Here is a 57,671-nt window from a genome sequence, read left to right as displayed (position 1 = left end):
TCACTTGCCTGTAAATACGAATACTTTCCTCCATAATTTTCGTTTTCATATGCTTTTACTACATAATCTCCAACAATTCTTATTGATGACACTGTATCATTTGCAATCCCAATTGAATCAGTATTAATACAGTCAAATGAGACTTTTGTTTCTATACCACCATAATTCTTCTCGCTGTACAAATAGACTCCTTCATTACCACCTTTGACAATTCGTAAGGATTGTATATCATAGTTAATATTAAGATTAGGATTACTATTTGTAAAAGTATGTGACGTTCCTGAAAAATATGTATTTTCAAAACCTGTTATTGTATAATCTCCATCAAATTTGATTGATTTAAAATCATAACCATATATGCTATATAAATTCATAATCTTGTTATTACATGAATCTTTAAAAAGTGCTGTTCCTTGGTAATTTATATCAGTAAATAAGTCTACTTCAACTGGTTCTTCAATTATTGCTGGATCCTTTGGCTGAATGTAGTCGTAGTCTAGAGTTTCATCTTCATATATTGTTATAGGCTTAAATTCAATGCTTGAAAGTAACGGCTGAGAACCGTTAGTTGTTTCAATTTTTATTTCATTAATTCCCTTTTTCAGCCTTACTGTTGCAATATTATAAAGATCATATGTACCATTATCCGTAACAAAACCATTTGTAGACATATTCAATGTTGTTTCTGCAACATTAGCATATACACCTGTATCATAATTTAATAAATAAGTTGTAATTTCTGTATTATTACTTGTACTGCTTGCACGATAACGAATTTGGAAGTCTCCTTCTACAGGAGAATATATTTTATATCCTGTAATATATGGTTTTATAGAATCTCCACCCAACAGTAATTCATCTGTCTGTTCATCATAAGTACTAAAGTTATATTTCTCTGCTGGAATTATGGATATCCTATCATCAAAAACCACGTTATCATAATTGCTAAATTTAGGTCTAAATTCAAATACTACACCTAGGATCGAATGATTTAATCCCTCTGGCTTACCAGAAGACACATCGAAATTTTCTCTTTTCCATAAACTGTATCCATCATAGCTAAAATCCCATGTTTTACCATCCTCAGATTTAATTCCTATATCCGTACCATTAATGCCATATGCCATAGGTACTATATACGAAACTGCCTCATTTTCTCCCGGTATAGATCCAGTATGAGTACTCACAGCATCAATATCTCTAAGTACTCCTGTACTTTGTAGATTCATGCCCATTGTATAATCTGAATAACTATTGTATATACTTGCATCTATAGGACTAATATCTATAACTGTTACCAAATTAGAACTATCATAAGATTTATATCCAATTGTAACAGGCTGTGGCTGCATCCTCTCATAAATATCAATTTCGTCATAAGTATTAAAATTGTTTCCACCAGCATGATTACCTATTCCTACTATAGGTGAGTATATATGTTCAACTTGTTCAAAATTGACATTATCTGGGTAATTCTCAATATCATAATATGTCCATAAGCTTGCTAAATCTAAAACATTCATTCTCATATATCTCTTATAGTCATTAATGTAATTCCATCGATACGTCTCTACATTTCGTGCAGGCTCTAAATCATATACACCAACTGATTCTGGAAACTCAGTCATGACATCGTCTTGTTTTCTCGAATTTAGCCCTTCTTGATATATTCTTTGCACATATTGTCTATAGTCTTTAACTTTATTTTTTATATCCTGAGTATAAAGATTTACTTTGGCATTAGAATATCCCCATTCCAACCCATTTAAAGCTAAATCTCTTAATAAGGTTAAATGGAGGTTAGCCATCAAAGTGAATAATGGTAACGATACCACTTCATAACCATCCTTTTGGAAATTCGAAATATATTGTTCTATATTTGATAAATATTCGTCAGCTGAGGAACGAAGTTCACTTTTTAGAGTTTCTAACGAATCATTTGTAGGATTCTCTAAATATTTTGAATAAAGTACTAAACTCTCTCTATATCTGTCCGCATTATTTAAGATTCCTAAAATGTTAGTTGAAAGTACTCTTAATGTATCTTGGGAAAATTCGTAATTTATGACAGCACACATTTCATCTTTAATATTAGCTTCAAGTTCAGGTATAGAATCTGGTATGAACAAACCTGCTACACTAGATACAAGTGCTCCTACCTGTGGAATACAACCTATCGCTCCTGTTACAACAGCTTTAGTTGCTGTCACTCCATCTTCAATAGGTAAATCCACACCTGGAATAAGGTCAAAGCCAGGATCATCAAGTAATGCATTTTGAACGTCCAAATAATTATCAGTTTCTAATAATTGAATCAACTCTTCAGTCGTCATATTAAAAATTCTTGCTCGTGTATAACTATTAATGTCTTCAAAAATATCATTCGTTTGGGTTGCCGTCACACTTAAAGTGAATATTTGGATTAACATTACAGTTATCAATATAAAGCTTATAATTAATTTTCTTCCCTTTTTTTTCATGCCTTTTCCTCCATAATCTTAGTATGTTCTATATAGATTTAATCCTAGATAATTTTGGCATATTCTATATAGTTTTAGTTCTACTTACTGATTTTTATATTAAAGCTGCAGCATTAATAACATTTTGATTATAAAAGGTATCTACATTATTATTAATTTGAAAATTTCATCATTCTTTATATTATACTATATTTTCACATTATTCTTACTTTTAATCATTATATCAATTTATTTAATTGTGTTCAATTGTTTTTATAAAAATAATCATATATTTATATTTTTTATAACATTTTATAATATTTATCAATTTGCAAATTACATAAATTTATTAATTTTTGTGCAACTATAACAAAAAAGAGTCTACAACCAAAAGCTGTAGACTCTCATACAAAAACGGAGAGATAGGGATTTGAACCCTAGGTGCGGTTTTGCCGCACAATGGTTTTCGAGACCATCACCTTAAGCCACTCGGACATCTCTCCAAATACACTTAACTATTATATCACTAAATTTTCCAATAAAAAAGACCTAAAGATAAAATCTTTAGGTCACTTTATTAAAATTATAAACTCATAATATTTTCAGCTTGAGGACCTTTAGCACCTTCAACAACGTCAAAAGAAACTTTTTCGCCTTCTTCTAAAGTTTTGAATCCGTCTTTTTGAATTTGTGAATAATGAGCGAATACGTCATTTCCTTCATCTGTTGAAATAAAACCAAAACCTTTGTCTGAATTAAACCATTTAACTGTACCTGTCATAATATCTTACCTCCGAATTTTTATTTTTCCTTATATCACTTGTAAATAATTCATCAATAAAAATTCGAACTATATTATAAAATCTAATATTAGATAATTCTCGTTTATTAACTTGATAATTTTTTACTTATAATGCAAGGTTCTATATAATCATATACTATTTCAGAAAAAAATCAAGGGTTTTTCGAAAAAAAATTAAATTTTTTTCATTTTTTTTGAAAAAACACCCCTTATTTTACTAAACGCGTATTATTAGATCTAAAATATGCTCTTTATTAAGCTTTTTGGTTATAAAATAAGTTAAAATATAATGAACGATTATTAGAAAGTACTATCATTTTCTAACCAGCGATAATTATAGAACTATATTTTGGTAATGTTAATCTTATTTTTCCTCTTCTGACTTCATATTTTTCATTATCTATGTTAAAACTATCTTGAGTCGTAAGTATTATTTTTTCCATACTGTCTAAATCTGTTATACCCAACTCCCAAACAGGAATATCAAAGCTTTTTTCTTCATTGTTATTATTGACTGCAATTGCTAGTTTGTTTTTGTCATCCCATCTTCCATAACTGATAATACCCCACTCTCCATATAGATATTTCAATGAACCTGTCCTAAGGGCTTTATATCTTTTATGGATTGATATTATTTCTTTATGGAATCCTAATAGTTCTTGGTCTTCATTTCCCCATGGAAAGGCTCTCCTATTATCAGGATCAGTCCACCCACATAGACCTGCTTCATCACCATAATATATAGTAGGTGCTCCCTGCCAAGTCATTTGTATTACTACTGCCTCTTTCATAATCCCTTTATTAATATTCTCATTAGCCTTCTCAGGACCAAGATTGTTGGTTCTACCTACCATATGATTAGTTCTAGTCATGAATCTTGAATGATCGTGATTAGATAATTCGTTCATTGCTGTTAATAACGACCCAGTTAGAAAACTTTGCATATTATGAGTCATAGTCTCAAAAAAAGCTTTATGATTATTAAGCAATTCTCCTTTAAATTCATCACTATGTTTCTCTAATCCTGTCAAAAACCAAGTAACCGGCTCCATGAATGCATCATAGTTCATAACTGTATCCCATTGATCTCCCAAAAGCCAATCCCTGGAATCGTCATAATGCTCAGCAAGAATAATAGCTTCATCATTAGCTGATTTTACAGATTTTCTGAAATCTCTCCAAAACATATGATTGAATTCTTGAGAATATCCAAGATCAGCTGCCACATCTAATCTCCATCCATCAGCATTATAAGGCGAACTAACCCATTTCTTCCCTATATTCAATATATAGTTATATAGTTCTTTTGAACCTTCATAATTAAGTTTCGGCAGAGTCTCATATCCCCACCAACCATCATAATTAGTATTGTTAGGCCACTCACATCTGCAATGGAAATGAAAAAATCTAGTATATGGACTGTTCTTTGATTCATATGCCCCTATATCATATTCAGTTTGATTCTTATATATATTCTCTCTATCCAGCCATTTATTGAATGAACCACAATGATTGAAAACTCCATCAAGGATGATCTTCATACCTCTTGAATGTACTTCTTTTATAAGTTCCATCAATAATTTATTACTGGCTTCTAGATTCTCTTTATTAGTGGTCCTCATTATATATTTTGTTGCGTATTCATTACATGGATTATTATTATCAAGAACGTCCCCGCCATCATTAACTACAACACCAAAGTGAGGGTCAACATAATCATAATCTTGAGTATCATATTTATGGTTAGAGGGTGAAACAAAGATAGGGTTAAGATATAATACATCAACACCTAGATCATTTAGATAATCTAGTTTTTCAATAATCCCTTTAATATCTCCACCATAGAAATCTCTTACACTATCAGCATCTGGATGCACATGCCAGTCATTTATTCTTCTAGTTAACTTTTCTACATACAAGTATTCATTATCTACAACATCATTGGATTTATCGCCATTGTGAAATCTATCAACAAATATTTGATAAAAAACTGCCCCTTTAGCCCAGTCAGGAGTTTTGAATCCAGGTGATATCCTATAATTGAAATGAGTATTAGGTTCACGACTAATACCTCTTTTATTATAATAACATCTAAAATTACCTATATTTATTTCAAAATAATAATCTAGAATATCTTCTTCAAGCCTAATTTCTCCTGCATAATAATCAAATAATTCATCTGATTCATCTATATATAATTCAAGTCTATTTTCATTATAGATTACAAATGCATTTTCTATATTATCTTTCTTGGTTCTTAATCTAACTTTTACTGATTGATTTGCCTTTGGTTCAGAAGGTATTCTATATTCAATGGTTCCATCACTAAAAACAGCTCTTTCATCTAATATTGGTTTATTATTATCCATATACAGTAATAATCTTTGTGCTAATGAAAGTTCTTTGAACGTCTTATGTAACATAGGATAGCCAAGCCTCCTTATTCTATCTTCTAGAACTAATCCTCAACAATATCATATCCCCAATTATATAAGTGATCAATTCTATTATTATATTTTGTTATCGCTTCTCTTTTTGAAGTAAAAACATCTGTATTTATATACACTGTCATATTACTTCTTACATCATTTCCAATTTCAATCACTTTTTTATTATTAGCATTTAAGATTAATTTTATAAAATTATTTCTTTTTAGGAAACAACTTTTATAATATGTTCTCACCACTATCACCTCTATACACTATATTCATTACTAATATAAGTTATACAAGTTAATGTTACCTCTAATAATGTTGTTATCTTAATAACTTATCTTCGTTTATATTCTGTCCAAATATTAGCAAATATTTCATAGAATATAGTAATTTACATAAAAAGGCTATAGGAAACTTTCCTGCAACATAAAAAAGACAGCCTACCGATCGGCTGTCTTTTCCCTTTAAGGAGAAGGTATTTGTTCTTATGGGGTGTAGCAAAAACTTTATTATTTATATATATTGTATTGGGGGGTTTTACAATAATAATTATAGCATTAACCCAGAAATAAGTGTGCATAAACTTTCAATAATTTGACTATTTTTATTAGTAGTATTATACAACGAATAATTTGATCAATTTATGTCCCTTTCAATTATATACAAAAAGGTCAAACTAATAAAGCTAGTTTTTGCACAGCCCCATTTTTTAACAATTTTTTTATATTTTTTTGTATAAATCTTTCTCAAAAATTTGCCTTACTTCACCCACATCTTTAGTTACTCCTAGAACTATCATTAATTTAATTCTTGCCTTCTGTCCTGATAGATTATCTCCTAATACGACTCCCATATCCCTTAATTGTCTTCCTCCACCTTTGTATCCATAAGAATCAAGAACTCTGCCTTTTGCACATCTTGATACTATGACAACCGGAATATCCAAGTCAATAGCTCTCTTAATACCTTTTAACATAGTTGGTGGTACATTCCCTCTACCTAAAGCTTCTATGACTATACCTCTATAATTATTATCAACCAGATAATCTATGAATACTGAACCAAGACCAGCTACAGCTTTAATGAGAGCAACTCTATTTTCGATTTTTTCTGTAGTAATCTTAGATGCTTTTTTCCTATCTCTGTAATATATAACTTGGTCAGAGTCTACAATACCAAGAGGACCGAAGTCCATACTCTGAAATGTGTCAAGACTTAATGTATGAGTTTTAGTTACTTCGTCAGCTGCATTTACTTGATTATTCATGACTACCAATACACCTTTGTTCTTAGATTCTTCAGAACAAACTGTGCATATTGAAGCAGCCAGATTAGCAGGGCCATCATATCCAAGTTCTGAACCATTACGCATTGATCCAGTTACGACAACAGGTTTTTCTGAATCAATAATAAGGTCAAGAAAATACGCCGTTTCTTCAAGAGTATCTGTACCGTGTGTAATAACTACTCCTTCTATATCTCCTCTACTTAAAAGTTCGTTAGTGACTCTTGCAATGTCTAACATCATGTTGGGAACGATATGAGGTCCAGGATAAGCACCATAGTGTATAACTTCAATCTGTGCCATCTTTTCTATACCTGATACCTTAGATATGATATCTTTATCCGAAAGTGCTGGTATAGCTGCTTTTAACCTTTCATCAACCATCATTGATATTGTTCCACCAGTAAAAATTAATGCGACTTTTTTCATCTAAAACCCCATCCTTCCATCTATATATGTTGAACTTAAACATCTACACATCCATTTCTATAAGTCCAATATATTTCCCTTGATTTTATAAGCCTAATAGAGCTAAATAATTGCTGACTATATAGAAATTATTTAATTCAACTTATATATAAACCCTTTTAATAATTATTAATTCTCAATTATATGCTTTCTCTGTAGATATATTTTTCCAGAAATCATTAACTCTCTCTCTCAATAGATCACTAGATGCATAATGAGCATGATTCCATTCATAAGGAAAAATCCTTTTATAATAATTACTACCAAATCTCTCATCTATAAGAACAACGATTCCTACATCATTCATTGTTCTTATTACCCTTCCTGCTGCTTGCATGACCTTATTCATCCCAGGATACATATAAGCATATTCAAAGCCGTTATTCGATGCATTATCAAAGTAATTCTTGATAAGATTCCTTTCATTGCATATAGAAGGTAACCCAACCCCTACAATAACTGCGCCACTAAGTTTTTCTCCTGCTAAATCTATACCTTCACCAAACATACCCCCTAGTACTGCAAAAGCTACAAATGAAGTCTCTCTCTCATCATGAAATTCTCCTAGAAAATCTTCTTTCTCACTTTCGCTAAGTCCTCTTTCTTGTTTTACAATATTTATATCATCATCTTCTATTATGTTGATATACGTGTCATATACCTCATCCAGATACTTATAGGATGGAAAAAATATGATGTAATTACCCTTTTTCCCCTTAACTGTATTATATATAGTCTCTACAACATTAATATAAGTATTTTGCCTGTTCTTATATTTTGTAGATACCTTGTTATCTATTAAAATACATAGATTTTCTTGTTCGAAGGGAGATTCTAGAGTCAAACCATAATTCTTTTCATTACCTCCAAGTATCTTAACAAAATAATCCATCGGTGTTAATGTAGCTGAAAATAGCACAGTAGATTTTGCATTCCCCATATAATCTCTTAGATTCCCCGATGGATCTAAGCAAAAAAGCTTTATCATAACATCATCTTGTATCTTTTCATAATAAGTTATATATCTATCATCATAGAGTTCTGCTTTTTTAACAAAATCATAGCTATCAAAATAAAAATCCAATAATTCATCCATATGTTCCCATTCAACCAAATTGGCAAATATCTTTTCTGTTCTGTGTATGACCCCTCTAAGTATATCTACAAAATCCTCAGAATAATATTCTTCCACTAAGAAATCTCCTACGATTTCACATTCATGTCTCTTTTCAATCATAAAGCTATTCAATCTTCCTAGGTACCTATAAAGAGTTTTATCAATATCCTTGACTTTCCTTCTTAACTTTAATATAGGCTTTTTATACATACTGGCAGAATACATTTCCCTTGCTCTGTCAACTAGGTTATGAGCTTCGTCAATGAGAAATGTATAGCTTCCATTACCTTCAACAAAAAATCTTTTTAGTACTGCGCTAGGGTCAAAAGCATAATTGTAGTCACATATGATACAATCGCTGAAAAGTGCTAAGTCAAGGGTCAACTCATAAGGACACACTTGATATTTCTTAGAATATTCTAAAATAGTATCCCTGCTATAATCATCAGCTACAGTTAACAACTCACTGATAACTCCGTTTATTCTGTCATAATGTCCTTTTGCATATTTACAATATTTACTGTCACATTTTTTCTCATCATTCAAGCATATCTTATCTTTTGCAGTTATAAGAACCCTTTTTAATTTTAAACCATCGTTTTCTAGTAACTTGATTGCTTTTTCTGCTACATCCCTTCCAATTGTCTTTGCTGTAAGATAAAATATTTTAGATTTTTTCTTATCCATAGTCTTTATTGCAGGATAGAGTGTCCCCATGGTTTTTCCTATACCCGTTGGAGCTCTGGCGAATAACTTTTCATCTTCCATTATTACTTTATATACACTATTCATAAATTTCCTTTGACCTTTTCTAAAAGAATCAAATGGAAATTGTAAATCTTTAATACTGTCATCTCTTAATCTATTGTAATCAATAATTTTCTTGGCAAATTCTATATATATATTTATTACACTAAAATAAAATTCTTCTAATTCCTTAAAAGTAACTTCTTCTTGAAATTGTTTTATGGCATAACTACCAAGCTCAACATATGTTAACTGAACTATCAACTTGTCTATGTTTTTTTGTTTGCCATATATATATGCATACATCTTCCCTTGAGCTAGATGCAATTTATTATAATCTTCATCTATGTTTTCTAATGATTTGGCTACTGATTTTATTTCATCAATAATTATTATATCCTCAAAAATAATACCGTCAATACGACCATTTATCTCAAGTTCTATATCATCAATCAACACTTTATCTTTAACTGGTACTTCTGATTCATATGCATCATATTCTTTACTGAATCTCTTCTGAATTTTTTGGTGTGCTTTTATACCATCAGCTGCTCTGCTTGATGTTAAAAAAACTGATTTTATATCACCTGAACGCAGAACGAATTCTATGAGTTCTCTTACTGATATACTTAATTTATTAGAAAACATTTCAATACCTCATTTATTTTTAGTATACTGTTTATTTTTAGCAATTATTTAATTCAACTTGTCTATATTATAGCAAACAATCTTATATTATTGTATAATAATATTAATATAGATAAGTTGAATTAAATTGTATTGATTAAGGAGAGGTTTATTATTAAGATACTTGTTGATGGTGATGCATGTCCCGTAAAAAATATTATTATTAGAATTGCAAAAGAATATAACATCCCTGTGGACATTTTTATAGATTCATCCCATATTTATGAAAATGATTACTGTAATATTTTTGTTATTGGAAAAGGAAAAGATGCTGTAGATTTTGCCTTAATCAACAGAAGCGATAAAGATGATGTAATTATAACTGGTGATTACGGTGTAGCAACCATGGCTCTAAGTAAAAAAGCTTCTGCTATTCACCCCAATGGTTTTATTTACTCCAATGACAATATTAATAGACTTCTTATGGAAAGGCATATTTCAGGCGAAGCTAGGAGAGCCAAAAAAAGGTATTCAAAAATGAAGAAAAGAAGTATAGAAAATGACACAAAATTCGAAAACAATTTCCGCAAGCTTATATTATCTATATTAAGTGATGATATTACTTCATAAAAAAAAGGATGGCTTTTGCCATCCTCTAAATTAATCTTCTATTTATCTTGACCAGCATCTATATCTAGTTTCATTTGCTTTTCAACAGGTGCAACTACCACCATATCCACATCACTTTTATCTACTTTTTTAAATTCTTTGTCAAATAAAGCAGCAAATTCTTTTCCAGATATTTTTTCTTTTTCAAATAATAATTGTACTGTTTTATGCATAACATCCAAATTCTCATTAAGTAATCTTATAGCTTCGTTATAAGCATTATCTACAATACGTTTTATTTCACTGTCAATTAGACCAGCTATATTTTCTCCATAATTTCTTGTATGACCCCAGTCTCGCCCAATGAATACTTCGTCATTATCATTACCAAACTGAATAGGTCCTATTACATCACTCATACCATATTTTACAACCATATTTTTTGCTGTTGAAGTTACTGATTGTAAATCTCCATATGCACCTGTTGTAATATCATCAAAAATGATCTGTTCAGCAGCTCTACCACCTAGACCAACAATTATATCTTGTTCCATTTCTTTTTTACTTTGATAAGTCTCATCGTTTTCAGGTAACGGCATAGTATAACCACCCGCATAACCTGTAGGTATTATTGAAATGCTGTGTACTGGACTTACAAGAGGTAATACATGGAATAATATGGCATGCCCAGCCTCATGATAAGCTGTAATTTTCTTTTCTCTTTCGGTGAGCACTCTACTTTTCTTTTCTGTACCTACACCTATTTTGATGAATGCTTTTTGAATATCTTCTTGCTCAATAACCTTTTTACTAGCTCTTGCCGCATATATTGATGCTTCGTTCAATAAGTTTTCAAGATCGGCACCAGTAAATCCTACAGTTGTCCTAGCTACGATTTTCATATCAACATTATCTGATAAAGGTTTCCCTTTTGAATGTACTTTTAATATTTCTTCACGACCTTTGACATCAGGTCTTCCTACAACAACTTTTCTATCAAATCTACCTGGACGTAATAATGCAGGGTCTAATATATCTGCTCTATTAGTTGCAGCTATAACTATAACACCTTCATTAACTCCAAATCCATCCATTTCAACAAGTAATTGGTTAAGTGTCTGCTCTCTCTCATCATGACCTCCACCAAGTCCTGCTCCTCTTTTTCTACCAACAGCATCAATCTCATCAATAAAAACAATACATGGAGCATTCTTTTTAGCTTGCTCAAATAAATCTCTTACTCTGGATGCACCTACACCAACGAACATTTCAACGAAATCTGAACCAGAAATACTAAAGAATGGTACCCCAGCTTCTCCAGCTACTGCTTTGGCAAGTAAAGTTTTACCTGTTCCCGGAGGTCCAACCAATAAGACACCTTTTGGTATTCTAGCACCTAATTCTACGAATTTTCGTGGACTCTTAAGGAATTCCACTACCTCTTCTAATTCTTCTTTTTCTTCTTCAAGTCCAGCTACATTTTGGAATGTAATTTTCTTATTCTCATCTGCTACCATTTTAGCTTTGCTTTTACCAAAGGACATAACACGGTTTCCACCGCCTCCTCCTTGGGCTTGATTCATTATAAAGAATAATAAGAAAATTACAGGGATAAGAATAATTAATGATGGTAATATCTGAATGAACCATCCAGGTCTTACAATATCCTTAACATATACTTTCTTTCCAAATCCTTCCATCTTATCTTCAAATTTTGATGTATTTGTTATTGGAAAACTTCTCGAATCAGTATTTTCAAAATAGACTGTTACAATACCAGTAGGTATTTCTGCATTCTGTTTAACTTCAATTCTGACGACATTTTCAATCTCTTTAACTAAATCTTGATACCCATAGTCACCTTTCATAGTATCAAATTTGTTACTTGATATAAAAACTGCGATAAGTAAAACTAAAAGTAAAAGCGCATAAAAACTAAATCCTTTAATATTTTTTTTCATGTGCTTGCCTCCTTTCCTATCTTTAGAATATTTACGATTTTCGTTTATCAAATATATTAACTATTCATTGTTCCAATATATGGTAAGTTACGATATCTTTGCATATAATCAAGACCATAACCTAAAACAAATTTATCAGGTATACTGAATCCTCTATAATCAACTTGTACGTCATCAACGACTCTTCTGTCTGGTTTATCTAATAATGTACATATTTTAATACTATTTGGTTTTCTATCTTTTAAAATATTAACCAAATAACTAAGTGTTCTACCTGAATCTATAATGTCTTCAACAATAATTACTTCCTTACCCTCAATTGACTCATCAAGATCTTTTACAATTTTAACCACACCACTACTTGATGCTTCATTCCCATAGCTTGAAACAGCCATAAAGTCCATCGTAACAGGAATATCCTGAATTTGTTTCGATAAGTCAACCATAAACATTACTCCGCCTTTAAGTACGCAAATCAAGTGAACTTCTTTACCTTTATAATCTTCTGATATTTGTTTACCTAATTCTGCAATTCTTGCGTTTAACTCTTTGGCAGATATTAATGTTTGTATATTATGCATCATAATATCCTCCTCTAATAATATCTCACTTCTAATATTTTTTTGGTTGAAGCAGTAACCTTGTATGCCTCACTTATTCTATAACCAATGACCCAAATTATATTGTTTCCATCAGCTAATAGTGGTATAGCATCTCGTTGTTCTTTCGGAATTTTACAATCAATAAAATATTTTTTTAATTTTTTGGTACCATTAATTCCTTTTATGGCGATTAAATCTCCACTCTTTCTACTTCTAACCTTCAAATTATCTTTTATTTTATCATAATCAAACCATTTCGTATATAAATTTTTAGGAATATTATATTTTTTCTCTTCAATAATGCGAAAATCTAAATGTTTATTTAATTCTTCTATATATGTTTTTGATAAATCTCCTGCATCGTAATTAAAATCATTTATCTTATTTTCTCCCAAATTGGTTATTATGATACTGTCATACGTTTTTTTTGCTATTAATCCTTTTGGTAAATTTATTCTTTTACTAACTTGTTTATCGGCTAACTGAATTATCTCATTAATATGCTTATATTCAATGTCCTTCAATGAGCTAATCTCACCAATTATGTGTCTTACCAGTCTTCTTTTTATAACTGTATCCACTTGTAAAAATCCTTTTAGATCAATAATGAATTCATTATTTTCTCTTTTGACAATTTGCTCTTTTTCTTTCAAAACAATTTTATCTATATAATCATCTTCACTTCTTACTAGATTAGCAGTATTAACTAAATTAGCAATAAAGTTCTGATTAAAATTATTTTCAATGTAAGGTATAACAGTGTGACGAATTCTATTCCTAGTGTATATTTCCATCTCATTAGTATAATCGTCTCTGTATTTTATATCATTATCCACGCAGTACTCTTCAACTTCTTCTCTAGTACACTCAATCAATGGTCTAATGATATTGTCTCTTTTGGGACGTATCCCACCAATTCCTTTGATTCCAGTTCCTCTTAACAGATTCATTATTATAGTTTCTGCATTATCATTAATATGATGCGCTAGAGCAATCTTCGTCCCGCCCCATTCTCTACTTGCCTTTGCAAAAACTTGATATCTTACTTTTCTACCCATTTCTTCTTCAGATATTTTATTTTCTTTTGCTAACTTTTTAACATTAAAATAATACACATGACATATAATACCTCTTTCATGGCAAAATTTTTCCACAAATTTGGCATCTTCATCTGCATCTTCTCCTCTAATACCATGCTGAACATGTATAACATGTAGATCTATGTCCAACTTACTCTTAAGATTATATAGCATATGTAATAAACATATGGAATCAGCTCCACCAGATACACCAATAATAATATTATCATCTTTATCAATCATATTAAACTTTTGGATAGTGCTTAACACCTTATCTACCATACATCTTTACATCCTTCATGATTTCTGTTTAGCTATAAATAAGTGACTCTTTTAATATACTAGACTTGTACAAATAAATCAATAGTCAAGTTAAATCTTTGTAACATATGCTCCATTATTAACAGTTTGTTAATATCTTACGTACTTTTCCATAAGATTAAAAAGCGGAGAATTCGCCATTAACTTATTCTCCGCTGTAATCATTTTATAATGAATCTTTATCCCGCTTTCTCCCATATCCTCATTACTAGCACAGTCATATCATCTTTTACCATACCTCCTGTTTTTTCTCTCGCTGATTCTAATATGTAATCAGCCATATCTTGTGGATTTCTACTATCCAACTTATGTAGAGATTCCTCTACCCACTTATCTTTATCAATTTCCTCATCCTCACAATCTAATATTCCATCTGTAACCATTATAACCATATCGCCATTTCTTAAGTTCTTAGTTGTTGATTCGCTTTCTATTTCATTTAACATTCCCATAGGTAGTGATGTTGATTTGACTACCTCCACTTTATTTCCTCTCTTTATAAATGACGATGCAGCACCGATTTTTACAAATTCACATATACCCGTATATCTATCAACTAAACCCATATCCAGAGTTGAGAAGGTTTGCTCACTAGATTTTAATACAAGTATTGAATTTATCATTTTTATTGCTGTTTCACCATCAAATCCAGCTTCCAACAATTGCTCTAACAATTCAATGGCAGCTTTACTTTCTTTGAACGCTTTCAGCCCTGTACCCATTCCATCTGAAAGTGCAACGATATCTTGTCCTTTTGGTAGATTCAAAAAGGTATAGCTGTCACCTGATACGTCTTTATAGTCTTTACTGGCTCTAGCAACCCCTTTGGCAATTCTGTAAACCTCACTTTCAATAAATTTCACTTCGCAATATTTACTCCCATTAATATATTTGCACCCTTCTTCTAACCTCATTTTTTTCTTGGTGAATTTATTAATCACAGGAGTTATATCTTTCATACACTTCGTTTTATCTCCGCAATATCTTATCTTCAAACTTACTTCCATTCTTTGATTCCTTGCTTTGTATACCACTACATCCTTGACAAGAATATCATCTTTTTTTAGTTCCTCTGAAATTTTATTTTCCAGATCTGTATTGAATTCTATATTTTTATATAAATCATTCCCTAACTTTTCAATAATATCTGCAACGGAATTAAACTGCTGGGATATAAGCTGTCTGTTTTCAGCAATTCTATTTTCCCATGTTAGATTTATTCTATATAATTCAAATAATTTATTTGTTGTTGTTATGAATTCCTTGGGTCTTATACATTTTTTAATAAAGACATCAGGAATATCATCTTCAGTTATATGGTTCTTGTTTTCTACAGCGGAAAAAATACTAAATACTGTTCTATATGTATCGTAAAACTCTTTTTGCCAGCACATTTTACACATGCTACAGTCTTTACATACTCTTTCCGCTACATCATCTAAGAGCTTATTCACCTCCTCAGTTGTTAGATTCACTCTTCTTTCAGATATATGTTCAAAAGTCTTAGCTATGTTTTGAAAAGAATCGGAGAAGTTATTTAATTTCTCACTGATGATTCCTTGTACTTTATCTATATATTTATCCTCTTCAATTGAGGTTTTTTTCATTGAATATATCTGCTCTTGCTCATTGGGCAATATAGCAAATATACCTACACTTACAATCAAAGCTTTTACTATCTGGAAATCCAGGTTAAGGGGAGATATAAAATACCATAATCCAATTGTCCCTAGAGAAAATCCTATTATACTACCTACTTTCCCTAATTCTCTAAATAGAGCTGACAATATCCCAACCATACCAAATATACCTATTATTTCTGGATCATACCTACCCATCAGAACTAGGACAATTCCAGATATCACACCTATGATGGCACCTGTACCAATACCGTGCCTATATCCTAGAATCAGGATAACTGAGAATATCCAGATTTCTATGAATCCTAACCCCATAACAGTAATGTCTGCAATACCAGCAACCGCTGTCCCCATTATTATAGCTTCACTTATCAATATTTCATTAGTTGCTTTTTTATCTTCTTCGTGCTCAAATAAATATTTGAGTCCACGCCCATATATTAATACTAATGAAAAAATAGTAGCACTTTCTAATAATGAAACAAATATATTATTGAATAAATTATGTTGTATGATTGAAGCAGTGATCGTTATAATCAAACAGCTGGTAGCAGCTATCACCCCCTCGTGAACCAATAAAGGTTTCTTGCCTTTTATATCTAAAATAGAATTTACTGATACTATGAGTATCATAATCAATGCATATTTTAATGCATCTATTATTGGCATAGCAGTAAGTAAACCTATCAAAACTGAAAAGAACATCCATATTCTATTCTTCTTATCAATATATACAGCTGAGAAATATGCCATTGCCATAGGATTCATATTATTAAATATTACTGCCCTTCCCATCATTAAACCCACAGCATACATAAAAATTAATTTAAGTATTTTAAATCCTTCTTTTTGTAGTTTTTCTTTTTTTTGTAGTAGCATTTGGGTTTGTCCTACTGTAATGTTAGTTTTACCCATATACTTCTCCTCCCCTTTGCAAAATATTATTTAATTATGATCAATCAACCTCCGATTAATCCAATCATCTCTTGGTGAGAACTAATTATATATTATGCAATTTAAATTGTTTGTCATAACTTGTATTGAAATTAAAAAACTTTTAGACAAATTTTCTCATGAATAGGTTAATTATCGAATAGAGGTGGGTTATTATGTTTATAGGTGGGGGAACGGTCGTAAAGATAGTATAGGGGAATATTACATCAGCCCATTAAACGTCCGTGTTTAAAGGGCTGAGTTCGCCGTCCATGGCTCACTGCTTCATATTCCCCTATACTATCTCCACTCGGTATTTAAATCATTAGTATAAGCTTATAAACATAAGGTGGTTGAAGGTGTAAAATAATGGGCTAATTTAATTTATTAAGCTAATTTATAATTAATTAAATAATAATTACCTTATACCTTTTACTTTTTAATGTAGGCTACAACCGCATTCTTTTTACTGGCTTAAGAGTGGTAAATGTAGAAGTAACCATATATAGTGATAATAACGACTTTTACGGCTTGTTGCCATACCTTAAAAACAGATAGAAGCAACAAACGTAACGAGAGTGTATTATCACTATATATGGTTTCAATATACGACCGTTGTCTATTATATGTTTATTCTTAAGTTTCTAAGAATATAAAATGGCATAAAAAAAAAGAGTATTTCCTTGTAGAGGAAACCTCTTATTCTTCTTCGTTGACGAATATAATTTCACCTTGTTTAACTAGTCCAAATTTTTCTCTTCCTAATTGCTCAATATATTCATCTGATTTAATGTATTCTTTTTGTTTTAACAAGTCTATGTACTTTTCTTGCTCTGTTTCTATTTCTTTTTCTAGTTTCGTTTCATCTTTTTCGAGTTGGATGTTCTTAACATACAGAGTTGATACTTTAATACTTACAACAACGGTCAATAGTATTAATACTAGTGTAGAAAACAATATAGCTTTTGTTTTTTTTCTTTTTTTTCTCAAGTAAACTATCATTCCTTTCACTTAACAACATTGTATATGCTTAAAGCTTATTATACTTTAAGTTAATTAATCTATTTCTTTTTGAATATGATTTTTATGTCTTTAATTATCTTCTTATATTTTATTATCAACCATTTGCCTAATTTTTTCAAGAGTTTATATATTTTTCTGACTACAAAAAAGATAGGACTAAGTAACAATTTAATTGGTTTAATTATTAACTTAAACAAAAATTTAATTATATTAGCTATGAAGGAATATATTTTCATGAAAATCATTAATACCAACTTACTTATTGCTAAGAAATAGATTATTAAACCTAAGAATACTCCTATGTATAAAAATCCTCTTAGAGTGCCATTATTGTTTTTAAATATGTCCAAGAATATAATAAAGCTACCAAATAGCCAAAATATAAAATCTTGTACATTAATAAGCCATTTCGGATGTTTTATTATTCTTCTAAGAACTCTTACTAAATCATACACAAATCCTAGAAAAACACCACTTAGTATTGACATCATAAAGCTGATTGCTTGAGCGCTTACTAAACTATTCATAAATCACCTAACCAAATAATTTTGACATAAATGACCCTTTAGACCCGTATCTAGCACCGTCACTGTATTCTAAGCTTTCAATCTGTCCATCTAATTCCAATTCTTCTTTTTCTAGATTCAATCTGTTAACGTGTAGTTCTAAACCCTTAATGGTAAGCGTACCCATCTCAGTTTCAACCATAACAACGTCTGTATCAAAAGATATAACATCAGAAACTCCTGTTATAGAAATTCTTTCTCTATCATTGATAACTAACCTATGGTTCATATTTGTATTCTTTTCTTCCATAATTACCCTCCTCTTAATGTGGATTACCTATAATTCATTATATTAACCTATAGAGGGATTTATTCTAATCTAATGAGTTTTTATGGGACGTACTTATAAAAAAGAGGCTATCTCATCCATAAAATGCTATATGAGGCAGCCCTTTCATCTATAGATACTTGAACATATCTTTAGCTTCATCTTTTTTAACTGTTTCCTTAACCATTAATACTTCTACCTTAACTGATTTATTACCGAATTGAATTTCTATCATATCACCAACCGATACTTTTGTCCCTGCTTTAGCTACTTTTTCATTGATCTTAATCCTGCCTGCATCACATGCTTCATTAGCTACTGTTCTTCTCTTGATTATTCTTGATACCTTAAGATATTTGTCTAATCTCATGTTACCACCTACCCTTTTTAATGGATTAACCATTTATATAATAAAATAAAATAAAAAAATCTGCACTATATAGTGCAGATTTTTAGAAATTAAAATGTTTTACCTAACGTCCATTTACAGCATCTTTTAAAGCTTTACCAGCTTTAAATCTTGGTGCTTTTGAAGCTGCAATTTGCATTGGTTCTCCAGTTTGTGGGTTTCTACCTTCTCTTGCTGCTCTTTCAGTAACATCAAAAGTACCAAATCCAACTAATTGAATTTTGCCCCCATTACTTAATTCACTTGAAACTACATCGATAAATGATTTTAATGCTTTTTCTGCATCTTTTTTACTTAATTCAGTTTGTTCTGCCATAGCCGTAACTAATTCAGCTTTGTTCATAATAACTCCTCCTCTACTTTAATTTATATTATTTTGAACAAAGACGCATATATGCGCTGCTAAGAATATTCTTAGCTTTATAAACAATCGTTTAAACGATTATTCTTCATGTTCTTTAAGCCGCTCCCATAACTTGTCCAGTTCAGTCATTGTTATGTCGTTCACGCTTAATTCTTTTTGTATTACAAGGGTTTCTATTCCCTCAAATCTATTTATAAACTTTTCTGTTGCATTTGTCAAGGAAAATTCAGTATTTAATTTCAAAAACCTTGAAATATTAACCATTGAAAATAGTAAATCCCCATATTCTTCCATAATATTACAATTATTACCAATTCTCATGGCTTCCTCTAATTCTCCCAATTCTTCATGTACCTTAGCCAAAACTTGGCTTATATCTGTAAAATCAAATCCAGCATCTTTTGCTTTTTTTTGAACTTTTACTGCTCTCATTAATGCAGGAAGAGCTTTTGGTACTTTTCTCATGTCTTCAGTATAGGAAATATTGTTTTTCTCAACCTTCTTGATTTCATTCCACTTTATAGTTACTTCTTCAGGTGATTTATCTTCTTTCTCTTTGAATACATGTGGATGTCTCCTGATTAATTTTTCACAAATACCATTAATTACATCATCAATATCAAAATCCTCATTATCAGTAGCTATTTGAGAGTGGAATATTACGTGTAATAACATATCTCCAAGTTCTTCTTGAAGGTTTTCCATATCGTTATTATCAATTGCTTCTAATACCTCATATACCTCTTCTAAAGTACCATCTTTAAGAGTTTCATGTGTTTGTACTTTATCCCAAGGACATCCATCCTCACTTCTCAATACTCTAATGATATTTTTGAGATCATCAAAAGAATAATTTTTATTATTTTTGTTAATATTTGTCACAACAATCATTCCAATCAAATAATATATAACAAATTATACCATAATATGTTTTACTTATAAATAAATATTTTTGTAGTCTATGTAAATTAGTTTAATATTATCAATTTTTTTTAATTTTTTATAGGTCTTTATTTTATTTCATAGATTGAATTTACTAATTAAACTAAACTAAACCCGCTGAAAACAGATATTTTACAATTAAGTCAAATTTAAATTTTTTTCAGAAAACCATCCTCTGTAGGAACATATACTTTTTTAATAGTTATTTATTACTACTTTAAATACCTGCATTAAAAAAGACTGAGTTATCTAAACCCAGTCTTTTTTTTATTGTTCCATTTGCTTCCCTAAAAATCCTGCTGCTGAATGAGCTAATTTAGTTTCAACTTCACCCATTTTTATTTTACTATCTTTACTTAGGAATATGACCGCTCCTATAGCGTCACCTTCTGATATTATTGGAGTTATAACCTCAGAGATATATTCATTATTTTCTCCATCATATAAAATATCTATAAATTTCTTTTCATCTTTATTAGCTAGTATTGTTTCTCTTTCAGTTATTGCCTCTTCTAATTCTTTGCTTATTTGTTTTTCTAGAAATTCTCTTTTGGAGCCACCTGATACAGCTATAACTTGGTCTTTGTCAGATATACATATCGTATGTCCAGTAGTTTGTGCTAAAGCTTCTGCATACTGTTTAGCAAATGTTCCAAGTTCACCAATAGGTGAGTATTTTTTAAGTATTATTTCTCCATCTTTATCAGTAAATATCTCTAAGGGGTCTCCTTCTCTTATTCTTAATGTTCTTCTTATTTCTTTTGGTATAACTACCCTACCAAGATCATCTATCCTTCTTACAATACCTGTTGCTTTCAAATTATTACCTCCTTTAGATAGTCATCACAAAGCTGTCAATAATAGTATGCAACAATTTAACTATAATATTCATAATTTGACAGTTTTAAACTTAAGACTAAATACCAATTTATTCAAATTAAATTTTACCTAATCAGCTTTGATGATGTTGATTAAAAGTCCTTTCAGTTCCTAATAAAAGTTTTTATAGGATAAAAAAAGAACTAAGATTACCTCTTAGTTCTTATTATTAGATATTAACATTTATTTCATTCAACGTTTTTGTCACTTATTGGATTTTCATTAATATTACCGAAAATATCTATTTTAGCCCACAGTTCTTCATTCAAGTCGACAATTGTATTATTTTTCCATTCTTCATATATCGTATTAAATGCACTATTTTTTAATTGTTCCTTGTATTCTTCTTTCAATTGATTTTCGTATTTTTTGAATTCTTCACTGAACTCTTTTATTTCTTCATCTGTAGGAGGAATTTTTTCTAGTAGTTTAAAAATGTGATATCCATAATCGCTTTGTTTTATATCACTTATATCTCCAGGTTTTAATTCTATCAAATCCTGAAAATCATCGTCTAAAAGTCTAACCGGTAGGATATATTCACCATTATTATCTTTGGTAGATTCATCTTGCGAATATTTTTTTACAAGACTGGTAAAATCTTCTTTGTTAATAGCTTTATCGTATATTTCTTCGATCCTTTTTTTTGCCTCGTCTTCAATATCCGGAGAAATAATCACATATTCATCATTATCATTTTTCTCATGAGTTTCTATAAATATGTGTACTACTTTCAAACTTAGTAGTATATCTTCTAAGTTGCTTGATTCTAATTTTACATAGTATTCATTTTCTAATAACTTATTCGCCAATTCTTCTTCTTTTGGAACATACCCATTTGTCATTTCAGTGATGACCTTATTAACCAGTCTATATTCCTTAAAAGAATTAAATATACTTTCTTTGTTTAGATGATAATTTTCTATATCTGCTTTTTTTAGATCATTATAGTATTTTAGTGCTTGAGACCTTACCTCTTCTTCTTCGCTATCAGTAATAGTTATCCCCATTTCATCTGATTTCTTAACCAGAATCTTAGTACGAATAAGATTATCAAGTACTGCTAACTTGGCTACATCTTCAGCCTTTTTCCCTCCACTAAAATCATTATGATCCCAGACATCTTCTCCACCTAATTCTTCAAACTCCATTTTAACCTGCAGTAAATATGGCATTACCTCATCAACCTTAATGCCTACATCATCAATGGTAATGATCTCATCATTGTCTTTATAGGTATCAATTTCTTCTTTTATTACTTTCTTACTACTACAACCCACTAAACAGAAGATGCACATGAAAAGCAGAATATACTTACTTATCCATTCATAAGTGCTTTTCATTTTTATCTCTCCTAACATAGAAACCAAGTAACTTATACAATCTCAATTATACCAATCACTCATTGTTCCCTAATTATATGTCTATCTTCATTATAGTTTAATCCTGTGAATCCTTCAAATCTTTTATGTCTTGTAATACATTCTTAATATGTCTGAAAAATTGTTTTTTATCAACTCTACTACTTTTATAAGTAAAATATGGTGCTTTATTGATTGTAAAAAACAATTGATTTCTATATTTATTTAATAGCTCAGGTATTTTGTCTGGATTAATCCTAGCATCTTTTCTAGCTTCAAACTTAATATCTTCGCCTTTTTGTTCAATATTTACGATATCTGCCTTATTAGCTATAGCTTTCATAATAGCAATATCTAATAGATTAATAACTGATTTCGGCAGATCTCCGTATCTATCTTCAAGCTCTTCTTGTACATCATAATAATCTTTTTCATCTTCAATACTTGCTATCTTCTTATATGCTCCAAGCTTTCTTATTTCATCTTTTATATAAGTAGATGGAATGAAAGCATCAACATTCAACTCTACAGAAGTTTCGAAACGTTCTTCCACTTTCTCATCGCTAACTTCTTGAATTGCTTCTTCTAATAATTTACAATACAAATCATAACCAACTGACTCCATATGACCATGTTGGCTTGCTCCAAGAAGATTACCGGCTCCTCTAATCTCAAGGTCTCTCATGGCAATCTTGAAACCTGAACCAAATTCAGTGAATTCTTTTATAGCTTGTAATCTTTTTTCAGCTGTTTCTTGTAATATTTTATCTTTTTTATACAATAAATATGCATATGCAACCCTATTAGACCTTCCAACCCTACCTCTTAACTGATATAGTTGAGATAACCCTAATCTATCTGCATCTTGAATAATTATTGTATTAGTATTTTGAATATCAAGACCTGTTTCTATGATTGTTGTACATACAAGTATATCAATATCACCATTAATATACTCAAACATGATATTTTCAAGCTCTCTTTCATTCATTTGTCCATGAGCATATGCCACATTAGCTTCTGGTACCATCTTACTTATCCAGTCAGCCACTTCGTCAATCTTTTTCACTCTATTGTAGACATAATATATTTGTCCACCTCTTGATAATTCTCTATACATAGCATCTTTGATCAATTCTTCATTATGCTCAAGCACATAAGTCTGAATTGGATGTCTTTCTTCTGGTGGTTCTTCGAGCACACTCATATCCCTTATACCTATCAGACTCATGTGAAGAGTTCTTGGTATAGGGGTTGCTGTTAGAGTCAATACATCAATATCTTGCTTAACTTTTTTGATTTTTTCTTTATGGGTTACTCCAAATCTCTGTTCTTCATCGATAATAAGTAATCCAAGGTCTTTGAATATAACGTCTTTTGATATTAATCTATGGGTACCTATTAGTATGTCAACTAAACCCTTTTTGGTATCATCTATTATTTTTTTCTGTTCTTTCTGAGTTTTGAATCTTGATAACATTTCCACTCTTACAGGAAAATCTTTCATTCTCTGCAAGAAGTTATTATAGTGTTGCTGCGCCAATATGGTGGTAGGTACTAGATACGCCACCTGTTTATCGTCCTGAACCGACTTAAATGCAGCCCTTATAGCTACTTCTGTTTTTCCATAGCCTACATCACCACAGATTAGTCTATCCATTATTTTTTTACTTTCCATATCATTTTTGGTTTCTTCTATAGCTATTAACTGATCATCAGTCTCTTCATATGGAAACATTTCTTCGAATTCTTTTTGCCATACAGTATCAGTAGTGAATTCATAACCTTCTTTTGCTTGTCTCTTAGCATATAGACCTACTAAATCTTTTGCAAGATCCTCTACAATACCTTTAACACGACTTTTAGTCTTTTTCCATTCATTTGTCCCTAATTTGTTTAATTTTGGTTTCTTTCCTTCTGAACCAATATATTTTTGAATAACATCTAATTGGCTGGTTGATATATATAAGTTGCCTTCATCCCTATAGGATATTTTGATGTAGTCTTTGCTAATCCCGTCAATCTCAATTTTTTCTGTTCCTCTAAAAATACCAATTCCGTAATTTTCATGAACAATATAATCGCCAATCTTTAGCTCCGTAAAACTTTCTATTCTACTTCCTTTGAACTTTTTCTTTTTGGTCTTTTTCCTTTTTTTACTTTTCCCTACTAAATCTGTTTCTGATATTATGACAAACTTAATAAGCGGGTATTCAAACCCTTTGTGAAGACTACCATAACTAACCGCTACTTTTCCTTTTGGAATCGTCGCGTCTAATTTTGATAAGTAAAATGCGTCAATACCTCTTTCATTCAATTCATAAGATAGTCTTTCTGCTCTAGTTTTAGACCCTGTAAGAAGCAATGTCCTATATTTATTACTGCTCCAATATTTTAAATCCTTATCTAATATCTCCATGCTTTTATGATATGGATTGATGGATTTAACTGAAAAATTAACGTTATATTTATAATTGAATCTATCCGTCTTTTGCTGTAATGTACTTAGCAAAACACATGTATAATCTTCAAATTTGTATATTAATTCATCTATGATTCTAAGTATTTCAGTCTGTCCTTTTAATAAATAACCTTTTTCAAATCTATTGATAATACTTTCATTAAATTCTTTTTGGGTACTTTCCCATTTTTCATTTACTCTTGTTGGTTCATCAATATATATTAATGTGTCTTTAGAAAAATAATCCACAAATGAAACTGTCTCATCATAAAAATATTCAATATAGCCTTCAATTCCATTAAATGTTTTTTGACTATTAATTTTGTCTAGCAAAATAGAGGTAGATTGTTTTATCCTATCTACTTCTTCTTTTTTATTATTTGCTTCGAATGTCTTAATCAGCTGATCTCTATCTTTTTTTATATTTTGTATTGCTTTGGCTATTTTCTCTTTATCTACGATAACTTCCCTTGCTGGGTATATCTCTAATTCATCAACTTTACTTATTGATCTTTGACTCTCTACATTCATTGATCTTATTGAATCTATTTCTTCATCCCATAATTCAATTCTATAAGCATCTTTTTCCGTAGGAGGAAATATATCTATTATTCCACCTCTAATAGCAAATTGACCTTTGCTTTCTACTTGAGATACTCTTTCATATCCCATAAACATTAATTTCTCACTTATCTCAGTAAGATTCCAGACATCTCCAACCCTACCATTTATGATACTAGCTTCAAATATCGGCTTACTGATTAACTTATCCATTAATGCTTCTATGGATAGAATGACTGTATATTCTTTGCTGTCATATAATTTTTTAATTATATTTATACGCTGTTCAATAATGTCATTACTATGTACGTCAGCACTATAAAATATTATATCTTTAGCAGGATACAGAAAAACATTTTCATTACTAAAAAACTTCATGTCTTCGTATATTTCTCTAGCCCTAAGTTCATTATAGGTAATAATAAGTTTATTCTTATTTTCACCTAGAGCATGCATTAGATGACATTTTTCCGAGTCAATAGCTCCTGTTAGATATATAGGAGATATTTTTTTATTGATTTTTTCAAGGGCATTATTAAAAGCCTCTAATTCTCTTAAAGGTTGTACTAGTGTTTTCAAATCATCACATCCTGATTTTCCCTATATTAAGAATGTACAAAAGTAGCTACATTATATTATATACCAATTATTATATAATATTTCTAGGCAATTTTAAACAATTATATATTCTTATAGTAATATTTAGCTTAATTATCAATTTTTCCATGTATTATTAATCTATGAGTAGCACCAATTACTGGATCACATGTAATCAATGTAATAACTTTTGATTTGCTGCTTCCTCTCATAACTGATATATCATCTGGTTCAACTATTTTCTTATCATAGACTGTATAGTTATATTCATTATCCTTAGTGATTATACTTATTTTGTCTCCTTTAGCAAGTTCATTCAGTCTATTAAAAAAAACTCCATAAGTATGGCTTCTATGCCCTGCCAATACTGCATTGCCAATTTGACCGAATTTACCACTTTCCGGCATATATCCTATGGCATATTTTAATGTTTCAAGGTCAATTCCATTAGTTATTGGTAAATGAACTCCAATTTTATCAATCTTTATTATGGCTATTGCTTCAGGCTTTGGCTTTGGTTTTTCCTTTTTTCCCTCTGTATCTTGGCTATTATCTGTACTAGATTCTGGTGTGACATTATTGTCTTTGATAGAGTCATCATTAGTATTAATTTCTGTGTTTTCTATGTTAGATTCTTCTCTAGAATCTGTATTATTATTAACTAGGGATTGTTTATCAACTTCAATTGGAATTATGCTTTCTTGATTTTCATTTTTATCTCCCCACTCAAATATATCATTCAAAACCCTATTGTTCTGTTCTGAGATATCTAGCTCTTGTGCACTTTGAGGCTGTAAATCATTATAAAATTCTTCTAACATAGTTTCCTGCATTTTTTTTGTCCTATATTTACCGATTAATGGTAAAGCAATGAGCACAACACCTGTTATAATTAACAATAATGATATTGCTCTTCTCATTTATCACATTCCTCTCGTTTAATCTTAACATTATATACATTCATAGCTTTATCTATGCCTTTTGTTAATATATCTTCTATAGCTTCACCAGCTCTTTTTATTTCTTCAACCATATTTCTTATTTCTTCATCATTAAATCTACTTAGTACATGATCCTTCAAATCCCATTCTGGGCATTTAGCTCCTACACCTACTCTGACTCTTACAAAATTGTTAGTACCTATATGCCTAATAATGTTTTTCATACCATTATGTCCACCAGCACTTCCTTTTTTTCGTATCCTTATGGTTCCTATTTCAAAGCAGATGTCATCATAAACAACTATCAAATCTTTTTCCGTACACTTATAGAAATCCATAATCGGTCTGATGCTTTCACCGCTCAAGTTCATATATGTTTGTGGCTTTACTAATACTACTTTTTCTCCACCTATGACTCCACTACCAATTACGGCATTAAATTTTCGTTTATTTAATTTTATATCATTATCATATGCCAATCTTTCTATAACTTCAAACCCAACATTATGCCTAGTTGCTGCAAATCTCATGCCTGGGTTACCTAATCCAGCAATTATATACATTTCTAATCACCTTTCTAATTTATTTACTAAAAGCCCTAGTATAAACTAGGGCTTTAACATAATCAAATTACCATATTTTCTTGCAATAGTCAATTTTTTAACCGAATAACTTTGAAACAGATTTGTTGCAATGGATTCTATGTATAGCTTCTGCTAGAATTTGTGCAACAGATAATTGTTTAATTTTATCGATCTTCTTTTCTTCTGGAAGAGCAATTGTGTCAAGTACAACTAATTCTTTTATCTCTGATTTTTGAATTCTTTCGATTGCTGGACCTGATAATACTGCGTGAGTACAACATGCATATACTTCTACAGCACCTTGTTCTTTTAATGCACTTGCTGCATTACAGATTGTTCCGGCTGTATCAATCATATCATCAACCAAAATAACTTTTTTCCCACTAATATTACCGATTATATTCATAACCTCCGAAACATTTGCTTCTGGTCTTCTCTTATCAATTATAGCCATTGGAATGTCTAGTTTTTCTGCAAAAGAACGAGTTCTTTTAACGCTTCCAATATCTGGTGATACCATTGCTATATTATCCATGTCATCAGCGAATTTTTCTTTGTAATATTTTACAAGTAGTGGAGCACCTAACATATGGTCTACAGGCATTGTGAAGAATCCTTGAATCTGAGAACAATGTAAATCCATAACTAATGCTCTATCTGCGCCTGCTGCTTGTATAAGATCAGCTATCAATCTTGCACTAATCGGGTCTCTAGCTCTTGTCTTTCTATCTTGTCTCGCATAACCATAATAAGGAATTACTGCAGTAATTCTGCCTGCTGAAGCTCTTCTTAAGGCATCAATCATAATTAACAGTTCCATTAAATTGTCATTTACAGGGCTCGATGTAGGTTGAACAATGTAACAATCTACACCACGAACAATTTCGTCAATCTTCACATACGTTTCGCCGTCGCTAAATTGGCCAACATCAGCTGCTCCTAAAGTTAATCCTAAATCAGCTGCAATAGCCTCCGCTAATTGTGGATTAGCACTACATGAGAAAATCTTAATGCCGTCATTGTTCCTAATTGTACTTGTCATATGAATCCTCCTATAATATTTTTAAAACATAAGGAAACCATTTCTAAATTTCTTACTAGAAATAATTTCCTTATATAGATTACCGTTTTTTTCTTACCCAATCTTCAATGTTGATTTGTCTAGCTCTTCCTATTCCTAATGAGTATTCTGGTACATCTTTCGTTATTGTAGAACCAGCCCCTGTATAAGCATTACTATGAACTTTTACAGGCGATACTAGATTAGAATTGCATCCTATAAATGCATTATCTTCAATAATTGTTCTATGTTTATTAACTCCATCATAGTTAACAACTACAGTTCCACATCCAAAATTAACATTTTTCCCAACATCAGCATCACCAATATACGTCAGATGAGCTACTTTAGTATTATCTCCAACGGTTGAATTCTTAACTTCAACAAAATCACCTATTTTAACATTAGAACCTATTTTTGAGTTAGGTCTAATATAAGCATATGGTCCAACATTAGTGTTATCACTAATGTTGCTATCAAGAATTGTTGATGACTCAATATTTATGTTATTTCCTATATTTGAATTTACTATTTTACTATTAGGTCCAATAATACAATTACTTCCTATTATACTTTTTCTTTCTATAAAACAATTGGGATATATAATAGTATCAGAATCAATACAAGCATCCTTACTTATATAAGTATTAGTAGGATTAATTATAGTTACTCCATTTTCCATATGTTTATAATTAATTCTTTGCTGCATGATTTGTCCTGCTTGATATAATTGAACTCTAGAATTAACTCCTAAAATATCCTCTGAAATATTACTGATCATAGCATTTACATTCAAATGTTTTGCCATAATAGTCTTAAGAGTATCCGGTAGATAATATTCACCTTGGGCATTATCATTGGTCAAGTAATCAAGAGCATTATTCAGTTCTTTTGAATCAAAACAATACATACCTGAATTAATTTCTTTTACCATTTTCTCTTCTTTTGTTGCATCTTTATGTTCAATACTTTTTATGAAAGTATTCGATTCATCTCTAATGATTCTACCATAACCAGTAGGATCTTCTACTATTGTAGATAAAAGTGTTGCCGCATTGTTATGCTTTATATGGTAACCTACCATCTTAGCTAGTGTATCTCCAGTAATTAATGGCGTATCTCCAAATAAAATAAGTACATCTCCTTCATCACCAATGAAATCTTTAGCCATCATAACTGCATGACCAGTTCCTAATTGTTCTTCTTGTAGAACAAATTCTACATCATAAGACATTTCTTCCTTAACAATATCACTTTCGTGTCCAACAACTACCAGGATATCCTGAGCACCTGCTTCCATAGCTGCTTCGATAACATAATCCAGCATTGTCTTGCCAAGTATTTTATGTATAACCTTTGGTAATTTAGATTTCATCCTTGTCCCTGCACCAGCTGCCAATATCACTGCTTTTAATCTACTCATTTTGTACACCACCTCTAGGTTTTAATTAACCCTAATCATTTTACACCACTTATTAAATATATGCAAGTCAAATAACTTACAAATTAATGTATTAAACAATTCTCTTTCCTGTTATTTTTACTAAGTGAAAAAGCAACATTACCCATTTCAATAAGTTCAATATATTTCCCCATACAAAAAGGCACTTCATAATGAAGTGCCCGGAAAAATCATTCCTCAAATGATACTGCGATTTCATCAGCTGTATCATCGTTTGTAAGTACTAATGTTTCATATTTTTCTAATACGCATTTCTGAATTTTTTCTCTCGTTTCAGAATTAATCGGATGAGCTATGTCTCTAAACTCACCATCAAGCGCCTTTCTGCTTGGCATAGCAATAAATAATCCTTTTTCTCCTTCGATTACTTTGATATCATGAACTACGAACTCATTATCAAAAGTAACTGATACTACCGCCTTCATTTTCCCATCTTTCGCAACCTTACGTATTCTCACATCTGTTATTTGCATGTGTTAACCCCTTTCCGTAACTTGTTGTTAAGGGGAAGAGTCCCCCTCCACCTTACACACATATTTTTGCTTTAGTGATAACTCACAATAATTATATTACATATTTCAGAAAAGTTCAATGTTTTTTTGTATAATTACAGCATTTTTAATTATTTATCTGAACTACTTATATATGCATTCTCTATTTACAACAATTTTGATATTTCCTTTTCTATCTTTATACGTACAATTATCACCTATAACTGTATCAGTATTAACTATGGAATTTTCGATGCAACAATTATTACCTATATAGGCACCATCTAGTACAATAGAGTTATTAATTGAAGAATTTTTACCAATAAAAACTTTTCTAAAAAGTATCGAATTATTTACTCTACCATTGATTATACATCCTCCTGATATCAGACTATTGCTTATGACAGAACCGGAATTATATTTTGCAGGAGGTTCATCTTGCACTTTGGAAGAAATGTATGGAAAGTTTCCAAAAAAATAATTTCTATTGTTTTTTTCTAAAAAATCCATGTTACAATTATAATATGATTCTATATTTGCTATACTATTAAAATATTCATCATGTACATAGCCATATATTTTTTTCTTTTTCCTGTACCTTATTATAATGTCATTTACTATATCATATCTTTCCCCTGATAATATTTCTTCAATTAACTCAATCAACAATCGCCTTCTAACAACATATATCCCTGTAGAAATAATTGATCCCTGTGGCTCTAGTGGTTTTTCTTCGAAATCAAATATTCTGTTTTCTTCATCCATTGAAACTATCCCAAACCTTTTTAAATCTTCATTAGTATTTTTCATATCTTTACAGACTATAGTTATATCTGCCCTTTTATCCACATGGTATTGTAATATCTTGTTGAAGTCTACTTTGCATATTACATTACCAGAAGAAACAATTGCATAAGGCTCATGACTATTTTTCAAATAATCTAGATTCTGATAGATTGCATCTGCCGTTCCTCTATACCAAAAACTACTTTTTTGAGATCTGTTTGGACTAAAGATAAATAATCCTCCTTGTTTCCTTCCAAAATCCCACCATTTAGAGGAACTCAAATGTTCTATGAGAGGACGAGAATTATATTGAGTCATAACTGCTACCTTTTTAATTCCAGAATTAGTCATATTACTTAAGGAAAAGTCAATGGCTCTATAGCAACCAGCAACAGGCATAGCCGCTAGTATTCTATTATCTGTTAGCTCATGAAGTTTCTCGTTTTTCCCACCTGTTAAGATGATTCCGATAGCTCTCATCAATCCACCTCTTCCTTAATTATTGATTTGCCACTTAATAAAACTTTATCCTGTAAATCATTATCATCCAAGTTTCCATAAACCGCGCAGTTTTTCCCTACGGTGATATTATTAGGTATACATGTTCTTTCACCTACTACAGTAATACCAGAGTCATAAAGTTCTGGATAATCCATGCTGATAACATTTTCTCCTACACCCATACGTACATTATCTCCTATTATGGACTCTTCTGAGAGGATACTTTTATATATTTTACACTCACTACCGATTGATGTATTACTCATTATTATAGAATCTTTTATGATTGTATTTCTTCCTATGCTAACATTAGAACCTATAACTGAATTATATATTTTACCTTCTATTTCAGCCCCTTCACCGATTATACATTTCTCTATATAAGCATCTCTTGATATATACTGTGGCGGTTGTATCTCGTTTTTAGTATAGATTTTCCAATAAGTCTCATATAGATTGAAGTCAGGAATAAGCTTGATCAACTCCATATTCGCTTCCCAATAAGCTTGTAGAGTACCCACATCTTTCCAGAATCCTTGAAATTTATACGCAAACAAATTACCCCCTTTATTCAATATAAAAGGAATAACATGTTTCCCAAAATCGTTTTTTTGATGCATACTATTAGTTTTTGCCAAAGTTTCTTTTAACATCTTCCAATTAAATATATAGATTCCCATTGATGCTAAATTATTCTTAGGAACTTTTGGTTTTTCATCAAATTCAATTATTTTATTGGTATCATCTGTATTCATAATTCCAAATCTATGCGCCTCTTCTATAGGTACTTCAAAAACCGCTATAGTTGCATCAGCTTTTTTCTTAATGTGATAGTTTAACATTTTTTCATAATCCATTTTATAGATATGGTCACCTGATAAAATAAGTACATACTCCGGTGAATAATTATTAATGAAATCTATATTCTGAAAAACTGCATTAGCTGTTCCCGAATACCACTCCCCTGTTTTTTTCTTTACAAAGGGTGGTAGAATGCTGACTCCTCCATAATTTTTATCTAGGTCCCAAGGTATACCAATTCCAATATGGTTATTCAATCTTAATGGTTGATATTGAGTTAAAACCCCAACAGTATCAATCCCTGAATTAATACAATTACTAAGTGTAAAATCGATAATTCTATATTTACCACCAAATGCTATAGCAGGTTTTGCCACATGCGTTGTTAATATTCCAAGTCTACTGCCTTGACCACCAGCTAATAACATAGCTATAATATTTTTTCTCTTCACTACTTACCTCCTTGCTGTAGACATTCATTATTTTTTTTCACTATTATATTAATACCACTTTTGTTAGAAGTTTATTACAGGAATTTAATAATTTTTGACAACCTACTATTATAAAGGAAGGCTTTGGTTTCCTTTAACGCAGAAAAAGACTGTCTTATAAATATCCTTATGGAAGTTATAGCCATAAAAAATATATTTATAAGACAGTCTCATCAATTACAAGCTTTCATCATAATTTTCTATTATATACTAAACAAAATCAAATAATTACTATCGTCATATGTTATTATTTTTTCTATATATATTAATTTTTTCTTCTTTTTCATCAATACCATCAAATTCTAATAGAGAGTAATAATCATCTATTATCTTGTCTTTAGGTTCTTTTGTTGACATGACTACTGCTATCCCCACTACTTCTGCTTCAAATTCTTTCATTAAATCCGTTATACCTTTAGCAGTTCCTCCTGCTTTCATAAAATCATCTACAAATAATACTTTAGCACCTTTTGGTATAGAACGCTTCGCTAAAGCCATGGTATTTATCCTTCTTGAGGAACCAGTTATGTAATTCATTTGAATGGTAGTTCCTTCTGTAAGTCTAGCTGATTTTCTGACTACAATCATTGGTATGTTTAGAATCTTAGCAGTCATTATTGCTAGTGGTATACCTTTAGTCTCTATAGTTACTACATAATCTATCTTTTTATTTTGATATGGCGCTGCTAGTGATTTAGCAATTTTCTGTAAAATATTGGGATCATAAAATATATCATTCATATAAACATATCCGCCAGGAATAATTCTCTTTTTATCATTTATCAATTCACACAATTCATTGCATATATTTTCTATTTGTTCATCTGTAAGTTTAGGATTGTAAAAAATACCTCCAGCCGCACCAGGAATTGATTTTATCTCACCTAATTCAAAATTATTAAATACCTCTTCTATAACATCAATATCTTCGCTTAAAGTTGATTTAGCGTAGTTAAGTATATCAACAAAATTATTTAATGTAAAAATTTTATTGGGATTTTCAACCAAAAATTTAGTAATCACTGCAATTCTATCTGTTTTACTCACTTTTTTACCCACAAAAAATTCTCCTTATCTCTTTATATTTTAGCTGTATTAAATTGTATGTAAAAATTTTTTAGGTAATTTAGCAATAATACCGCTCTATTGCTGTCCAATACTTAATCTCATATTTAATATTATACCACAAAAATCAAAGAATCCATTCATTTTAGCATTTTTTTATATTTCTCTTTTAAAAGTTAACTCATATAGTTATAATATTAATTAAGTGAATATTTTCTTACCTTTTATTTAAACAGTTATATTAAATCCTTTTTATTTTTGTGCCGATTATATAATCAATCTTATATACTATATATTAGATAAGAGTTTATCACTAGCTTTTGAATAAAAAAGGTTTTATTTCATATGCTTAAAGGTAGAAGTTTCATATATCATAAAAATATAGAAATTAAAATTTCCTAATATAATAATAAAAATGAGGAGTGTTCAGTAATGTATACAATCGATTTTAATAAGCCATTAGATGTTCATTTTATAGGAATTGGCGGCATAAGCATGAGTGGTTTAGCAGAAATTTTACATCAAAAAAGTTTTAAGATAACTGGTTCTGATATAAAAACCACGCAAACAACAAAAAAATTAGAAGCACTTGGTATGCAAGTATTTTTGGGTCATAGAGCTTCCAATATTTCTGATGATACTGATTTAGTAATCTATACAGCAGCTGTCAAAGAAGATAATATAGAATATATAACTGCCAAAGAGAAAGGTATTCCATTAATAGGAAGAGCTGAATTACTTGGACAAATCATGAAAACATATAATTATCCAATTGCAGTATCTGGTACTCACGGAAAAACTACAACTACTTCAATGGTTTCACATATTCTCCTTCAAGGACAGAAAGATCCTACCATATCAGTAGGTGGAATACTTAATGTGATTGATGGAAATATTCGTGTTGGCCATTCTGATTATTTTGTTACCGAATCATGCGAATACTGCGATAGTTTTTTGAGGTTCAATCCTTTTATTTCTATTATACTTAATATAGAAGAAGATCATCTTGATTACTTTAAAGATATTAACCATATAAGACAATCTTTCAAATCCTTTGCTGATAAATTACCTGATAATGGTTATTTAATAATTAATGGTGATATCGATAATTATGAAGAAATAATCACTGATCTTGATTGCAATATTATTACTTACGGAAAAAATCAAGGCAATGATTATCATGCTGAAAATATAAAATATAATGAATATGGTTATCCAACATATGACCTTATGTTTAATGGTAAAAAAATAGAAGAAATCAATTTGCAGGTCAACGGTATACATAATGTATACAACTCTTTAGCTGCTATTGCTGCCAGTAATTGCCTTAATATTGATATAGTTGATATAAAACAAGGCTTATTGAATTTTACCGGCACAAACAGGAGATTTGAATATAAAGGAAATATCAGAGGCGTAAATGTTATAGATGATTATGCTCATCATCCAACTGAAATATCCGCTACACTGTCAGCTGCAACAAAATATCCTCATAATAAATTGTGGGTTGTATTTCAACCACATACTTATTCAAGAACAAAAGCTTTCTTGAAGAACTTTGCATATTCATTAAGTTCTGCCGATAATATTATATTAACAGATATTTATTCAGATAGAGAAAAAAATACTGGCGAAATTCATTCAAAAGACTTATTATCTGAACTTACTAAACTTGGAAAGCAAGCTTTTTATTTCTCTTCTTTTGACGAAATAGAGACTTTTTTACTTCAGAATTGTTATCCAAATGACCTGTTGATAACTATGGGAGCAGGAGACGTGAGAATTATAGGAGAAGAACTAATTAAAGGATAGTTGTCCACACTATCCACAATGTTGTCAACAGGTGAGCTGTGGTTAGTTAATGGCTAAATGGTTTACATAATATTAATGAGGTTGCTTATAATTATTTTTTCAACACTTGATTTTTAGATATTATTACAGACTTCTAACATATGTAAATAAGTTATGTAAAACTTTATCCACACTATCCACAAAGTTATCAACAGGTAAATGTTAATGTTTTGTTAAACAATATACTCCAAATGTTAAAAAAACTATTACTTTCAACATTTTAACAGTAAATTTTCTGACATATTATAGAGTTTTCTGAAAACATTATTTACCACACAAATATTATTTTTTATGTTATACTAAGAGCGATTTATTTATTACGGAACCTTATTAAGTTAAATAACCAAAGCTTAGTTTACATAAAATATTGTCGGAAGGAAGATTTATTATATGAGTATGATTACTCTTTATCCACAAAATATTAATCAGTTTACTTTGATACCTAATAAATTCATTGATAAATTCTTATCAAACTCTAATGGAGATTTTGTAAGAGTGTATTTACTAATTATTAGATACGCATCAAAAAATCTGCAATCACTATCAATGTTAGATATTGCAGACCAGCTTCACCTAACTGAAACAGATGTCATAAGGGCTATTGGATACTGGGAATCAAGCAATGTTATGACAATAGAATATGATGATAAGAAGATTATAAAATCAATAAAATTCAATGACCTTACAAATATAAATAGTATAGATACTATTGTGGATACACATCAAGAAACTGCTGCCACATCTAAACAGTTAGAAGCAAGAATTAATGTTTCCACGAAACCTCAATATAAAATGGATGAAATTACTACTTTTATGAGTAGGCAGAATTATAAACAACTGATTTACATAACTCAAAAGTATCTTGGAAAAATGTTAACCCAACAAGATGTCAATACTTTGATAGGATTCAATGATTGGTTGGGTCTTCCTTTTGAAGTTATTGAACTTCTTATAGAGTATTGCGTTTCCAACAATCATAGAAACATGAACTATATTGAGAAAGTAGCAATCAACTGGGCTGATGAAGGCATCAATACCATAGCCAAGGCAGAAAATAGAATTGAGACTTTTAACAGTAATTATTTTAAAATCTTGAAATCTCTTGGTATCGGTGATAGGAATCCGACTCCAAAACAGATTACATATATGAAGAGATGGTTGAATGATTACAACCTATCTATAGAAATTATTATAGAAGCTTGTAATAGGACAATGGAAACCATTAACCAACCTCAGTTTAGTTATATTGATGCTATAGTTAAAAACTGGCATAAGAGCAACGTAAAAACTCTTAAGAATATTACTGACCTTGATGAAAAACACCAGTCAAAATCCAATACTAAGAAAACAGAAAACACTAAAAATCAGTCAAAATTCATTAATTATGATCAACGTACATATAATTTTGATGAATTAGAGAAAAAAGCTATGGAATTACTTATTAAAGAAACAGATGAAAGCTATTAAAAGAAAGGAAGAGCTATATTATGAATCTAAAACGTTCTCAATATAAGTTAATCATGCAGAAATACGAAAAGAAACAGCTTAGCATTAAGCATGAAATCACTAAAAGAAAAGAAGAAATCTACAATAGAATACCTCTTATAAAAGTTTTAGATGATGAGATAGCTTCTAGTAGTGTCAATACTACATATTATATTATTGAGCATCCAGATGAGGCAGAACAAAAGATAGAGCAACTGCAAGAAAGTAATTTCATTCTATCAGGCAAGAAAATTCGTTTATTATTAGATCATGGATATCCAGAGGATTATCTACAATCAAAATATGATTGTAACTTGTGTAAAGATACAGGTTATATCGGTAATGAGAAATGTATTTGTCTAAAACAAGCTATGATTAATGTTGCTTATGAACAGTCGAATATTAAAAATATTATAAACGAGGAAAATTTCAGTACTTTTTCCTTTGACTACTATTCAAATAAGATTGATTCAAGATTCAATCTATCTCCATTAGAAAACATACGTATCATATATGGAAAATGCAAGAAATTCGTCAATCACTTTGATTCTGATTTTACAAATATTATTTTGTTTGGACAAGCAGGTCTTGGTAAGACTTTTTTATGTAACTGTATCGCAAAATCTTTGCTGGATAGTTCACATACGGTTATTTATCTGACCTCGTTTCAGTTATTTAAGTTATTTGAAGATTATAAGTTCAATAATGGTGATGAAAAAGTCCCTGAAGAACAGATTGAATCTATTTTTGATTGTGACCTGTTAATAATTGATGACCTTGGAACTGAGTTCAACAATCGATTTACAGGAGTCGAATTATTCAATTGTCTGAATACAAGATTATTGAATAAGAAATCTACATTGATATCCACTAACTTATCACCAACAGATTGGTCAAAACAGTACTCAGATAGAATTGTTTCACGTATATTCGGTAACTATGAACCCCTTAAAATCTTTGGTTCAGATATACGATTGAAGAAATATCGATAGGATTGCTAATACATAGGGGTATTATATCATATAGATATTGACTATTGTGATTTTAGTGATATAATAGGTTAGGTAAAAAACTTAATATGTTTTTCAATACGCACGTGTGGCTCAATTGGATAGAGCATCTGACTTCGGATCAGAGGGTTGTGGGTTCAAGTCCTACCACGTGCGTTAAAAAATGGGTAACGATTTTATCAGCTTTGTAGCTATCGTTACCCTATTGTTTTTCATTTTTTTAGTAATTTTTCGGTATTTAAAGGTTCATCAATCTTTATAATCCTTCCTATATCTACCTGGTGTAGTCCCTATCAACTGCTTAAATCTTCTAATAAAGCTTGTCACATTATTATAACCAACTTCTTCTGCTATTTGATTAATGGTCATTTTAGTTGAAACTAACAAATCTTTAGCTTTTTCAATCTTCAATGATGTCGTATAATCCTGTATAGTAGATTGATTTTACCCATTAATTTATCCCCAATAAAAATAATTTTGATCCTACAAAGCTATATAATTAAACTCCATATTTAGCGCTTTCAATATTTCTTCTTCTCTCCTATGACATGATAATATAATTATCTGCCTGTTTAGATCACCTATAGTTTTCATAACCATCTTTAACCTATCATTATCGTATTGGACAAAGCAATCATCTAATATTAGGGGTAGAGATTTATCCTCTTTAATAATATCAATAAGTCCCAACCTCAATCCAAAATACATCTGGTCGATTGTTCCTTTGCTTAAGGAATCTATAGCGATTAATTCATGGTTTTCAGGCTCATATGTAAGTATCTCCATATTAGGATTAATCTTAATATCATTATACTTTTTGTTAGTAATATTACTAATTATATCAGATACTTTTTCATTTAATTTTGGCGCAAAATTATTCTGTATATCTTTTGATATATTCTCTATTGCATCTCTTGCCATAGTTAGAGCTTTAATTTTCTTATCATATTCAATTTTTTTATTGGACTTATTTGATATATCCTCTTCAATATCTACTATAGGTCTAACATCTTTCTGTAAATTAACTATTTTAGTCTCATAAGAAGTTATATCTTTGCTTATATGTAAAATATCATTTACAAGATTGTCCTGTTCTAATAATAATTCATCTTTAGATTTATCAGTTGTCAAATATGTCAGATTATACTTTGTTAACTTTTGTTCCAACTCTTCTAAAGTATTATCCCCAAGTAATCTACTTAACAATTCTTTTTTATTACTGATGGTACTTAAAATTTTATGATATAAATACTTTTTATCTTTTACTTGTTGTAACTCTTTTTCACCTTGAACATTGTACTTATCAGTTATGTCTTTGATTTCTTTACTCAACTTATCTATTTCTTCACTGATACTATTAAATTTTGCTGACCTAGTATTTTTATCTTCATTTTTATGATTTATATTTTTCTTAGTATCTTTAAAAGTCTCATATTTTTCTTTTACTAAGTTTATGTTATTGATATCTAGCTTCTGTGTATCCAACAATAGGTTTACATAATATGTTAACCTTTCTTCTTTTTGTTTTTTTTCATGTTCTAATCTCTCTAGGTCACTAGTCGCTTTTATATGCCTTTTTTTATTATCTTCATGAATTACATTCATATGAAGTACTTTATCTTTTAGTTTTCTCAGCTCTATAAGTTCTTTACATTGATGTTTTTTCAATATTTCATCTTGCTTTCGTACAATTTCATCTAGTCTATTTTGTTTTTTTTCTTCTGTGGATTTCATTCTATTCATTTCATTAACCAGAACATCTATTTTACCCTTATTTTTTCTATAACTCATTGTGGTATATATAGACATACCCGCGAACACTACAGATATAGCTGTAGCTATGATTTGATCAAATATGATACCACTTCCCAAAAGACCAGCAAATATTAAAAATGCTATTAAAGATATTAATTTGCCTTGTTTTTGATTAGCCAGCATATCTTTGTATTTTTGTTCTTTTAATTCAGATTCAGCTGATTTGCTATATTTGATCTCTTTTCGCTCTTCTTCAAATCTAGTATACTCATATTCATCTTCTATAAGACTATTATTGTCATTTCCACTATTTAAATTTGTCTTAAGTTCCCTTATCAATTCTTTTGATTCATTACATTTTTTCACCATATCATTATAGATATTATACTGGGAAGCTATACTGTCAATATCACTTAAATCCTCCTTTTCTAACATCTTGACTTGATTATATATCTCATATTGTCCTTTTATATAATTCTCTATTTCTGTTAGCTCAGATTTTAATTCATCATACTGTTGTTTACATAACTCTACAGTATTAAGTTTCTTAATAGCTCCATCAATAAGTTCTATATCAACATCTTTAAATTGTTCTATGGCTTTTAATTCAGAAGTCTTATTATCTATATACTCTTTTAACTGTAATCCTTCTTCATATGTTTTTTTAATTTCCTCTTTACTAAGATAACTAAGTAATTCCTCATTATCTTTTTTTCTCTTTTCCATTTCCTTTAATCTATTATTAATATCATTCAATTCTTCTTGATTTCCTATTACTTGTTGCCATACTTTTTCCGCTTCTGCTTTTTCTTTTTTCAGCTGTTTGATCTCTACACTCAGCTTACCATATGGCGTTGTCTTTTTTCTACCAGCAGTACCTATTTCATCTAATTTCTTATTTAGTTTATCAACAACATTTCTTATAGATATTTCTTCATCCTTGCTTTCGCCTAGATTGATTAGGCTATCTTTTACTTCTTTTACCAAATCCTCTGAAGTCTTACTACTTAACTGACCTATACTTATTGTATTATTGAATGTTGATTTGTTGATACCTACGTGTTTAGATGCTGGTTGATATAATTTTATGGAACTATCGTATTCAAAACTTTCAGTAATATTTCCCCCAGTACTATCATCAAAGATTTCAACCTTATCGCTACGCTTCATAAAATTTCTCTCGATACGGTATTCTTTTCCAAGATGTTTATATACTAATATTCCCTTATATTTATTACTGTTATTCCATGGTAAAAATCTATCATAATCTAATGTGAACTGCTTATTTTTCCTATATGGTTTGTAAAACCCATAAAACATCCCTTCAATGAATTTATGTATAGTTGATTTTCCGGCTTCATTATCTCCATATATCAAATTTATACCTTCTGATAAATTAATTTCTTTATCTTGGTATTTTCCAAAACTTATTACTTTCATTTTATCTATATACAATTTAGTTCACCTTCTCACTTAGTAAAGCTTCAATACCTTCATATAAGGCTAATTTTGATATTTCATCTTGGGTATTTTGTTTCTCCATATATTCAATGTATTTACCTATAACATTATTTTCATTTTCCAGTTTTAATTTATCAAGATCATAATCTGGTGTAGTATTATCTATTATCTCAGCATATATCACATATTCTTCTACTCTATCTTTTATGTATTTTGCATCAAACAATATGTCTTTGTCCCTTATCCCATTCAAGTTGAATCTATATAGATTCTTAAATTCATAATCACTAACTATAAGTCTAATTTTTTCTATTATATCTTCAATTGTCATATCGTCATCAACCCTGACATCTATTGCAACGAATTCCCTTTTTGAAAAAGGTAAGAACTCAACATCTAATTCATCTTTACTAATATTACCTTCTATAATACCATGTGTACCTGTTTCACCAAAATCAAGAGGTTCAGGGCTACCTGGATAAGCAATATTATTCTCAATAAAATCATGCTTATGTATATGACCAAGAGCTACATAATCAAATTTTTTACTTATTAGATTATTCTTATCTATAGGTAAATAATTGGATTTTTGATATATATCACCATGAGCTAATAGTATATTGATTCTATCTCTGTTTTCAACTTCTATATCTTTAAAAAGATTATCTTTTATTTCTTTCTTGTTCCAACTTAATCCATATATATCAACATTCAATTCATCTAATGAAATTCTCTCTGTATTTGTATCCATTATGTAAACATTGTTAGCCCAATCCATTATCTTGTAATAAGATTTGTTGTTTATTATTGGATCGTGATTACCTGCAATTATTATTACTTTGGAATTAATTTTCCTAAAGCTATTATTAATTTCTTTTAGTTCTCCTATTGTTATATACTCGTCTTCAAATACATCCCCACTAATGAGTAATAGATCTGCTTGTATTTCTCCTGCTCTCTTAACGATATTCAAAAATGTTTCTTTTATCTCATTTCTACGTTTTTTTGCAAACACACTTGAAAAGCTGGCACTTTTGAATTCCATACCAATATGTATATCACCTGTATGAATAAACTTTATCATATACCCGTTCCCCTTTCTAACAATATTTTACTTTATATTAATCACTTAGTCACGTATAACTTTTTAAAGCATAAAAAAAGAGAGCTTTCACTACTCCCTTAATCTCCAAAACTCGCCTCAACCAATTTGCCGGTACTTATTAGTAAGTTATCTTTTTCAACTAATTTCAATTTACCAGCTATTTCTTTTAACGGTGTTGCCCATAATTTATTATTAACAACTGAAACTGTTTTTCCGTAGTCTTTGTTAGCTATCATTTCAGCTGCATATGCTCCAAGTTTTGTTGCTAATATTCTATCGTATGGCGAAGGTGAACCTCCTCTTTGTTGATGCCCAGGGATGGTTACTCTTGTTTCTAGACCTAATGCTTCATTGATTTGTTTAGCCAATCTATAGGATACTGATGGGTATTTCATTTTTTCTCTTAGTTTTCTAAGCTCTTTTTTCTTCATACTGGATTCTTCAACTGAAAGTGCCCCTTCTGAAACTGCTAATATAGAAAAGTTTTTACCTGATGAATGTCTTCTGTCTAATGATGCTATAACTTTATTTATATCATAGGGTATTTCAGGAATTAGAATTACGTCTGCTCCGCCAGCAACTCCTGCATGTAATGTTAACCATCCTGCCTTATGACCCATCAATTCTACCAACATAACTCTATCATGAGAATCTGCCGTTGTATGGATACGGTCAATTACCTCAGTTGCAATGTCTACTGCACTATGGAATCCAAATGTTACATCTGTTCCCCATATATCGTTATCGATAGTCTTTGGAAGTGCAATTACATTAAGACCTTCTTCCCTAAGTAAATTAGCATTTTTGTGTGTTCCGTTTCCTCCCAGTGTAACTAAGCAGTCCAATTTCATTTTTTCATAATTATTTATCATATTTTTAACTTTATCAATATTATCTTCTTCTATTTTTCTCATTTTCTTGAATGGTGTTCTAGATGTACCGAGTATTGTTCCACCTCTAACAAGTATTCCAGAGAAATCTCGTGGAGTCATGACTTGATAATTACAATGTATTAAGCCTTTAAAACCATCTTTAATACCGATTATCTCACAATCAATCATACCATAAGAAGCTCTTGCTACCCCTCTGATTGCTGCGTTCAAACCAGGACAGTCTCCCCCACTTGTTACAATTCCAATTCTTTGTTTCATCAAAACCACTCCGTTAATTTATTTAATTCAACTTATATAATTAATGTAATATATATTATCACCTAAAACATATATTTACATTCAAGATATTGTAGTTCTTCATAATTATCAAATATGCTTATAGATATTTTTTTAACCTTGGCTTTATTCTATTTGCATATACATGAAGAAAGTATCCTAGAAAGTAATCATATGCAACGAAGAATACTTCTGCTGATAATACAACCCACCATGTTGCATTAAAAGGCATAACAGTTACGAACTGTTTCATAACAAAATAATAACTCACCAACATAATATTGAAAAAGACTATTTTTAATATCACTTCTATAATAACCGATAAACTTTTACGATTTATTAAAATCTCAATTAAGTATTTGACTATACTATATAGTCCAAAAAATGCTATATATGTTATGATTTGAATTTTATCTGGTACTAATATCAATGCAAGAAGACTTGATGCTATATAAAAGGTCACACCACTAGCTAAATTGAATTCAATAATTACTACGCCTATTATAATAGCTGCTACTGCAAATATAATTATCGTATTACTAACAAATATTGTACTGGACATCAGTATAATCTGATTGATTGCCAGTAATATTCCTAGATATGCCAATCTTTTTGTTTTTAGCAACATGAAATTAAATCGCCTCCAAGACATTCGCACAAGCAATCTGCACATATAAGTTGTGAACAGCAACCGCAAGTGTCTGAATTATTGTTTCCTCTATTATATTGATATGCTCTGGTATTATATCCAGTCTGAACATTTTGAAGTCTTGTCAAATGATTTTTGTACTCCATGTTAGTAGGAGCCATATTCACGGCTGTTCTAGCATATTCAAATCCTTGGTTGGTATAACCTGTCCCAACAAGGCAAATACTCATTAAATAATACCATTCCGCATTCTTATCACTCATATTATTTAGCATGTTCATTGCATCCTGGAATCTTCTTACTTGAATGTAACTTCTTATATTTACATATTCTGAGGATGTATAACCTGATGAAGAATTACCACTATTATAACTAGCATTTGAGTAATCGCTATTGTTCATTAGTGATTCATATGCTTCTTGAACTTCTCTGAATTTTTCTTCAGCAAGGTCGTTTAATGGGTTGTCTGTATATCTATCTGGATGATATTTTTTTGCTAATTCTCTATATGCTTTTTTTATTTCATCTTTACTTGCTCCTCGTTCTATTCCTAATACTTCATATGGGTCTGTCATTGTCTTTTCCTCCTAGTAAGAATTTAATTGATTTCTTAGATTTAATTCAACTTATCTATATTGCTGCATTTTTTACAGTCTTCCCTATTAAATATAATTCTCATTTTATTTTTAATTCCAGAATATATTATATTATCTAGAATGGGTTTTTCATTCACCAAAGGTAATTTATCAAGTTCATTATCTAAAAAGGATAGATTAAGATTCAATAGATTCTTGGCATATTCTTCTATATTATCTTTTTTACATAAATTAAAAGGATTATAACTTTTATTTTTCTTGTCTTTTTCAATATCATCATAAGCATCTAAAATATAAATATATTTTCCCAAATATAAACCAATATTATTTAAGTATTGTTTCCAATGGTCTTGTTTGTAAATCATGAGTTCTCCCATTAATTGTCCAAAAACATTTGATACTTTTTCTATATCACTGCAATTAGCTTTTTCTAGTTCTTCTAATTCTTCTATGAATTTAATTATGATTTGATTTTTTTCTGGATATCTTTTCTTTGCCTTTCTATATCCTCTATTAAATAACATCATAGCCAAAAGACTTTTTATACTTCTTTCATCTTTCCAATCATCTTTTAGATTATTATATGCTAACATAATATTCAAGGCTGCACAATATTCACTTACGTCATTACCAATCATCAGTTGCTTATTCTGAGGATGCGCTACACATCTACAATTAGAGCAATTATTTACTGGTTCATATAGGGAAGTAAGGATAATAACAAGGTATGTCATATCATAGTTCAAGGTAAGTCTACTAAGATTCCCATAATTATGTTTTAATGCCATACAGAGTCCACAATAATATCCTTTGTATGTCATATATTCTCTCACTTTTAATTCAGGTTTATCAATCTGCACATATCCAAACATTTTTAGTCCTCTCTATTATTAATTTAGAACAATAAAGTACAAAATCAAGGTAACTGTTAAGCTTTTTCCAAATAATACCGATATATTATATACATAAAAGACATTAAAAATCTTAATATTATTAGTATAAAGCATAAGCTATAAAAGCTCAACACTACAATTATTAATTTTTTGTGTACAATTTCTATGTACTCCTGTAAAGGGAAGTTTCTAAAATTAAGCACATAAATGTTTAAATGCTATATCAAATTTGTATAAAAGAAATTTCATTTTATATAAAAATCATAATTATATTTATAAAATATTTTTTTAAAGAAAAGATTAGCTTATTTTTAGGGCAAAATCGCTAGTATACTAACATTTTTATATAGCAATTTTTAACTATAATAACATTTAATGAAATTATCCCTTGCTTTTTTCTCCAATTATTGTAAAATAGGTGTTGTAGCAGATAAACCTTATACTAAAAATATAATAAAGTAGGGTGATGAATTATGGCAAGTATTGATAGTTTTAAAAAGTATACCGTTAACAAGTCAACTCCTATTCCTCTGTACTTTCAATTCAAAAATATTTTGATTGAAATGATGAAGGATGAAGTTTTAAAACCAGGTGATATGATACCTACTGAGTTTGAGCTATGTGATATTTATGGTATAAGCAGGACGACAATCAGACAAGCATTAACTGAATTAGTTAATGAAGGTAAGTTTTATCGTGTAAAAGGAAGAGGTACTTTTGTTGCTCAGACCAAAATCAAACATGATTTTACTCAGAAGGCAGAGAGCTTTGATAATGAAATGTTACGATATGGATATACCCCTAGTACTAAGGTTTTAGATTTCAAGGTAGTATCCGCTACCCCAGAAGTTGCATCTGCTTTAAATCTCGCACCAAATACAGACGTTATCTATTTAAAGAGGCTCCGATTTGTGAATGATGAACCACTAAAGATTTCTCAAACTTATTTACCTTATTCATTTTGTAAACATATTCTCGATAATAATATGAATGAAGAATCACTATATAGCATACTATCTAGCAATATTAATACTAAAGTTTATAAAATAATTAAAGAAATGGAAGCTGTTGTTCCTACTAAGGAAGATTGTGAATTACTCGAAATCAATAAGACAACTGCAATACAATTATTTCATGTAAAAGGTTATAATAAATTTGAGACACCTGTAGAGTACACTGTCTCTAGATTTAGAGGAGATAAGAATATTTTCTCTGTAGAACAGTTTGTTTAGTCAACGGTAGGTAAATGCAAAAACCTCAGGTTAATTCCTGAGGTTTTTACTTTTTATGCAAATATGTAATGCCGATACCTTAACTATTAACCTCTAAACTTACTTCACATATACTAATAACAGTTCTAACGTATTTAAAACGCCCTCTATATGAGTTCTTTCCATACCATGGGATGCATGTACCCCTGGCCCTATAAGAGCCCCTCTGATGTTGTTTCCTGCCCTCAAAGCAGCAGATGCATCTGAACCATAGTTAGGATAAACATCTATTGCATATCCAATCTCATTTTCTTTTGCTATACGTACTAATTCATTAACCATATTATAATCATATGGACCTGATGAATCTTTCACACATATGGATACATCATGTTCAGTACAACAAAGGTCATCACCCATAGCACCCATATCAATGGCAATCATTTCAGTTATATCTTGTGGAATGTAAGATGAACCATGTCCCACTTCTTCATATGTGGAAATAAATATTTTTAATGTGTTATTAGGTATGATATCATTATCTTTTATGTATTTCATTAAAGCAAATATAGTTGCTATGCCTGCTTTATCATCTAGATGTCTAGATTTTATATAACCACTTTCAGTTATTTTTACCCTAGGATCAAAAGCAATGAAATTTCCCACTTCTATTCCTAGTTTCTCTACATCTTCTTTTGATGATACGCTCTCATCTATTCTTACTTCCATATTTTCTTCTATTCTTTTATGCTCTGATGCATCAGAAAATACGTGGACTGATGGTTTTGTAGTAAGTATAGTACCGTCATAAACTTTTCCATCTCTTGTAAAGATTTTACAATATTCACCTTCGATGCTGTTCATAAGATATCCACCTATACTAGTAAACCTGATAGTTCCATTAGATTTTATTGACCTTACCATAGCACCCAAAGTATCCACATGTGCTGATAATCCTAGAACTTCTTTATTTTTACCATCAATCTTTATAACTCCACAGCCTTTATTGGTAAATTCCATGCTATAGCCCATGCTGTTAGTTTCTTCTTCTATGAGACTCATGATGTTTTGACAGAATCCACTAGGGCTTTCTGTCTCTAGTATTTTTTTTATGAAATCAAGAATATAATCTTTGTACTGTTCCATTTACTCATCTCCTCATATTCTAAGTTTAACAATTATTATGATCTTTTTTACCTTGTTACCCCTTAATGATATTACCTTCATTGTTAACAATATTTACATCCATGTGAGGATAAGGTATTGAGATATTAACTTCGTCAAACTTAATTTTAATTTGTTCAATTAGATCAAATTTCACTTGTAAGTAATCTTTTGTTTTACACCATACCAATACAGCAAAATTGACTGAACTATCTCCATGTTCACTTATATTAATGTATGGTTCTCTATCCTTAAGTATTAGTGCATGTTTGTCAATAACTTCCTTTATTGCCTTCTTAACTGCATAGGTATCTTCTTCATAAGCTACACCAAAAGTTAAATCAACTCTTCTGATATCCATTGTTGAGTGATTTGTTATGCTACTGTTAGATAAACTACCATTTGGTACAGTTATTACTTTATTATCTCTTGTTCTAAGTGTTGTATAGAATACTTGAATATCTTCTACTATACCCTCATGTCCAAATGCTTTTTCTTCAATGAAATCCCCTATTTTAAATGGTCTTAACAGTAATATCAGTATTCCTCCTGTAAGGTTAGCAAGACTTCCTTGTAGTGCCATACCAATACCAATACCAGTTGCTCCAAGAACCGCTATAAGCGAAGTCATAGGAACCTCCAGATTTTCCATTATTATAATGCCAAGTAAGATTTTTAGTATTAGTCTTGTAGCTGATAATAAAAATTTTGATAACGATACATCTACTTTTGATTTCTTTAAAAACTTCTCCATCAACTTAACTAGATACTTAATTATTTTTGATCCAATAATTAATATAAGTAAGCTCATTAAGATTTTAAAACCATATGCGGTCAATATTTCTAATGCTTTAATTTTAATTTTGTCAAATTCTTGTATAACTGTTTCCATAATGTATTCCTTTCTTTAGTAATTTACTTATCTACATCAATTAATGAATAAAATAATTTTCTATAGATTAGCATCTGCATTTTTATTGTCTATATCTTTATCTTGTAATAATATAATTGGAGATATATCCCTCCATTTATTTATTGCTACTTCTTTTTTGTAGACTTTATCCAAATAAGAATATTTTATTGAAAATACGTACTCTTCGTCATTAGCTAATTTTAGAGAAATATATTTACCATCATATGAACAGTATTTAATCCCTACTTCTTTTCTGCTGGTGATTATATCTCTATATTCTAATTGGTCTAAAATACCATTTATATCTTTTTCTGAAAGTCCGTATATATTATCTTCAACAAAATTATCAGTTATAGTTTTTATATTGAATCCAGGATGATTAATGCTAAAAGTGTATAAATCGTTAATGCCTGTAGCTACAATCTCCCATTTGTCTTTCTTCTTTTCTAAAGCGAATCTCTCATAACTTTGATAATTATTAGCATCTGAGGCTATTACAAAAGCGTACTTGCCATCAGTATTCATATATCTTATAAATACCTCACAAGAAAAATACTCTGTAATACTCTTTTCTATATCCATATCATAAAATACTTTTGTATCTAGTGGTTTGATAAATCCATAACTTGAATAGTCCTTCTTATCAATAAAATCATAATTGACCTTATCTACTACTGCATATTTATTATCATCTATCTCGTATGCAACCATATAGTTTTTATCTGTGTAATTATATAAAAAATTCATCCTGTCATAAACATCTTCAGGTATGCCCAGATTATATTTTAGGACTATATCTTTTATAGAAACAGACACATTGCTGGCTATATTATAAGGATTATTCAAGTAAACAACATATTCATCATTTGGCAATTTTTCTACTTGTTCAAGTAATAAGGTGCAATAATTTTTAATTTTGCCAAGAATAAGTTTGTTTTTCTCATTTATTATATCTTTTTTATTATAATGAGTAATATATTTACCATAATTATTTAGAACGTAATCAATTTTATTCTCGTCTGTCAGTATTAATATATTTTTTATAATTTCTTCATCTTCTATAAGTATATCGGTTAGTATCAATTCTATATCTTTGCTTGATATTATTGTTTTATCAATAAGTTCCAAAGCCTTCTTTTTACTATTGTCAACATCATTTTTGTATATACCATATAGTTCGTCGCTTTTAAACTTCCCAATATCTACTAGTAATTGTGTTGTTTTTTCTTTATCAATGATTAAATCAATAACTACCTTATCAATTTCCATATTAATACTATCAATAGTCACTATATCCGGTATATCAAAATCATCTAAGCTTATCTTCAACATTTCTCTATTTTCGATTAATCTATCCATTATAGAATCTTCTATAGATTTCGGTAATGATAAAAATTTCTTATTCCTTAGTTCCATGTTGCTAAAAGCAATTATTATCTCTCTTTTATTAGTCTCTAGGTGTATATCCATTGAAATTGGTATATTTATACCATGCATTGTCGTATTAATATATGCTTTGCTTTCCTTAGTATTAATAAAGCCGTTATTAATGCTGTAACCTTTTGTTATATTCATCTCTTCAATCTTATCATTGAATGATGTTGTAATAACGTCTAAAGGTATTTCTATAGATATATTGTTATCTTGAATTTCTATAATCTTTTCTAGATCATTACCCTTAAAATATCCATTGAATTTCATTTGATTAAAAGCAACTGTAAACGATGAATTATGCAAATATATTAATAGGATCACTACAAATAATACAATAAGTGTTACAAAACAAAAACCTACTGTTATAGCCTTTTTATATATTGTTTTTTTATCTATAGTTTTAGCATCCTGTAAATTTTTAGTGTCAATTTCCTTTACCTTTTTTCCCATTAATTTATTACTTTGTTTTAATCTAACAAAGTTAACCTCCTAATAATTATTACTATTATAGATATTCTTATTTGGATACGAGTATATTATATAGTTTGTTATGCTATAAAACAAGTCAGTTTTATTATAATTATCGCCAATTTTACTTATATTTACAATAAATCATTAAAAATATAAATTACGAAACAAAAAAACCCGTAATTCCAGTGTGGAAAAACGAGTTTTAAAAACAATATTATATCTTAATAGGTTTATTTTTTAGATATCACAATTATTTACTGTTCTTGGGAATGGAATTACGTCTCTTATGTTACCCATACCGGTTATATACATAATCATACGCTCAAATCCTAATCCAAATCCAGCATGGTCACATCCACCATATTTTCTTATATCTAGATACCACCAATAATCTTCTTCATTTAATCCTATATCTTTCATCTTAGCTACAAGTTTATCGTAATTTTCTTCTCTTTGGCTTCCACCAATGATTTCACCAACACCTGGAACTAATAAATCCATAGCAGCTACTGTTTTATTATCTTCATTTAACTTCATATAGAAAGCTTTTATTTCTTTTGGATAGTCAGTAACAAATACAGGCTTTTGGAAAACTTTTTCAGTTATATACCTTTCATGCTCTGTTTGAAGATCTGCTCCCCATTTTACAGGGAAATCAAATTTTTCTCCGCTTTTTTCTAGAAGTTCTACCGCTTCGGTATAAGTAATTCTTTCAAACTTATTGTTAAGTACATTATCAAGTCTTTCTGATAAACCTTTATCAATAAATTTATTGAAGAATTCCATTTCTTCTGGTGCATTTTCTTTAACATAAGCAATAATATATTTAATCATTTCTTCTGCTATATCCATGTCATCAATTAAATCCGCAAATGCCATTTCTGGTTCAATCATCCAGAATTCTGCTGCGTGTCTTGCAGTGTTAGAATTTTCTGCTCTAAATGTTGGACCAAACGTATACACATTTCTAAATGCCATTGCATAAGTTTCAACATTAAGCTGTCCACTAACTGTAAGATTGGTTTCTTTACCAAAGAAGTCTTGTTTCAAATCTATGTTTCCTTCTTCGTCTTTTGGCACGTTATTCAAATCAAGTGTAGTAGCTCTGAACATTTCCCCTGCACCCTCACAGTCACTACCTGTAAGAATTGGTGTATGAACATATACAAATCCTTTGTCTGTAAAGAATCTGTGTATTGCCTGCGCTACAACTGAACGTATCCTGAATACTGCTGAAAAAGTGTTAGTTCTTGGTCTAAGATGAGAAATGGTTCTTAGATATTCGAATGTATGTCTTTTCTTTTGTAATGGATAATCTGATGTTGATGTACCTTCTATCTGTACATTAGTTGCTTGCATTTCAAAAGGTTGTTTTGCACCTGGTGTTTCTATAAATTTACCTTTTACAATAATTGATGAACCCACATTTAACTTAGATACTTCATCAAAATTTTCTAATTCATTATTGATTACTACTTGAAGATTATTAAAAAATGTCCCATCATTAAGAATAATGAATCCAAAGGCTTTTGAAGCTCTAACGCTTCTTATCCAACCTGAGACTGTTATTTCTTTATCTGCATATTGGCTTGTATTTCTAAATAATTCTTTTACTGATGTATAATTCATTATGGTTCTCCTTCCTTTCAAACTTTCTAATTGGTATTATACCATAGTCATTCAAATTTTTTTACATCTAAATAAATAATTTTTTAGATTACAACTTAAATTATTAAAGTTATGAGTCTCTTAAATAATATTTATTATAAGTATAACCAAATAACTTATTTTTTTTACCTAATTATGATATACTAATTAGTAATTCACGGTGGAAAAATAAATATAATTTAATGTTGGTGTTTATAATTATAGAAGGATAGTAATTAATATAAAAATGATTCTTATATTACCGTGTACCACAAGAAAAGTTTAATATTTATAATACGAAAGGACGGATATATAATGGATTCAAGAATTGTAAAGTTAGCAAAAATTTTAGTTAATTATTCTTGCAAAGTCAAAAAAGGAGATAAAGTTTTAATACAGCATGTTGGTGATTCTACATTACCTCTTACTAAGCAATTAATTAAAGAAATATATGCTGTTGGAGGTATCCCATTTGAAAAGCATGTAGATGAATCTGTTCAAAGGGAATTACTATTAAATTGTAATAAAGAACAGATAGACCTAATGGCTGAATCTTATTTAACGATTATGAGAGAAATGGATTGTTACATTGGTATCAGAGCTTCTAATAACGTAAATGAGTTAAGCGATGTTCCAAGTGATAAAAGAGGATTATTTGAGATGTATCATTTTACTCCTGTACACAGAGATGTTCGTGTTCCTGATACACGTTGGGTTGTTATGAGATATCCTAATAATTCTATGGCTCAACTTGCCAATACTAGTCTTGAAGATTTTGAAGACTTTTATTTTAACGTTTGTACTCTTGATTATGGAAAGATGTCAAAAGCTATGGATAATCTAGTTGATCTTATGAATAAAACTGATAAAGTAAGAATCGTTGGTGAAGGAACTGATATTTCATTCTCAATCAAAGGTCTTCCTGCTATCAAGTGTGATGGAGGATGCAATATCCCTGATGGTGAAGTATACTCAGCACCTGTTAAAGATTCAGTTAACGGTGTTATCAGTTATAATACCCCTGCAGTCTATAGAGGTTTTACTTATGAAAATATTGTTTTCGAGTTCAAAAATGGTAAAATCATAAAGGCTACTGCTAATGATACAGAAAAAATCAATGCTGTACTTGATACAGATGAGGGTGCTAGATATATAGGAGAATTTGCTATAGGTGTTAATCCATTCATCATTAATCCTCTAAAAGACACTCTTTTTGATGAAAAGATTATGGGTAGTATCCACTTCACACCTGGTAATTCCTATGATGACTGCGATAATGAAAACCATTCAGCTATCCATTGGGATTTAGTTTATATTCAGACTCCTGATTTTGGTGGCGGAGAAATTTATTTTGATGACGTTCTTATTAGAAAAGATGGTATGTTTGTAGTACCAGAACTTGAGTGTTTGAATCCTGAGAATCTTAAATAAATATATATAATTTTAGTTTATTTCATTAAAAAAGCGCTGTATAGCGCTTTTTTTAACCTCTAGAATTTCTTTAATTATATAACTCATCTAATTTATATTTATAGCATTGTATCTAACAATACTAAACTATTCTATTATGATTATTAAATAGATTGTTTTTCTGCAAGAAAAGCAAGAGTGGTAATCCAAGACCATAACAAGCTATTGTTTGTCCTATAGCAACAAATATCATTAGTGATATTAGTGGTAAGGGTAATGCATATGCATATTTTAGGATTGATCCTACTACTATACCATTGATTACTATTGGTGGAATAGGTACTAGATATTTATATCGTCTTAACATATATACTAACACTGATGATAGTAATGATGCCAAACTTCCAAATATTATATCGTAGATTATTGCACCACCTAAAAAGTTACCAAGCAAACATCCCACAAATAATCCAGGAATAGCAGCTGGTGTAAAGAATGGTAAAATTGTGAGTGCTTCTGCAATCCTAATTTGTACTTCTCCAAAGCTTATTGGTCTAAAAGCTAATGTGAGTACAATATAAATAGCCGCAATCAAACCTGCTTGCGTTAAAAACTTTGTACTTCTATTCATTTTATGTTCCTCCCTAGTTTTGTTTAGTGTCAGGATGGTTTCGAACTGACGATAAAATAATAGCATATTTCCCTTTATTAGAAAAGGACATTTATCACATTTTATATTAATGCGGGAAACTTCTTAGTATGAAATGTAAAGATGATGGAATAATGGTACTATCCATTGGTATAGTAGTTGTATTGGTTGAGACAATAATATTACTATTACCAATCTGGCTATAAGAATTCAAGATAACTACTATTTAGCCTATCAATTAAGATAGGCTTTTATGTACTAATCAGTGCTTTAACGATGATTAGATAATCGTGAAATTTTGTCTTTTATTCTGTTAGCTCCTTCAAAACGATAAGTACTATAAAAAGGAACTTCTTCATTGTAATATAGACTCCATGCATGATGAAGTACATAAGCATAGTGTTCTTCCTGCTTATTTCCAGCTACAAGCATATCATTTTCTTCAAGGCTTAATTGATCATAATAACTTAATGCTATATCATAATAATGATTCGATTGCTTATGATTATAAAATACACAAATATCCCCTAAACATTCATAATAACATGCCAGATCAAATTCACGGTTATGTAATTCTTCGTATAAAAATTTAATAGTAACTACTTTCTTCTCATAGGATAATAATTTATATGTATAGTTTTTTGCTATAAGTTGAACATATTCATCAGATATATCATCAACAAATGTATAAAATATACAGCTACTGGTACCATATGAAAATAGCAATTTCAAGAAATCTCCTATACCATCCCTAAATGTATCTAGCTCTTTATAGTCAAATTGTGTTATAGCTCCAACAAAAGGGATTACTTCACAAAATCTAGCTAAATCTGATAGTTGCTCTTGTGTAAAACCACGTATAGAACCTCTTGTCCTCTTTTTAATTTTAAAGATATTGTGATAAACTTTATCAAAAAGTGCATATACATTCACATTCAAATCCATATCTAACATAATAACCTCCATACATATAAATTCAATCCCCAATAAAGTAGGCTAATCCTACTGAAAAGCTCGAGAATTCTCATTCTACTACTGAATATCTTTATTAGTTACCCTTAAATAAGTGTACGCCATTATCTTCAATTTTGGGAATTTGATTATGCCCTAAGTATTGAGTTTGATTTATCATGGGCAGAGGGAATAATCTCCAATTCAGGTTATTTTCATAACGCATATATTCAAGATTTTGTTTTGCAAATACTCCATATCTTAATTCGGTGTGGAATATGGTTTTACTATTTGGATTTAATAAAACAAATAAATAAAAACCTGTTAAATCACAATTTCTAGCTGTATATTGGTATGTTTCCTTCCAAAAACGAGATACATTACCTTTAGTACCTTTATCAATCCGATAGACTAATAGTAGTTTATTTGTCTCTAGGCTAAGAAATGCTTTGTATTTCCCTCTACCTTTTCGCATTATATTTTTTATTGTAGCATATTCAATATGTCTAGTACCACTACGAATAATGGGAAAGTTATCAGCAAATTTTAAATCTTGTTCAAACACATGACACTTCATAATAGTCATACTGCTATCTAATCCACTAACATCTGGCAAGTATTTCTCAAAAATATCTATGATAGAATCCCACTTTGATGCAATAGTATTCCAATTAGCAGCAAGAATTACAATCAAACCTAAACCTATAGCAGTATCAACAATATTTCCTACAGGCACTTTTAGTGCTGCTCCAAATGCAATTAAAGCGTACTCAACAGCTTGGGGAAGATTTAATGCCTTTAAGTCATCTGCTAAACTTGCATCATAACTAGCACTCATCGGTTTACTATAGTACAAATCCTTAGCTAAACAATTATATGTGTTAATTGACCCATCAACATATTTAGTATGATATTCTAATAAAGAAGTATTACCTTTGTTGTATTCGACTTGTATAACTTCAATGAATTCTTTTCTTGCTTCTGGCGTCAATTTATGAAACAAATCTTTACATAACAAATTAATATTGACATCGCTATTTGTAGTAGATGCATATGAATATGTATTTGGTAAAGATAAAGTAATTGACAAAACAAGAATTAAACAAATTGCTTTTTTAATATTATATTTTTTCATATTAACTATCATTC

At 29.9% G+C, this 57,671-nt stretch carries 47 protein-coding genes and 2 tRNA genes (1 of these 49 running past the window's edge); 7 read left to right on the top strand and 42 right to left on the bottom strand.

The genetic code is table 11. The annotated features are described in order from the left end of the window. The 7 genes from ACX6CF_RS09715 to ACX6CF_RS09685 form a co-directional block, all read right to left on the bottom strand. Nucleotides 1-2,480, bottom strand: the 5' portion of a protein-coding gene (locus tag ACX6CF_RS09715; protein WP_458785128.1) for an insecticidal delta-endotoxin Cry8Ea1 family protein. Its footprint begins 352 nt before the window's first position; 2,480 of the gene's 2,832 nt are visible here — the first part of the coding sequence; the start codon lies at nucleotides 2,478-2,480; the stop codon falls past the left edge of the window. 394 nt (nucleotides 2,481-2,874) lie between these two features. Beyond that, nucleotides 2,875-2,962, bottom strand: a tRNA-Ser gene (locus ACX6CF_RS09710). Nucleotides 2,963-3,042: 80 nt separating this feature from the next. After that, nucleotides 3,043-3,240, bottom strand: coding sequence for a cold-shock protein (locus ACX6CF_RS09705; RefSeq protein ID WP_458785127.1), 198 nt, complete (start codon nucleotides 3,238-3,240; stop codon nucleotides 3,043-3,045). Nucleotides 3,241-3,581: 341 nt separating this feature from the next. Beyond that, entirely contained in the window at nucleotides 3,582-5,684 is a 2,103-nt protein-coding gene (locus tag ACX6CF_RS09700; protein WP_458785126.1) for a glycoside hydrolase family 13 protein, read from the bottom strand. A gap of 35 nt (nucleotides 5,685-5,719) precedes the next feature. After that, nucleotides 5,720-5,944 carry a hypothetical protein gene (locus ACX6CF_RS09695; RefSeq protein ID WP_458785125.1) on the bottom strand — a complete coding sequence of 75 codons (225 nt, stop codon included), beginning with the start codon at nucleotides 5,942-5,944 and terminating at the stop codon, nucleotides 5,720-5,722. Nucleotides 5,945-6,417: 473 nt separating this feature from the next. Then, nucleotides 6,418-7,410 carry an asparaginase gene (locus ACX6CF_RS09690; RefSeq protein ID WP_458785124.1) on the bottom strand — a complete coding sequence of 331 codons (993 nt, stop codon included), beginning with the start codon at nucleotides 7,408-7,410 and terminating at the stop codon, nucleotides 6,418-6,420. A gap of 175 nt (nucleotides 7,411-7,585) precedes the next feature. Next, a complete protein-coding gene (locus tag ACX6CF_RS09685) occupies nucleotides 7,586-9,961 on the bottom strand; it encodes an ATP-dependent DNA helicase (protein WP_458785123.1) in 2,376 nt (791 codons plus the stop codon). 132 nt (nucleotides 9,962-10,093) lie between these two features. On the opposite strand from ACX6CF_RS09685, the gene ACX6CF_RS09680 reads away from it, so the two are divergent. After that, the gene (locus ACX6CF_RS09680; protein ID WP_458785122.1) at nucleotides 10,094-10,570 is read left to right on the top strand and encodes a YaiI/YqxD family protein; all 477 of its coding nucleotides are present in this window, start codon (nucleotides 10,094-10,096) and stop codon (nucleotides 10,568-10,570) included. 38 nt (nucleotides 10,571-10,608) lie between these two features. Here ACX6CF_RS09680 and ftsH read toward each other — a convergent pair whose 3' ends face one another. The 21 genes from ftsH to purR form a co-directional block, all read right to left on the bottom strand. Continuing rightward, nucleotides 10,609-12,510 carry an ATP-dependent zinc metalloprotease FtsH gene (ftsH, locus tag ACX6CF_RS09675; protein WP_458785121.1) on the bottom strand — a complete coding sequence of 634 codons (1,902 nt, stop codon included), beginning with the start codon at nucleotides 12,508-12,510 and terminating at the stop codon, nucleotides 10,609-10,611. 56 nt (nucleotides 12,511-12,566) lie between these two features. Then, nucleotides 12,567-13,094, bottom strand: coding sequence for a hypoxanthine phosphoribosyltransferase (gene hpt, locus ACX6CF_RS09670; protein ID WP_458785120.1), 528 nt, complete (start codon nucleotides 13,092-13,094; stop codon nucleotides 12,567-12,569). A gap of 11 nt (nucleotides 13,095-13,105) precedes the next feature. After that, complete coding sequence (tilS, locus tag ACX6CF_RS09665) at nucleotides 13,106-14,473, bottom strand: tRNA lysidine(34) synthetase TilS (protein ID WP_458785119.1); 1,368 nt, start codon at nucleotides 14,471-14,473, stop codon at nucleotides 13,106-13,108. 218 nt (nucleotides 14,474-14,691) lie between these two features. After that, a complete protein-coding gene (spoIIE, locus tag ACX6CF_RS09660) occupies nucleotides 14,692-17,067 on the bottom strand; it encodes a stage II sporulation protein E (RefSeq protein ID WP_458785118.1) in 2,376 nt (791 codons plus the stop codon). 717 nt (nucleotides 17,068-17,784) lie between these two features. Then, entirely contained in the window at nucleotides 17,785-18,075 is a 291-nt protein-coding gene (locus ACX6CF_RS09655; protein ID WP_458785117.1) for an FtsB family cell division protein, read from the bottom strand. A gap of 71 nt (nucleotides 18,076-18,146) precedes the next feature. Next, entirely contained in the window at nucleotides 18,147-18,635 is a 489-nt protein-coding gene (yabQ, locus tag ACX6CF_RS09650) for a spore cortex biosynthesis protein YabQ (protein WP_458785116.1), read from the bottom strand. A gap of 7 nt (nucleotides 18,636-18,642) precedes the next feature. Continuing rightward, nucleotides 18,643-18,924 (bottom strand): sporulation protein YabP, encoded by a 282-nt coding sequence (yabP, locus tag ACX6CF_RS09645; RefSeq protein ID WP_458785115.1) that lies wholly within the window; start codon nucleotides 18,922-18,924, stop codon nucleotides 18,643-18,645. Nucleotides 18,925-19,072: 148 nt separating this feature from the next. Continuing rightward, complete coding sequence (locus tag ACX6CF_RS09640; RefSeq protein ID WP_458785114.1) at nucleotides 19,073-19,312, bottom strand: RNA-binding S4 domain-containing protein; 240 nt, start codon at nucleotides 19,310-19,312, stop codon at nucleotides 19,073-19,075. Between the two features lie 103 nt (nucleotides 19,313-19,415). After that, nucleotides 19,416-19,694, bottom strand: coding sequence for an HU family DNA-binding protein (locus ACX6CF_RS09635; RefSeq protein WP_458785113.1), 279 nt, complete (start codon nucleotides 19,692-19,694; stop codon nucleotides 19,416-19,418). Nucleotides 19,695-19,793: 99 nt separating this feature from the next. After that, on the bottom strand, nucleotides 19,794-20,606 hold the full coding sequence (gene mazG, locus ACX6CF_RS09630; RefSeq protein WP_458785135.1) for a nucleoside triphosphate pyrophosphohydrolase: 813 nt from the start codon (nucleotides 20,604-20,606) through the stop codon (nucleotides 19,794-19,796). 318 nt (nucleotides 20,607-20,924) lie between these two features. After that, nucleotides 20,925-21,476: a stage V sporulation protein T gene (gene spoVT / locus ACX6CF_RS09625; RefSeq protein ID WP_293756746.1), complete on the bottom strand. Its 552-nt coding sequence runs from the start codon at nucleotides 21,474-21,476 to the stop codon at nucleotides 20,925-20,927. Nucleotides 21,477-21,724: 248 nt separating this feature from the next. Beyond that, nucleotides 21,725-22,879: a peptidylprolyl isomerase gene (locus tag ACX6CF_RS09620; RefSeq protein ID WP_458785112.1), complete on the bottom strand. Its 1,155-nt coding sequence runs from the start codon at nucleotides 22,877-22,879 to the stop codon at nucleotides 21,725-21,727. A gap of 97 nt (nucleotides 22,880-22,976) precedes the next feature. After that, the gene (gene mfd, locus ACX6CF_RS09615; RefSeq protein WP_458785111.1) at nucleotides 22,977-26,498 is read right to left on the bottom strand and encodes a transcription-repair coupling factor; all 3,522 of its coding nucleotides are present in this window, start codon (nucleotides 26,496-26,498) and stop codon (nucleotides 22,977-22,979) included. Nucleotides 26,499-26,626: 128 nt separating this feature from the next. Beyond that, nucleotides 26,627-27,436 (bottom strand): class D sortase, encoded by an 810-nt coding sequence (locus ACX6CF_RS09610; protein ID WP_458785110.1) that lies wholly within the window; start codon nucleotides 27,434-27,436, stop codon nucleotides 26,627-26,629. Further along, entirely contained in the window at nucleotides 27,433-28,020 is a 588-nt protein-coding gene (pth, locus tag ACX6CF_RS09605) for an aminoacyl-tRNA hydrolase (RefSeq protein ID WP_458785109.1), read from the bottom strand. The genes ACX6CF_RS09610 and pth overlap by 4 nt, the downstream gene beginning before the upstream one ends. 97 nt (nucleotides 28,021-28,117) lie before the next feature. After that, nucleotides 28,118-29,083, bottom strand: coding sequence for a ribose-phosphate diphosphokinase (locus ACX6CF_RS09600; protein ID WP_458785108.1), 966 nt, complete (start codon nucleotides 29,081-29,083; stop codon nucleotides 28,118-28,120). A gap of 79 nt (nucleotides 29,084-29,162) precedes the next feature. Beyond that, nucleotides 29,163-30,524 (bottom strand): bifunctional UDP-N-acetylglucosamine diphosphorylase/glucosamine-1-phosphate N-acetyltransferase GlmU, encoded by a 1,362-nt coding sequence (gene glmU / locus ACX6CF_RS09595; RefSeq protein WP_458785107.1) that lies wholly within the window; start codon nucleotides 30,522-30,524, stop codon nucleotides 29,163-29,165. A 209-nt stretch (nucleotides 30,525-30,733) separates the two neighbouring features. Continuing rightward, the gene (gene spoVG / locus ACX6CF_RS09590; RefSeq protein WP_113673174.1) at nucleotides 30,734-31,036 is read right to left on the bottom strand and encodes a septation regulator SpoVG; all 303 of its coding nucleotides are present in this window, start codon (nucleotides 31,034-31,036) and stop codon (nucleotides 30,734-30,736) included. Nucleotides 31,037-31,198: 162 nt separating this feature from the next. After that, nucleotides 31,199-32,320 carry a glucose-1-phosphate adenylyltransferase subunit GlgD gene (gene glgD / locus ACX6CF_RS09585; protein ID WP_458785106.1) on the bottom strand — a complete coding sequence of 374 codons (1,122 nt, stop codon included), beginning with the start codon at nucleotides 32,318-32,320 and terminating at the stop codon, nucleotides 31,199-31,201. After that, entirely contained in the window at nucleotides 32,320-33,594 is a 1,275-nt protein-coding gene (locus ACX6CF_RS09580) for a glucose-1-phosphate adenylyltransferase (RefSeq protein WP_458785105.1), read from the bottom strand. The genes glgD and ACX6CF_RS09580 overlap by 1 nt, the downstream gene beginning before the upstream one ends. Nucleotides 33,595-33,870: 276 nt before the next feature. After that, complete coding sequence (purR, locus tag ACX6CF_RS09575) at nucleotides 33,871-34,692, bottom strand: pur operon repressor (RefSeq protein ID WP_458785104.1); 822 nt, start codon at nucleotides 34,690-34,692, stop codon at nucleotides 33,871-33,873. A gap of 438 nt (nucleotides 34,693-35,130) precedes the next feature. On the opposite strand from purR, the gene murC reads away from it, so the two are divergent. From murC to ACX6CF_RS09555, 4 genes are all read left to right on the top strand, one after another. After that, nucleotides 35,131-36,510 (top strand): UDP-N-acetylmuramate--L-alanine ligase, encoded by a 1,380-nt coding sequence (gene murC, locus ACX6CF_RS09570; protein WP_458785103.1) that lies wholly within the window; start codon nucleotides 35,131-35,133, stop codon nucleotides 36,508-36,510. 429 nt (nucleotides 36,511-36,939) lie between these two features. After that, entirely contained in the window at nucleotides 36,940-38,016 is a 1,077-nt protein-coding gene (locus ACX6CF_RS09565; RefSeq protein ID WP_458785102.1) for a DnaD domain protein, read from the top strand. 20 nt (nucleotides 38,017-38,036) lie between these two features. Next, nucleotides 38,037-39,026 (top strand): ATP-binding protein, encoded by a 990-nt coding sequence (locus ACX6CF_RS09560; protein WP_458785101.1) that lies wholly within the window; start codon nucleotides 38,037-38,039, stop codon nucleotides 39,024-39,026. Nucleotides 39,027-39,126: 100 nt separating this feature from the next. After that, nucleotides 39,127-39,200: transfer RNA gene (locus ACX6CF_RS09555), tRNA-Arg, on the top strand. Nucleotides 39,201-39,293: 93 nt separating this feature from the next. Here ACX6CF_RS09555 and ACX6CF_RS09550 read toward each other — a convergent pair. From ACX6CF_RS09550 to ACX6CF_RS09520, 7 genes are all read right to left on the bottom strand, one after another. After that, on the bottom strand, nucleotides 39,294-39,476 hold the full coding sequence (locus ACX6CF_RS09550) for a helix-turn-helix domain-containing protein (RefSeq protein WP_458785134.1): 183 nt from the start codon (nucleotides 39,474-39,476) through the stop codon (nucleotides 39,294-39,296). 51 nt (nucleotides 39,477-39,527) lie between these two features. Next, nucleotides 39,528-42,254, bottom strand: coding sequence for an AAA family ATPase (locus ACX6CF_RS09545; protein WP_458785100.1), 2,727 nt, complete (start codon nucleotides 42,252-42,254; stop codon nucleotides 39,528-39,530). Between the two features lies 1 nt (nucleotide 42,255). Further along, a complete protein-coding gene (locus ACX6CF_RS09540; RefSeq protein WP_458785099.1) occupies nucleotides 42,256-43,344 on the bottom strand; it encodes a metallophosphoesterase family protein in 1,089 nt (362 codons plus the stop codon). A gap of 98 nt (nucleotides 43,345-43,442) precedes the next feature. Then, the gene (locus ACX6CF_RS09535; protein ID WP_458785098.1) at nucleotides 43,443-44,516 is read right to left on the bottom strand and encodes a 6-phosphofructokinase; all 1,074 of its coding nucleotides are present in this window, start codon (nucleotides 44,514-44,516) and stop codon (nucleotides 43,443-43,445) included. A gap of 118 nt (nucleotides 44,517-44,634) precedes the next feature. Next, nucleotides 44,635-45,162, bottom strand: coding sequence for a hypothetical protein (locus ACX6CF_RS09530; RefSeq protein WP_458785097.1), 528 nt, complete (start codon nucleotides 45,160-45,162; stop codon nucleotides 44,635-44,637). After that, nucleotides 45,153-45,758 carry a J domain-containing protein gene (locus tag ACX6CF_RS09525; RefSeq protein ID WP_458785096.1) on the bottom strand — a complete coding sequence of 202 codons (606 nt, stop codon included), beginning with the start codon at nucleotides 45,756-45,758 and terminating at the stop codon, nucleotides 45,153-45,155. The genes ACX6CF_RS09530 and ACX6CF_RS09525 overlap by 10 nt, the downstream gene beginning before the upstream one ends. A 41-nt stretch (nucleotides 45,759-45,799) precedes the next feature. Then, nucleotides 45,800-46,651, bottom strand: coding sequence for a DUF5685 family protein (locus tag ACX6CF_RS09520; RefSeq protein ID WP_458785095.1), 852 nt, complete (start codon nucleotides 46,649-46,651; stop codon nucleotides 45,800-45,802). A gap of 494 nt (nucleotides 46,652-47,145) precedes the next feature. Between ACX6CF_RS09520 and ACX6CF_RS09515 the strand changes: the two genes are divergently transcribed. After that, nucleotides 47,146-47,904 carry a GntR family transcriptional regulator gene (locus tag ACX6CF_RS09515; protein ID WP_458785094.1) on the top strand — a complete coding sequence of 253 codons (759 nt, stop codon included), beginning with the start codon at nucleotides 47,146-47,148 and terminating at the stop codon, nucleotides 47,902-47,904. Nucleotides 47,905-48,003: 99 nt separating this feature from the next. On the opposite strand, the gene ACX6CF_RS09510 is transcribed toward ACX6CF_RS09515, so the two are convergent. The 4 genes from ACX6CF_RS09510 to asnS form a co-directional block, all read right to left on the bottom strand. After that, nucleotides 48,004-49,029, bottom strand: a complete 1,026-nt coding sequence (locus ACX6CF_RS09510; RefSeq protein WP_458785093.1) for a M42 family metallopeptidase — start codon at nucleotides 49,027-49,029, stop codon at nucleotides 48,004-48,006. Between the two features lie 55 nt (nucleotides 49,030-49,084). Then, a complete protein-coding gene (locus ACX6CF_RS09505; RefSeq protein WP_458785092.1) occupies nucleotides 49,085-49,939 on the bottom strand; it encodes a mechanosensitive ion channel family protein in 855 nt (284 codons plus the stop codon). 60 nt (nucleotides 49,940-49,999) lie between these two features. After that, nucleotides 50,000-51,844 (bottom strand): hypothetical protein, encoded by a 1,845-nt coding sequence (locus ACX6CF_RS09500; RefSeq protein ID WP_458785091.1) that lies wholly within the window; start codon nucleotides 51,842-51,844, stop codon nucleotides 50,000-50,002. Between the two features lie 258 nt (nucleotides 51,845-52,102). Next, complete coding sequence (gene asnS / locus ACX6CF_RS09495) at nucleotides 52,103-53,494, bottom strand: asparagine--tRNA ligase (protein ID WP_458785090.1); 1,392 nt, start codon at nucleotides 53,492-53,494, stop codon at nucleotides 52,103-52,105. Nucleotides 53,495-53,827: 333 nt separating this feature from the next. Between asnS and ACX6CF_RS09490 the strand changes: the two genes are divergently transcribed. Continuing rightward, the gene (locus ACX6CF_RS09490; protein WP_458785089.1) at nucleotides 53,828-54,943 is read left to right on the top strand and encodes an aminopeptidase; all 1,116 of its coding nucleotides are present in this window, start codon (nucleotides 53,828-53,830) and stop codon (nucleotides 54,941-54,943) included. Nucleotides 54,944-55,064: 121 nt separating this feature from the next. Here the strand turns inward: ACX6CF_RS09490 and ACX6CF_RS09485 are convergent, their stop codons facing one another. The 3 genes from ACX6CF_RS09485 to ACX6CF_RS09475 all read right to left on the bottom strand — a co-directional run. After that, nucleotides 55,065-55,553 carry a QueT transporter family protein gene (locus tag ACX6CF_RS09485; protein ID WP_458785088.1) on the bottom strand — a complete coding sequence of 163 codons (489 nt, stop codon included), beginning with the start codon at nucleotides 55,551-55,553 and terminating at the stop codon, nucleotides 55,065-55,067. A 288-nt stretch (nucleotides 55,554-55,841) separates the two neighbouring features. Continuing rightward, nucleotides 55,842-56,525, bottom strand: coding sequence for a hypothetical protein (locus ACX6CF_RS09480; RefSeq protein ID WP_458785087.1), 684 nt, complete (start codon nucleotides 56,523-56,525; stop codon nucleotides 55,842-55,844). A 94-nt stretch (nucleotides 56,526-56,619) separates the two neighbouring features. Next, on the bottom strand, nucleotides 56,620-57,671 hold a 1,052-nt coding region (locus ACX6CF_RS09475; protein ID WP_458785086.1), incomplete at its 5' end, for a hypothetical protein.

Source organism: Vallitalea sediminicola, assembly GCF_054408565.1.
Note: the sequence above shows the minus strand (reverse complement) of the source record. Positions and strands in the feature narration are given on the sequence as shown.

What these genes read in the sequence shown, in the direction of transcription:
- ACX6CF_RS09705 (WP_458785127.1), bottom strand. Translation starts at nt 3,240, where the DNA reads ATGACAGGTACAGTTAAATGGTTTAATTCAGACAAAGGTTTTGGTTTT.
- ACX6CF_RS09700 (WP_458785126.1), bottom strand. Translation starts at nt 5,684, where the DNA reads ATGTTACATAAGACGTTCAAAGAACTTTCATTAGCACAAAGATTATTA.
- ACX6CF_RS09690 (WP_458785124.1), bottom strand. Translation starts at nt 7,410, where the DNA reads ATGAAAAAAGTCGCATTAATTTTTACTGGTGGAACAATATCAATGATG.
- ACX6CF_RS09685 (WP_458785123.1), bottom strand. Translation starts at nt 9,961, where the DNA reads ATGTTTTCTAATAAATTAAGTATATCAGTAAGAGAACTCATAGAATTC.
- ftsH (WP_458785121.1), bottom strand. Translation starts at nt 12,510, where the DNA reads ATGAAAAAAAATATTAAAGGATTTAGTTTTTATGCGCTTTTACTTTTA.
- hpt (WP_458785120.1), bottom strand. Translation starts at nt 13,094, where the DNA reads ATGATGCATAATATACAAACATTAATATCTGCCAAAGAGTTAAACGCA.
- tilS (WP_458785119.1), bottom strand. Translation starts at nt 14,473, where the DNA reads ATGGTAGATAAGGTGTTAAGCACTATCCAAAAGTTTAATATGATTGAT.
- spoIIE (WP_458785118.1), bottom strand. Translation starts at nt 17,067, where the DNA reads ATGGGTAAAACTAACATTACAGTAGGACAAACCCAAATGCTACTACAA.
- yabQ (WP_458785116.1), bottom strand. Translation starts at nt 18,635, where the DNA reads ATGAATAGTTTAGTAAGCGCTCAAGCAATCAGCTTTATGATGTCAATA.
- yabP (WP_458785115.1), bottom strand. Translation starts at nt 18,924, where the DNA reads ATGGAAGAAAAGAATACAAATATGAACCATAGGTTAGTTATCAATGAT.
- ACX6CF_RS09640 (WP_458785114.1), bottom strand. Translation starts at nt 19,312, where the DNA reads ATGAGATTAGACAAATATCTTAAGGTATCAAGAATAATCAAGAGAAGA.
- ACX6CF_RS09635 (WP_458785113.1), bottom strand. Translation starts at nt 19,694, where the DNA reads ATGAACAAAGCTGAATTAGTTACGGCTATGGCAGAACAAACTGAATTA.
- mazG (WP_458785135.1), bottom strand. Translation starts at nt 20,606, where the DNA reads ATGATTGTTGTGACAAATATTAACAAAAATAATAAAAATTATTCTTTT.
- ACX6CF_RS09620 (WP_458785112.1), bottom strand. Translation starts at nt 22,879, where the DNA reads ATGAAAAGCACTTATGAATGGATAAGTAAGTATATTCTGCTTTTCATG.
- ACX6CF_RS09610 (WP_458785110.1), bottom strand. Translation starts at nt 27,436, where the DNA reads ATGAGAAGAGCAATATCATTATTGTTAATTATAACAGGTGTTGTGCTC.
- pth (WP_458785109.1), bottom strand. Translation starts at nt 28,020, where the DNA reads ATGTATATAATTGCTGGATTAGGTAACCCAGGCATGAGATTTGCAGCA.
- ACX6CF_RS09600 (WP_458785108.1), bottom strand. Translation starts at nt 29,083, where the DNA reads ATGACAAGTACAATTAGGAACAATGACGGCATTAAGATTTTCTCATGT.
- glmU (WP_458785107.1), bottom strand. Translation starts at nt 30,524, where the DNA reads ATGAGTAGATTAAAAGCAGTGATATTGGCAGCTGGTGCAGGGACAAGG.
- spoVG (WP_113673174.1), bottom strand. Translation starts at nt 31,036, where the DNA reads ATGCAAATAACAGATGTGAGAATACGTAAGGTTGCGAAAGATGGGAAA.
- glgD (WP_458785106.1), bottom strand. Translation starts at nt 32,320, where the DNA reads ATGAGAGCTATCGGAATCATCTTAACAGGTGGGAAAAACGAGAAACTT.
- murC (WP_458785103.1), top strand. Translation starts at nt 35,131, where the DNA reads ATGTATACAATCGATTTTAATAAGCCATTAGATGTTCATTTTATAGGA.
- ACX6CF_RS09565 (WP_458785102.1), top strand. Translation starts at nt 36,940, where the DNA reads ATGAGTATGATTACTCTTTATCCACAAAATATTAATCAGTTTACTTTG.
- ACX6CF_RS09560 (WP_458785101.1), top strand. Translation starts at nt 38,037, where the DNA reads ATGAATCTAAAACGTTCTCAATATAAGTTAATCATGCAGAAATACGAA.
- ACX6CF_RS09540 (WP_458785099.1), bottom strand. Translation starts at nt 43,344, where the DNA reads ATGATAAAGTTTATTCATACAGGTGATATACATATTGGTATGGAATTC.
- ACX6CF_RS09535 (WP_458785098.1), bottom strand. Translation starts at nt 44,516, where the DNA reads ATGAAACAAAGAATTGGAATTGTAACAAGTGGGGGAGACTGTCCTGGT.
- ACX6CF_RS09530 (WP_458785097.1), bottom strand. Translation starts at nt 45,162, where the DNA reads ATGTTGCTAAAAACAAAAAGATTGGCATATCTAGGAATATTACTGGCA.
- ACX6CF_RS09525 (WP_458785096.1), bottom strand. Translation starts at nt 45,758, where the DNA reads ATGACAGACCCATATGAAGTATTAGGAATAGAACGAGGAGCAAGTAAA.
- ACX6CF_RS09520 (WP_458785095.1), bottom strand. Translation starts at nt 46,651, where the DNA reads ATGTTTGGATATGTGCAGATTGATAAACCTGAATTAAAAGTGAGAGAA.
- ACX6CF_RS09515 (WP_458785094.1), top strand. Translation starts at nt 47,146, where the DNA reads ATGGCAAGTATTGATAGTTTTAAAAAGTATACCGTTAACAAGTCAACT.
- ACX6CF_RS09510 (WP_458785093.1), bottom strand. Translation starts at nt 49,029, where the DNA reads ATGGAACAGTACAAAGATTATATTCTTGATTTCATAAAAAAAATACTA.
- ACX6CF_RS09505 (WP_458785092.1), bottom strand. Translation starts at nt 49,939, where the DNA reads ATGGAAACAGTTATACAAGAATTTGACAAAATTAAAATTAAAGCATTA.
- ACX6CF_RS09500 (WP_458785091.1), bottom strand. Translation starts at nt 51,844, where the DNA reads ATGGGAAAAAAGGTAAAGGAAATTGACACTAAAAATTTACAGGATGCT.
- asnS (WP_458785090.1), bottom strand. Translation starts at nt 53,494, where the DNA reads ATGAATTATACATCAGTAAAAGAATTATTTAGAAATACAAGCCAATAT.
- ACX6CF_RS09490 (WP_458785089.1), top strand. Translation starts at nt 53,828, where the DNA reads ATGGATTCAAGAATTGTAAAGTTAGCAAAAATTTTAGTTAATTATTCT.
- ACX6CF_RS09485 (WP_458785088.1), bottom strand. Translation starts at nt 55,553, where the DNA reads ATGAATAGAAGTACAAAGTTTTTAACGCAAGCAGGTTTGATTGCGGCT.
- ACX6CF_RS09480 (WP_458785087.1), bottom strand. Translation starts at nt 56,525, where the DNA reads ATGTTAGATATGGATTTGAATGTGAATGTATATGCACTTTTTGATAAA.